Source organism: Kitasatospora sp. NPDC048545 (assembly GCF_040651155.1).
Lineage (GTDB): Bacteria > Actinomycetota > Actinomycetes > Streptomycetales > Streptomycetaceae > Kitasatospora.
In genome coordinates, this window is sequence record NZ_JBEZIQ010000061.1 from 1 (window position 1) to 56,537 (window position 56,537).

50 protein-coding genes and 1 pseudogene are annotated in these 56,537 nt (G+C 73.9%); 20 read left to right on the top strand and 31 right to left on the bottom strand.

From position 1 onward, the window contains the following. Positions 1-331 precede the first annotated feature (331 nt). The 3 genes from AB0D10_RS37790 (at position 332) to AB0D10_RS37800 (ending at position 3,434) form a co-directional block, all read left to right on the top strand. Positions 332-538, top strand: coding sequence for a cold-shock protein (locus AB0D10_RS37790; RefSeq protein ID WP_030060364.1), 207 nt, complete (start codon positions 332-334; stop codon positions 536-538). A 158-nt stretch (positions 539-696) separates the two neighbouring features. Further along, on the top strand, positions 697-2,370 hold the full coding sequence (locus AB0D10_RS37795; RefSeq protein ID WP_360264806.1) for a DEAD/DEAH box helicase: 1,674 nt from the start codon (positions 697-699) through the stop codon (positions 2,368-2,370). A gap of 350 nt (positions 2,371-2,720) precedes the next feature. Further along, a complete protein-coding gene (locus AB0D10_RS37800; RefSeq protein ID WP_360264809.1) occupies positions 2,721-3,434 on the top strand; it encodes a ricin-type beta-trefoil lectin domain protein in 714 nt (237 codons plus the stop codon). A 52-nt stretch (positions 3,435-3,486) separates the two neighbouring features. Here AB0D10_RS37800 and AB0D10_RS37805 read toward each other — a convergent pair whose 3' ends face one another. After that, positions 3,487-4,359: a helix-turn-helix transcriptional regulator gene (locus tag AB0D10_RS37805; protein WP_360264812.1), complete on the bottom strand. Its 873-nt coding sequence runs from the start codon at positions 4,357-4,359 to the stop codon at positions 3,487-3,489. Positions 4,360-4,472: 113 nt separating this feature from the next. Here AB0D10_RS37805 and AB0D10_RS37810 point away from each other — a divergent pair, with 113 nt between their 5' ends. The 3 genes from AB0D10_RS37810 (at position 4,473) to AB0D10_RS37820 (ending at position 6,872) form a co-directional block, all read left to right on the top strand. Beyond that, positions 4,473-5,486, top strand: coding sequence for a hypothetical protein (locus tag AB0D10_RS37810; protein ID WP_360264815.1), 1,014 nt, complete (start codon positions 4,473-4,475; stop codon positions 5,484-5,486). Between the two features lie 296 nt (positions 5,487-5,782). Next, positions 5,783-6,532, top strand: coding sequence for a ricin-type beta-trefoil lectin domain protein (locus tag AB0D10_RS37815; RefSeq protein WP_360264818.1), 750 nt, complete (start codon positions 5,783-5,785; stop codon positions 6,530-6,532). 145 nt (positions 6,533-6,677) lie between these two features. Beyond that, a complete protein-coding gene (locus AB0D10_RS37820; RefSeq protein WP_360264822.1) occupies positions 6,678-6,872 on the top strand; it encodes a hypothetical protein in 195 nt (64 codons plus the stop codon). A 4-nt stretch (positions 6,873-6,876) separates the two neighbouring features. On the opposite strand, the gene AB0D10_RS37825 is transcribed toward AB0D10_RS37820, so the two are convergent. From AB0D10_RS37825 to AB0D10_RS37875, 11 genes are all read right to left on the bottom strand, one after another. Further along, a complete protein-coding gene (locus AB0D10_RS37825; RefSeq protein ID WP_360264825.1) occupies positions 6,877-7,605 on the bottom strand; it encodes a sirohydrochlorin chelatase in 729 nt (242 codons plus the stop codon). A 10-nt stretch (positions 7,606-7,615) separates the two neighbouring features. Beyond that, positions 7,616-8,542, bottom strand: coding sequence for an ABC transporter permease (locus AB0D10_RS37830; protein ID WP_360264828.1), 927 nt, complete (start codon positions 8,540-8,542; stop codon positions 7,616-7,618). Next, entirely contained in the window at positions 8,529-9,332 is an 804-nt protein-coding gene (locus AB0D10_RS37835; protein WP_360264831.1) for an ABC transporter ATP-binding protein, read from the bottom strand. The genes AB0D10_RS37830 and AB0D10_RS37835 overlap by 14 nt, the downstream gene beginning before the upstream one ends. 156 nt (positions 9,333-9,488) lie before the next feature. After that, positions 9,489-10,664: an aliphatic sulfonate ABC transporter substrate-binding protein gene (locus AB0D10_RS37840; protein ID WP_360264834.1), complete on the bottom strand. Its 1,176-nt coding sequence runs from the start codon at positions 10,662-10,664 to the stop codon at positions 9,489-9,491. Positions 10,665-10,909: 245 nt separating this feature from the next. After that, positions 10,910-12,238 (bottom strand): GTP-binding protein, encoded by a 1,329-nt coding sequence (locus tag AB0D10_RS37845; RefSeq protein ID WP_360264837.1) that lies wholly within the window; start codon positions 12,236-12,238, stop codon positions 10,910-10,912. Then, positions 12,238-13,194 (bottom strand): sulfate adenylyltransferase subunit CysD, encoded by a 957-nt coding sequence (gene cysD, locus AB0D10_RS37850; RefSeq protein WP_360264840.1) that lies wholly within the window; start codon positions 13,192-13,194, stop codon positions 12,238-12,240. Before cysD ends, AB0D10_RS37845 begins: the two co-directional genes overlap by 1 nt. Then, a complete protein-coding gene (gene cysC / locus AB0D10_RS37855) occupies positions 13,191-13,772 on the bottom strand; it encodes an adenylyl-sulfate kinase (RefSeq protein WP_360264930.1) in 582 nt (193 codons plus the stop codon). Before cysC ends, cysD begins: the two co-directional genes overlap by 4 nt. Before the next feature lie 47 nt (positions 13,773-13,819). Then, complete coding sequence (locus AB0D10_RS37860; RefSeq protein WP_360264843.1) at positions 13,820-14,521, bottom strand: phosphoadenylyl-sulfate reductase; 702 nt, start codon at positions 14,519-14,521, stop codon at positions 13,820-13,822. Next, a complete protein-coding gene (locus AB0D10_RS37865) occupies positions 14,502-14,684 on the bottom strand; it encodes a hypothetical protein (protein ID WP_360264846.1) in 183 nt (60 codons plus the stop codon). The genes AB0D10_RS37860 and AB0D10_RS37865 overlap by 20 nt, the downstream gene beginning before the upstream one ends. A 48-nt stretch (positions 14,685-14,732) precedes the next feature. Next, a complete protein-coding gene (locus tag AB0D10_RS37870; protein ID WP_360264849.1) occupies positions 14,733-16,457 on the bottom strand; it encodes a nitrite/sulfite reductase in 1,725 nt (574 codons plus the stop codon). A 197-nt stretch (positions 16,458-16,654) separates the two neighbouring features. Further along, on the bottom strand, positions 16,655-16,738 hold the full coding sequence (locus AB0D10_RS37875) for a putative leader peptide (protein WP_318264789.1): 84 nt from the start codon (positions 16,736-16,738) through the stop codon (positions 16,655-16,657). Positions 16,739-16,915: 177 nt separating this feature from the next. On the opposite strand from AB0D10_RS37875, the gene AB0D10_RS37880 reads away from it, so the two are divergent. Next, positions 16,916-18,262, top strand: coding sequence for a YihY/virulence factor BrkB family protein (locus AB0D10_RS37880; protein WP_360264851.1), 1,347 nt, complete (start codon positions 16,916-16,918; stop codon positions 18,260-18,262). Between the two features lie 194 nt (positions 18,263-18,456). Here AB0D10_RS37880 and AB0D10_RS37885 read toward each other — a convergent pair whose 3' ends face one another. Then, positions 18,457-20,193: an FtsW/RodA/SpoVE family cell cycle protein gene (locus AB0D10_RS37885; protein WP_360264854.1), complete on the bottom strand. Its 1,737-nt coding sequence runs from the start codon at positions 20,191-20,193 to the stop codon at positions 18,457-18,459. A 236-nt stretch (positions 20,194-20,429) separates the two neighbouring features. On the opposite strand from AB0D10_RS37885, the gene AB0D10_RS37890 reads away from it, so the two are divergent. Further along, on the top strand, positions 20,430-21,509 hold the full coding sequence (locus tag AB0D10_RS37890; RefSeq protein ID WP_360264856.1) for a cytochrome c oxidase assembly protein: 1,080 nt from the start codon (positions 20,430-20,432) through the stop codon (positions 21,507-21,509). A 394-nt stretch (positions 21,510-21,903) separates the two neighbouring features. Continuing rightward, complete coding sequence (gene rsgA / locus AB0D10_RS37895) at positions 21,904-22,965, top strand: ribosome small subunit-dependent GTPase A (protein WP_360264933.1); 1,062 nt, start codon at positions 21,904-21,906, stop codon at positions 22,963-22,965. 107 nt (positions 22,966-23,072) lie between these two features. Here rsgA and AB0D10_RS37900 read toward each other — a convergent pair whose 3' ends face one another. Beyond that, complete coding sequence (locus tag AB0D10_RS37900) at positions 23,073-23,552, bottom strand: ASCH domain-containing protein (protein ID WP_360264858.1); 480 nt, start codon at positions 23,550-23,552, stop codon at positions 23,073-23,075. A 194-nt stretch (positions 23,553-23,746) separates the two neighbouring features. Here AB0D10_RS37900 and AB0D10_RS37905 point away from each other — a divergent pair, with 194 nt between their 5' ends. Next, complete coding sequence (locus tag AB0D10_RS37905; protein ID WP_360264861.1) at positions 23,747-25,315, top strand: AlkA N-terminal domain-containing protein; 1,569 nt, start codon at positions 23,747-23,749, stop codon at positions 25,313-25,315. Positions 25,316-25,407: 92 nt separating this feature from the next. Further along, a complete protein-coding gene (locus AB0D10_RS37910; protein WP_360264936.1) occupies positions 25,408-25,893 on the top strand; it encodes a methylated-DNA--[protein]-cysteine S-methyltransferase in 486 nt (161 codons plus the stop codon). A gap of 30 nt (positions 25,894-25,923) precedes the next feature. Here the strand turns inward: AB0D10_RS37910 and AB0D10_RS37915 are convergent, their stop codons facing one another. Next, positions 25,924-26,505 carry a GNAT family N-acetyltransferase gene (locus AB0D10_RS37915; protein WP_360264864.1) on the bottom strand — a complete coding sequence of 194 codons (582 nt, stop codon included), beginning with the start codon at positions 26,503-26,505 and terminating at the stop codon, positions 25,924-25,926. A gap of 127 nt (positions 26,506-26,632) precedes the next feature. Continuing rightward, a complete protein-coding gene (locus AB0D10_RS37920) occupies positions 26,633-27,145 on the bottom strand; it encodes a MarR family winged helix-turn-helix transcriptional regulator (protein WP_360264867.1) in 513 nt (170 codons plus the stop codon). Between the two features lie 144 nt (positions 27,146-27,289). Here AB0D10_RS37920 and AB0D10_RS37925 point away from each other — a divergent pair, with 144 nt between their 5' ends. Then, on the top strand, positions 27,290-28,900 hold the full coding sequence (locus AB0D10_RS37925; RefSeq protein ID WP_360264869.1) for an MFS transporter: 1,611 nt from the start codon (positions 27,290-27,292) through the stop codon (positions 28,898-28,900). Here the strand turns inward: AB0D10_RS37925 and pth are convergent. The 4 genes from pth to AB0D10_RS37945 form a co-directional block, all read right to left on the bottom strand. Next, on the bottom strand, positions 28,897-29,490 hold the full coding sequence (pth, locus tag AB0D10_RS37930) for an aminoacyl-tRNA hydrolase (protein WP_360264872.1): 594 nt from the start codon (positions 29,488-29,490) through the stop codon (positions 28,897-28,899). The two genes, AB0D10_RS37925 and pth, sit on opposite strands and share 4 nt — an antisense overlap. A gap of 148 nt (positions 29,491-29,638) precedes the next feature. Further along, on the bottom strand, positions 29,639-30,268 hold the full coding sequence (locus AB0D10_RS37935; RefSeq protein WP_360264939.1) for a DUF305 domain-containing protein: 630 nt from the start codon (positions 30,266-30,268) through the stop codon (positions 29,639-29,641). Between the two features lie 122 nt (positions 30,269-30,390). Next, positions 30,391-31,056 (bottom strand): DUF3105 domain-containing protein, encoded by a 666-nt coding sequence (locus AB0D10_RS37940; RefSeq protein WP_360264875.1) that lies wholly within the window; start codon positions 31,054-31,056, stop codon positions 30,391-30,393. Between the two features lie 102 nt (positions 31,057-31,158). Continuing rightward, complete coding sequence (locus AB0D10_RS37945; RefSeq protein ID WP_360264878.1) at positions 31,159-31,725, bottom strand: hypothetical protein; 567 nt, start codon at positions 31,723-31,725, stop codon at positions 31,159-31,161. Between the two features lie 328 nt (positions 31,726-32,053). Between AB0D10_RS37945 and AB0D10_RS37950 the strand changes: the two genes are divergently transcribed. After that, positions 32,054-34,000, top strand: coding sequence for a hypothetical protein (locus AB0D10_RS37950; protein ID WP_360264881.1), 1,947 nt, complete (start codon positions 32,054-32,056; stop codon positions 33,998-34,000). 172 nt (positions 34,001-34,172) lie between these two features. On the opposite strand, the gene AB0D10_RS37955 is transcribed toward AB0D10_RS37950, so the two are convergent. From AB0D10_RS37955 to AB0D10_RS37970, 4 genes are all read right to left on the bottom strand, one after another. Next, positions 34,173-34,772 (bottom strand): TetR/AcrR family transcriptional regulator, encoded by a 600-nt coding sequence (locus AB0D10_RS37955; RefSeq protein ID WP_360264884.1) that lies wholly within the window; start codon positions 34,770-34,772, stop codon positions 34,173-34,175. A 98-nt stretch (positions 34,773-34,870) separates the two neighbouring features. Continuing rightward, entirely contained in the window at positions 34,871-35,920 is a 1,050-nt protein-coding gene (locus AB0D10_RS37960; RefSeq protein WP_360264887.1) for an agmatine deiminase family protein, read from the bottom strand. Positions 35,921-35,947: 27 nt separating this feature from the next. Continuing rightward, positions 35,948-37,660 carry an urease subunit alpha gene (locus tag AB0D10_RS37965; protein WP_360264942.1) on the bottom strand — a complete coding sequence of 571 codons (1,713 nt, stop codon included), beginning with the start codon at positions 37,658-37,660 and terminating at the stop codon, positions 35,948-35,950. Between the two features lie 5 nt (positions 37,661-37,665). After that, positions 37,666-38,376 carry an urease subunit gamma gene (locus AB0D10_RS37970; protein WP_360264890.1) on the bottom strand — a complete coding sequence of 237 codons (711 nt, stop codon included), beginning with the start codon at positions 38,374-38,376 and terminating at the stop codon, positions 37,666-37,668. 538 nt (positions 38,377-38,914) lie between these two features. Between AB0D10_RS37970 and AB0D10_RS37975 the strand changes: the two genes are divergently transcribed. Continuing rightward, positions 38,915-39,493, top strand: coding sequence for an ATP-binding protein (locus tag AB0D10_RS37975; protein ID WP_360264893.1), 579 nt, complete (start codon positions 38,915-38,917; stop codon positions 39,491-39,493). A gap of 284 nt (positions 39,494-39,777) precedes the next feature. Continuing rightward, complete coding sequence (locus tag AB0D10_RS37980; RefSeq protein ID WP_360264896.1) at positions 39,778-42,153, top strand: SpoIIE family protein phosphatase; 2,376 nt, start codon at positions 39,778-39,780, stop codon at positions 42,151-42,153. A 74-nt stretch (positions 42,154-42,227) separates the two neighbouring features. On the opposite strand, the gene AB0D10_RS37985 is transcribed toward AB0D10_RS37980, so the two are convergent. From AB0D10_RS37985 to AB0D10_RS38005, 5 genes are all read right to left on the bottom strand, one after another. After that, positions 42,228-43,331 (bottom strand): DUF2637 domain-containing protein, encoded by a 1,104-nt coding sequence (locus AB0D10_RS37985; RefSeq protein ID WP_360264899.1) that lies wholly within the window; start codon positions 43,329-43,331, stop codon positions 42,228-42,230. Between the two features lie 214 nt (positions 43,332-43,545). Further along, complete coding sequence (locus AB0D10_RS37990) at positions 43,546-44,460, bottom strand: (2Fe-2S)-binding protein (RefSeq protein WP_360264901.1); 915 nt, start codon at positions 44,458-44,460, stop codon at positions 43,546-43,548. 159 nt (positions 44,461-44,619) lie between these two features. After that, complete coding sequence (locus AB0D10_RS37995) at positions 44,620-45,462, bottom strand: hypothetical protein (protein ID WP_360264904.1); 843 nt, start codon at positions 45,460-45,462, stop codon at positions 44,620-44,622. A 226-nt stretch (positions 45,463-45,688) separates the two neighbouring features. Further along, a complete protein-coding gene (locus AB0D10_RS38000; RefSeq protein WP_360264907.1) occupies positions 45,689-46,543 on the bottom strand; it encodes a hypothetical protein in 855 nt (284 codons plus the stop codon). A gap of 152 nt (positions 46,544-46,695) precedes the next feature. Then, a complete protein-coding gene (locus AB0D10_RS38005) occupies positions 46,696-47,313 on the bottom strand; it encodes an NTP transferase domain-containing protein (protein WP_360264910.1) in 618 nt (205 codons plus the stop codon). 129 nt (positions 47,314-47,442) lie between these two features. Between AB0D10_RS38005 and moaA the strand changes: the two genes are divergently transcribed. The 3 genes and pseudogenes from moaA (at position 47,443) to AB0D10_RS38020 (ending at position 50,310) form a co-directional block, all read left to right on the top strand. Next, positions 47,443-48,438, top strand: coding sequence for a GTP 3',8-cyclase MoaA (gene moaA / locus AB0D10_RS38010; RefSeq protein ID WP_360264913.1), 996 nt, complete (start codon positions 47,443-47,445; stop codon positions 48,436-48,438). A gap of 46 nt (positions 48,439-48,484) precedes the next feature. After that, positions 48,485-48,628, top strand: a pseudogene (locus AB0D10_RS38015) (HNH endonuclease); the annotation flags it as partial. A 104-nt stretch (positions 48,629-48,732) separates the two neighbouring features. After that, entirely contained in the window at positions 48,733-50,310 is a 1,578-nt protein-coding gene (locus AB0D10_RS38020; RefSeq protein ID WP_360264916.1) for an alpha/beta hydrolase, read from the top strand. 93 nt (positions 50,311-50,403) lie between these two features. On the opposite strand, the gene AB0D10_RS38025 is transcribed toward AB0D10_RS38020, so the two are convergent. Further along, a complete protein-coding gene (locus AB0D10_RS38025; protein WP_360264919.1) occupies positions 50,404-52,902 on the bottom strand; it encodes a glycosyltransferase family 39 protein in 2,499 nt (832 codons plus the stop codon). Positions 52,903-53,023: 121 nt separating this feature from the next. Next, on the bottom strand, positions 53,024-54,145 hold the full coding sequence (locus tag AB0D10_RS38030) for an alpha/beta hydrolase-fold protein (RefSeq protein ID WP_360264922.1): 1,122 nt from the start codon (positions 54,143-54,145) through the stop codon (positions 53,024-53,026). Positions 54,146-54,315: 170 nt separating this feature from the next. On the opposite strand from AB0D10_RS38030, the gene AB0D10_RS38035 reads away from it, so the two are divergent. Both AB0D10_RS38035 and AB0D10_RS38040 read left to right on the top strand, forming a co-directional pair. Further along, positions 54,316-55,215, top strand: coding sequence for a hypothetical protein (locus tag AB0D10_RS38035; RefSeq protein WP_360264924.1), 900 nt, complete (start codon positions 54,316-54,318; stop codon positions 55,213-55,215). A gap of 170 nt (positions 55,216-55,385) precedes the next feature. After that, a partial coding sequence (locus AB0D10_RS38040) for a putative Ig domain-containing protein (protein WP_360264927.1) occupies positions 55,386-56,537 on the top strand: 1,152 nt, incomplete at its 3' end.

Below are 56,537 nucleotides of genomic sequence, written 5' to 3' on the forward strand. Positions count from 1 at the left end.
GGTTCTCCAGCTGGTTGGAGCCGAAGACCTGGGAGGAGTAGCCGGTGACCGGGGCGTACATCCCCGCTTCGGCGGGGCGCCGCGTCCCCTTGTTCCGAGGGCGTCAAACGTGATCTGTTCGGCGGAAAATCCCCGGTCGCGCGGGGTGTCGCCGTGCTACAGTCGAGGCAGTTGCAGTTTTGGTTCCCATGAACGTGTATGTGCGCCTGCTGGTTCCAACCAACAGGCGCATTTGTTTTGTCCGGTGTTTCAGTCTCCGGATGGGGATCGCGGCTACTTGGGGATTCACGAGGTGTGGATCCCTGATGCCCCAGTTTTAGAGGAGACGGTTATGGCTACCGGCACCGTGAAGTGGTTCAACAGCGAAAAGGGCTTCGGCTTCATCGAGCAGGACGGCGGCGGCGCCGACGTGTTCGCCCACTACTCGAACATCCAGGCTCAGGGCTTCCGTGAGCTGTTCGAGGGCCAGAAGGTCGAGTTCGACGTCACGCAGGGCCAGAAGGGCCCGCAGGCCGAGAACATCCAGATCATCGGCTGACGTCAGCCCACGCTGACTCGCGAAGATCGCGAAGCGGGGCCCGCACCGCACGGTGCGGGCCCCTGTTCATGCCGCCGTACGGCCGGGGCGGCGGACTCACCCCCGACGGCCGACCCGGCCCGCGACCCGCGGGCTGCCGACCGACGGACGGAGATCCCGTGACCACCCCTGCCCGCCCGCCCCGCGACCGCGGCGCCCGCACCACCGACCAGTCCCGCCGCACCGCCGGCGGCGGCGGCGACCGCTCGCGCAAGCCGCGCGGCCGCTCCGGCGCCCCCAAGCAGACCCGGACCGCCGCACCCGAGGCCGCCGACTTCACCGTCGTCCAGGGCACCCCGCCGCGCCCCCCGGCGGCCACCTTCGCCGAGCTGGACCTGCCCAAGGCGATCCTCTCCGCGCTCGGCCGCGAAGGCGTCACCGAGCCGTTCCCGATCCAGGCCGCCACGCTGCCCGACTCGATCGCCGGGCGCGACGTGCTCGGCCGCGGCCGCACCGGCTCCGGCAAGACCCTGGCCTTCGGCCTGCCGCTGCTCGCCCGCACCGCCGGCAGCCGCGCCGTCGCCCGGCACCCGCTGGCGCTCGTCCTGGTGCCCACCCGCGAGCTGGCCCAGCAGGTCACCGAGGCGCTCACCCCGTACGCGACCGCCGTCAACCTGCGGATCACCACCGTCGTCGGCGGCATGTCGATCAACCGGCAGGCCAGCGCGGTGCGCCGCGGCACCGAGGTCCTGGTCGCCACCCCGGGCCGGCTGGACGACCTGATCGGGCGCGGTGACGTCAACCTCTCCGACGTGGCGATCACCGTCCTGGACGAGGCCGACCAGATGGCCGACATGGGCTTCCTGCCGCAGGTCAGCAAGCTGCTGGAGCAGGTCGCCGAGGGCGGGCAGCGGATGCTGTTCTCCGCCACCCTGGACCGCAACGTCGACCGGCTGGTCAAGCGCTTCCTGACCGACCCGGTGACCCACTCGGTCGACCCGTCGGCCGGCGCGGTGACCACCATGGACCACCACGTCCTCCAGCTCGACCAGACCGACAAGGCCTCCGCCACCGCGCACATCGCCTCCCGCGACGGCCGCGTGATCATGTTCGTGCACACCAAGCACGGCGCCGACCGGCTGGCCAAGCAGCTGCTCGCCAACGGCGTGAAGGCCGCGGCCCTGCACGGCGGCAAGTCCCAGCCGCAGCGCAACCGGGTCCTCGACCAGTTCCGCGAGGGCCACGTCACCGCGTTGATCGCCACCAACGTCGCCGCCCGCGGCATCCACATCGACGGCCTGGACCTCGTGGTCAACGTCGACCCGCCGATCGACCACAAGGACTACCTGCACCGTGGCGGCCGCACCGCCCGGGCCGGCGAGTCCGGCACGGTCGTCACCCTCGTGCTGCCCGAGCAGCGCCGCGAGGTCAACCGGCTGATGACGGTCGCCGGCATCCGCCCGACCGTCACCAAGATCCGCCCCGGCGACGCCGACCTGACCCGGATCACCGGCGCCCGCACGCCCAGCGGCGTCCCGGTCACCCTGGCGGTGCCGGTGGCCCAGGCCGCCGCGGCCGGTCCGGCGGACGAGACGGCCGGCGGGCGCGCCGGGGTCAAGAACGGCGGCCAGCGCCGCCGCCCCGGCAAGCGCTCCGGACTGCCCACCGACGTCGACATGAACGGCAACCCGCGCCGCCCCCGCCCCAAGCAGCGGACGGGCGCCGCCACCCAGGGCGACCGCCCGCAGGCGGCCGGCTTCATCGGCCGCTCCTCCGGGCGCTCCAAGCCCGGCAGCGGCGCCAAGTCCGGCTCCAACTACGGGACCGGGCGCCAGCGCCGCACGTTCGACTGACGTCCGGAATTGAACGGCCCGGCGCCCCCTCACCACGAGGGGGCGCCGGGCCGTTCGGCGTTCCGGGGACTGCGTACCGGGGGTCTTCCGGGGTCGGGGGTGTTCCGAGGGCCGGGGCCGGGACCGAGGCCGGAGCAGAGGGCCGGAGCCGAGGGCCGGGGGAAAATGCCGTTCGGCGGGACCGCGCAGCTCAGCGCCCCGGACACCGGCAGAACCCGCCCAACTGCCGGTTGACGGCGAACCGTTCAGTCACGAAGCTCTCACGCATCCCACACACCTGCCGCACCGTCACCGCGGTGCGACCGGGCGTGGGCCGACGTGATTCGCCGACCGGAAGGACGACCCTCCCCATGCGCCGCACCTCCGCACTGCTGACCACCGCCCTGCTCGCCGGAGCCGCCGCCCTGGCGGCCCCCGCGACCTCCGCCCAGGCCGCCCCCGCGTGCTCCGCATACGCGGCCGGCTTCAATGCCATGGGCACCTGTACCGGCCTCGACCCGATGCAGACCTGGTCCGTCACCGCCAACTGCCTCTACTGGAACGCCGACCACACGATGCAGTTCTCCCGCCCCGCGTTCGGCGGGCTGGGGATCGGCGACGGTACCGTCTCCGCGTCCTGCGGCTTCGGCGACACGATCATGTTCCCGCGCGTCATGCTCGGCGCCGTGCCGCCGGCCGGCCCGACCGGCCAGATCACCGGCTACGCGAGCAAGTGCGTCGACGTGAAGGGCGCGAACTTCGGCAACGGGACCCCGGTCCAGATCTACGACTGCAACGGCACCTGGGCCCAGAAGTGGCGGATCGGCGTCGACGGTACGATCCGCGCCATCGGCAAGTGCCTGGACGTCTCGGGTGGCAACACCGGCAACGGGACCAAGGTCCAGATCTACGACTGCAACGGCACCGGCGCCCAGCAGTGGCAGGCCCGCCCGGACGGCTCGCTGCTCAACCCGCAGTCCGGCCGCTGCCTGGACGACCTGGGCTTCTCCACCGCCAACGGCAACCAGCTCGGCATCTGGGACTGCAACGGCGCCGAGAACCAGAAGTGGAACCTCCCGGCCTGACGGCCGGTCCGGTCCGCCGCCCCGGCACCCCGCCGGGGCGGCGCTCCCCGCTTCAGACCGCCACGGCGGCGGAGGCCGGCGCCAGCGCGCGCAACCGCTCCTCCGACTCGGCGTCGCGCGGGGCCATCACGATCAGCTGCAGGCCCTCGGCGGCCAGCAGCACGTGCTGGTCGATCCGTACCAGGCCCACCGCCTCGTGCCGGATCACCTTCTCGGTGCCGGAGCGCTCGGCGACCTGGTGCTCCTCCAGCCAGGCGTCCGCCTCCGGGTACTCGCCGCGGACCTGCTGGATCATCCGGGCCAGGTGGCGCCCCACGGCCGTCGCCTCACCGCCGCGCTCGGCGTAGGCGGAGCGCAGCTGTGCCAGGAAGCGGCGGGCGTGTGCCTCCCAGTGCTCGACCCGGGCCCGGTGCACGGGGTTGCCGAACACCACCCAGGCCAGGTTGCACTCCTCCGGCGGCCGCTCGGTCAGGCCGAACAGTGCGTCCGCGCCCGGGTTCCAGGCCCGGATGTCCCAGTTGGCGTCCATCACGAACGACGGCGCCGGCCACTGCGCGTGCATCAGCCGCAGCAGCGGGACCGGGACGTCCCCCGGCGCGGCCACCTCGCCGTCCCGGGGGTGGCTGCCGGCCAGCCGGAACAGGTACGCCGTCTCCGCCCGGTCCAGCCGCAGCGTCCGGGCCAGGCTGGCCAGCACCTCCGGCGACGGGTGGATGTCGCGGCCCTGCTCCAGCCACGTGTACCAGGTCACCCCCACGCCGGCGAGCAGCGCCAGCTCCTCCCGCCGCAGCCCCGGGGTGCGCCGCCGCACCCCCGGCGCCAGCCCGACGTCCTGCGGCGTCAGCCGCGCCCGGCGGGTGCGCAGGAAGCTCGACAGCGCCGTCCGGCGTTCCCCGGCGTCGTCGACGTCCACCACGTCCACCATGTCCCCCGTCCTCCCTGGTAGTCCGACTACCAGTACTCCCACGCACTGCTGCGGCCCGCCCGTCCGCGCGAGACTTGATCACGTCAACGGATCGCACGCGCAAGGGAATCCCGATGAGCAACCGTCAGCACCGTACCCTCCGCCGCACCCTGGTCGCGGCCGCATTCGCCGCGCTGCTCGGCACGGCCGGCACGCTGCCCGCCGCGGCGGCCGCCGACTGCCCGGCCCCGGCCGTGATCACCGGCCACGCGCCGACCCTGGTGCCCGAGTCGGGCGTCTGGGACGCCTCCCACCACCGCTTCCTGCTCGGCTCGCTGCGGCACGGCACCGTCTCCGCCGTCGGCACCGACGGGAGCGTACGCACCCTGGTGCGGGACCCTGCGCTGACCGAGATCGCCGGCCTGCGGATCGACCCCGTCCACCACCGCGTCCTGGTCACCGACCTCGACAACGGCGTCGGCGAGCGCAGTAGCGCCGCGACCTTCGGGAAGATCGCCGGGATCGGCGCCTACGACCTGGACACCGGCCGGCGGATCTTCTACACCGACCTCGCCGCCGTCGCCGCCGACGGCGGCAACCACCTGGCCAACGACATCGCGGTCGGCCCCGACGGCACCGCCTACGTCACCGACTCCTTCGCCCCCGTCGTCTACCGGGTGGCGCCGGACGGCACCGCCTCCGTGCTGCTGCGCGACCCGCGGCTGGCTCCCGCCCCGGGCTCGTACGGCCTCAACGGCATCGTCCTGCGCGAGGGCCGTCTGGTCGTCGGCAAGTGGGACGACGGCACGCTGTGGCAGGTCCCGCTGTGGAACCCGGCCGCGGTGCGCCGGGTCGAGGTGGCCGGCGGCGCGTCCCTGCTCCACCTGGACGGCCTGCTCGGCCGCCCGGACGGCTCCGTCGCGGGCGTCACCAACGCCCTCCTGGGCGCCGGCCGGGACGCCGAGGTCGAACTGCGCTCGGACGACCACTGGCGCACCGCCCGCCTCACCGCCGTCCGGCCCTCCGTCGACGCCACCCCCACCGCGCTCCTCGCCGGCCCGGCCGGCAGCCTCTACCAGCTCTCCGCCGGCCTCGCCGACGCCGTCGCGGGCCACCCGTCGGACGCCTTCACCCTGCGCCGGATCTGACCCGGCGCCGCCCGGCACCGCACCGCCCGACGGCCCGGCCCCTCGCTCACCCGGGGGCCGGGCCGTACGCGATCCGGCCGGATCGGCCGCGCGTCCGGCCTGCCGGGGTCCGTCCCGGACCGTGTCGTGCACCAATCCTCCGTGGACGGAGCGGTGGCGTGATCTTCACCCCCGCCCGTTGACCGTGAACAGGCAGTGCCCGATGCTTTCGCGCGGCCCGCGCAAACATCACACCGTCATCACCGGTGCTTCACATGCGGGCCGGCCGGTTCACCCTCTTCGGAAGGACTCTCCCCGTGCGTCGTACCGTCACCCTGTTCGCCACCGGTCTGCTCGCCGGAGCCGCCGCGCTCACCGCACCCGCTGCCGGAGCCGCCGAGAGCACCACCCCGAACGCGCCGTCCGCAGGGGCCCAGGCCACCGGGAGCTGTTCCGTCGTCAGGACCGGCAACGGTTTCCTCGGCACCTGCACGGGCATCGACCCGCAGCAGACCTGGCGGCTCGCGGTTTCCTGCCAGGGCTTCGACAGCAACGGGTTCCCCACCTACTCGGGTTCGAGCAGCAACTGGGTCACCGGTAACACCAGCGCCTCCTCGGGCTGCTTCTACCCGATGATGCCCTCCTACGGCTGGATCGTCACCGGCTCCCCCGTCCCGGCGGGCCCGGTCGGCCCGATCAGCGGCTACGCGAACAAGTGCGTGGACGTGCGCGGCGGCAACAGCGGCGCCGGCACCCCCGTCCAGATCTACGACTGCCTGGGCAACGCCGCCCAGACCTGGAAGGTCGGCACCGACGGCACGATCCGCGCCCTCGGCAAGTGCCTGGACGTCTCGGGCGGGAACACCGGCAACGCCACCCTGGTGCAGATCTACGACTGCAACGGCACTGGTGCCCAGCAGTGGCAGGCCCGCCCGGACGGCTCGCTGCTCAACCCGCAGTCCGGCCGTTGCCTCGACGACCTGGGCTACTCCACCACCAACGGCAACCAGCTCGGCATCTGGGACTGCAACGGCGCCGCCAACCAGAAGTGGAACCTCCCGGCCTGACCCACCCACCCCACGGCGCGCGCGGCCCCCGCCGCGTGCGCCGTCGGTGCTTCCGCGCGCCGTCACCCGACGGAGTGGACGCAACCGGCCCGGTGCATTGCGTTTGCAACACGCTGAGGCTCGTGCACAGACGGCGGACTCCGTGATGATCACCACCTCGCTGCGGCTGCCCAAGCCGGTGATGGACGAGGTGCGGCGGCGCGCGTGGGAACGGGGACTGAAGCCGACTGCCATCATGCGGGAGTGGATCGAGGCGGCCGTCGCCGACCTGGACGAACCGGTGCCGCTCAGCGTGATCACCGCCGCGGTCGCCGAGTACCAGCACCGCAAGGCGTCCTGACCGCTCAGGCCGTGAGCGCCGGGGCCGACCGCTTGGCGAGACGGGCCTCGTCGTGGCGCTCCAGCAGCAGGGCGGCCAGCTCCGGGGCGGCGCCGAGGACGTCGGCCAGGACGTCCGCCCCGTCGGCGGCCGCCGCGATGCGGTCCGGCAGGAGGCCGGGGGCCAGCAGGTACGGGGAGACGGCGGTGCGCTCGGCGCCGACGGCGCGCAGGGCGGCGAGGGCGTCGGGGACGCGTGGGCCGGCGGCGGAGGCGTAGGCGACCTCGACGGCGGCCCAGCCGCGGGTGCGCCGCCACTCGGCGGCGACCGCGCGGGTCGCGGCGTCGGCGGCCGGGTCGGAGGAGCCGGCGGCGGCGAGCACGACGCCGGTACGGGCCCGGACCGCGGGGGAGGAGACGTCCAGGCCGGCCCCGGCGAGGCGGCGGTCCAGCGCCGCGAGCAGCAGCGGGGAGGGGCCGAGCACGTCCGCGACGGGCAGCCGGGAACCGGCGGCGTGCAGGGCGGCGGGGATGTCGTGCTTGGCGTGGAACGCCCGGTTGAGCAGCAGCGGGACGGCGACCGCGTCCGTCAGCCGTCCCACCACCTGCGGGATCCGCGGCGCGCAGTGGTCCAGGTAGGCGGTGGCGACCTCGACACCGGGCCGCCGGGCCCGCACCTCCTCCACGAGCGCGGCCACGGTCGCGGCGTGCCGCGGGTCGCGGCTGCCGTGGGCGATGAGGAGGAGGGCGGACATCAGCGGTGCCTCACTTGCCGGTGGCCAGCAGGCCGCGGTTGCGCAGCACCCGGCGCTCGACCGGGGTGAACACCAGCAGCTCGATGGCGATGCCGACGAACAGGATCAGGACGATGCCGAGCAGCACACCGGACATGTCGGAGAACTCGCGCTGGTCCTCCAGGAACCGGCCCAGCCCGCGGCCCAGGTCGGGGGAGGAGGCGACCAGTTCGGCGGCCATCAGCGAGCGCCAGGAGAACGCCCAGCCCTGCTTGAGACCGGCCAGGTAACCGGGCAGCGCCGCCGGGATGAGCACGTGCCGGGCGCCCGCCAGGCCGGTCGCGCCGATGGTGCGCCCGGCCCGCAGGAACAGCGGCGGCACCTGGTCGATGCCGGCGACCAGCCCGTTGGCGATCGACGGGACGGCGCCCAGCAGGATCACCGCGTACATCATCGAGTCGTTGATGCCGAGCCAGATGACCGCGGCCGGCACCCAGGCCACCGAGGGCAGCGACTGCAGGCCCTGCAGCACCGGCCCGATCGCGGTGCGCACCGGCCGGACCCGGGCGACCACCAGCCCGATCGGGGTGCCGATCACCACGGCGAGCAGGAAGCCGGACAGGCCGCGCCAGACGCTGGTCCAGATGATCGAGAACAGCGTGCCCTGGTACCAGAGGTCCTGCGCGGAACGCCACACGTCCGCGGGGCTGGGCAGCTTGTACGAGGAGGTGACGTGCAGGCTGTACGCGCCCTGCCACAGCGCGAGCACCACGAGCACGCCGATCAGCGGCGGCAGCGCCTTGGTCCGCAGCGCCTCGCCGAGCGAGCCGCGCTGCGCGGTGACGGAGTCGAGCGCGTCCAGGCCCGCACCGACGTCGGCACTGTCGCTCGTGCCGGTCCCGCCGGTGCGGGCCGCGTCGGTCTTGTCCAGGACGGGGGTGGTGTCAGTGCTGGCCATGGCGACGGATCTCCCCACGCAGTTCTTCGGTGATCTCTATGGACAGGTCGGCGACGCCCGCGGACTCGATGCGGCGCGGCTGCGGCAGGTCGATCCGCCACTCCCGGGCGACCCGGCCGGGGCGGGAGGAGAGCAGTACGACCCGCTGGGCCAGTCGCACGGCCTCGCGCACGTTGTGGGTGACGAAGAGGACGGACAGCTGCCGCTCGGCCCAGATCCGGGTGATCTCGTCGTGCAGCACGTCCCGGGTGATGGCGTCGAGCGCGGCGAACGGCTCGTCCATCAGCAGGACCTTGCTGCCCTGGGCGAGTGCCCGGGCCATCGCCACGCGCTGGCGCATGCCGCCGGACAGCTCGTGCACCCGTTTGCCGTACGAGCCCTTCAGACGGACGAGTTCGAGCAGCCGCTCGGCCTCGGCACGGCGCTCGGGGCGGGGCACACCGGCCAGCTTGAGGGCCAGTTCGATGTTCTTCCCGGCGGTGAGCCAGGGGAACAGCGCGTGCTCCTGGAACATCAGGGCGGGGCGGCCGCCGGGCACCTCGATGCTGCCGGCGGTCGGCTCGTCGAGGCCGGCGACCAGGTTGAGCAGGGTGGACTTGCCGCAGCCCGAGGCGCCGAGCAGGGTGACGAACTCGCCTGGCGCGACGTCGAGCGTGATGTCGTCCAGGACGTGGGTCTGCGCGCCGGGGCGGCCGAAGGACTTGTGCACGTGCGAGATCCGGACGGCGGGCGCGCCGCCGTGGGCGTCGGCGCCGGGGGCGTCCGCCGAGGTGGTCAGTGCCGAGGTCATCCGGGCACCTCCTGGTGAGTGGTCTGCGGGGCTGCGGGGCTGCGGGTCGGGGCCGGGGCCCGGGCCCCGACCTTCCCGGTGGGCATCGATCGGGGATCGACCGGGAGGACGGGGGCCGGACCGCGGAGTCGTCGGCGAACGGCCTTTCGGTGGGCGCTACTTGGCGCCGAGACCGGCGTCCGCCACGGCGGCCTGGCCCTGGGCGGCGAGGACCTTGTTCAGCAGGGTGAGGTCGTAGATGCCGTTCAGGTTGGGCTTCTTGAGGAGCCCGGCGGTGACGGCGTGGTCGGCCTCGGCCTGCAGGGTGTTCGCCAGCGGGTCGTCCAGGAAGTCGATGTCGGCCCAGGCCGGGTCGAGGATCGCGGGCTCCAGTGCGTTGCCGGCTTCCTTCTTGATCGCCTCGTTGGCGTCGGCCTTGGCCTTGTCCGAGTCGGCCTTGATGAAGGCGTTGGTCTTCACCGAGCCGCGCAGTACGGCCTCCACCACGTCCGGGTGTTCCTTGAGGAACTTCTGGGAGACGATGATGTTGGTGATCACGAACTTCTTGTCCGGCCAGACGTCCTTCTCGTTGAGCAGGACCTTCGCGCCGAGCGTGACCAGCTTGGAGGCGGTGGGCTCGGGCACCCAGGCGCCGTCGACGGAGCCGGACTTGTAGGCGTCGGGGGTGACCTTGTTGTCGGTGCGCACCACCGAGACGTCGCCCGCGCCGGAGGCCGCGTCGACCTTGTAGCCCTTGCCCGCAAGGTAGTTGAGCAGTGCCACGTCCTGGGTGTTGCCCAGCTGCGGGGTGGCGATCTTCTTGCCCTTGAGGTCGTCCAGGGAGGAGACCTTGTCCGGGTTGACCACGAGCTTGACCCCGCCGGAGGCCGAACCGCCGATGATCTTCAGCGACTTGCCGTCGGACTTGGTGAAGCCGTTGATCGCTGGGGAGGGGCCGATCCAGCCGATGTCGATCGAACCGGCGTTGAGCGCCTCGATCTCGGCCGGGCCCGCGTTGAAGACCTGGGTCTTGATCTGGGTGGCGCCCAGCTCCTTCTGGAAGAAGCCCTCCTGGAGGCCGACCAGCGGGGTGCCGTGGGTCAGGTTGGCGAAGTAGCCGATCTTCACGGAGTCGGCGGAGAGCTTCGTCCCGGAGTCCCCGGCGGTGGCGGCGGCGCCGGCCTTGCTGTCGGCGGACTTGTCGGCCTTGGAGCCGTAGCTGCAGGCCGACAGCAGGGCCACCGCGGTCAGGCCGGCCGCGGCGGCCGCCGCGGTGCGTCTGATCCGGCCGGCGTTGGGGCGGGTGCGCCCATGGGGGGAAATGCGGCGCGAAGGTGCCTGGTTCGGTGCCATGGTGAGTCCTGTTCGCGGACGGACCGTCAGGAGGCGGTCTCGGGACGGAAGGTGCGGAAGGTGGTGCGCGCGGCAGCGGAGTGCCGGGGCAAGCCGGGCGGCTGTGGGGGAAGACAGCCCGGTGACAGGGCGTTCTCAGCCCTGTCGGCCCGCACATCGGGTCAGGCCGCCCTGGCCGCTGCCGAGGACGCCGCTGCCGATGCGGCCGCCTTCCTTGTCCATGCCCGAGAACGCCTCGCTGGGCATCAGACCCAGTCCTCCTCTTGGGGTGCGTCGGGTGCGTCGGTGGTGCGTACGGTCTCGAAGGCCTCGCCCGCCATGCCGGCGGTGAGGGTGGTGCCGTCGGCCGGGTCGATCAGGAGGAACGAGCCGGTGCGACGGTTGTCGGTGTAGGTGTCGAGCGCCAGCGGTTCGGCGGTGCGCAGCACCACGTGGCCGATGTCGTTGACGTTCAACCCGTCGGCGCCGGAGCGCTGTTCGAGGGTGTCGATGTCGATGCGGTAGGAGATCTCCTTGACGAGCGCGCGCACGGTGCGGGTGGTGTGCTTGAGCAGCACCTTGTCCCCGGCGCGCAGGGGGCGCTCGTTGAGGTGGCTGACGGTTGCCTCGATGTCCTTGGTCGGCGCGGGGGCCGTGCCGGCGGCGAGCAGGTCGCCGCGGGAGATGTCGAGGTCGTCGGTGAGCCGGACGGTGACGGACTGCGGGGCCCAGGCGATGTCGCTCTCGCGGCCGAGCGCGTCGATGCCGGCGACGGTGCTGGTGTGTCCGGAGGGCAGGACGGTGACGGGGTCGCCGACGCGCAGCACGCCGGAGGCCAGCTGGCCGGCGTAGCCGCGGTAGTCGGGGTGTTCCTCGGTCTGCGGGCGGATCACGTACTGGACGGGGAAGCGGGCCGGTTCGGCGCTGGGGTCGCTGCCGACCGGCACCGTCTCCAGGTGTTCCAGCAGGGTCGGTCCGCCGTACCAGTCCATCTGTGCGGAGGGTTCGACGACGTTGTCCCCGGCGAGGGCGGAGATCGGGACGGCGAGGACGTCCTTGACGCCGAGCGAGGCGGCGTAGGCGGTGAACTCGGCGGCGATGGCGGCGAAGACGGGCTCCGCGTAGCCGACGAGGTCCATCTTGTTGACGGCGAGGACGACGTGCGGCACGCGCAGGAGCGCGGCGACGGCGGCGTGCCGGCGGGTCTGCTCGACGACGCCGTTGCGGGCGTCGACGAGGACGACGGCGAGTTCGGCGGTGGAGGCGCCGGTCACCATGTTGCGGGTGTACTGCACGTGCCCGGGGGTGTCGGCGAGGATGAACCGGCGCCGGGGGGTGGCGAAGTAGCGGTAGGCGACGTCGATGGTGATGCCCTGCTCGCGTTCGGCGCGCAGGCCGTCGGTGAGCAGTGCGAGGTCGGGCGCCTCCTGGCCGCGCTTGCGGGAGGCGTGCTCGACCGCTTCCAGCTGGTCGGCGAGGACCGACTTGGAGTCGTGCAGGAGGCGGCCGACCAGGGTGGACTTGCCGTCGTCGACGGAGCCGGCGGTGGCGAAGCGCAGCAGCGAGGTGGCAGTGTTCTCGATGGTCGTGCTCATTAGAAGTACCCCTCGCGCTTGCGGTCTTCCATCGCGGCCTCGGACATCTTGTCGTCGGCGCGGGTGGCGCCGCGCTCGGTGAGGCGGGAGGCGGCGATCTCGGTGATCACGGCCCGGATGGTGGTGGCGTCGGAGTCGACGGCGCCGGTGCAGGACATGTCGCCGACGGTGCGGTAGCGGACCAGCCGCCGTTCGACCGGCTCGCCGTCCTTGGGACCGCCCCACTCGCCGGCGGTCAGCCACATGCCGTTGCGGGCGAAGACGTCGCGCTCGTGGGCGTAGTAGATCTCGGGGAGCTCGATGCCCTCGCGCTCGATGTACTGCCAGACGTCCAGCTCGGTCCAGTTGGACAGCGGGAAGACCCGCACGTGCTCGCCGACCGCGTGCCGGCCGTTGTACAGCGACCACAGTTCGGGGCGCTGGCGGCGGGGATCCCAGGCGCCGAACTCGTCGCGCAGGGAGAAGACGCGCTCCTTGGCGCGGGCCTTCTCCTCGTCGCGGCGGCCGCCGCCGAAGACCGCGTCGAAGCGGTTGGTCTCGATGGCGTCGAGCAGCGGGACGGTCTGCAGCGGGTTGCGGGTGCCGTCGGGGCGCTCGCGGAGCACACCGCGGTCGATGAAGTCCTGGACGTGGGCGACGTGCAGGCGCAGGTTGTGCTCGGCCACGACGCGGTCGCGGTAGGCGATCACCTCGGGGAAGTTGTGCCCGGTGTCGACGTGCAGCAGAGAGAAGGGGACCGGCGCCGGGTGGAAGGCCTTGAGCGCCAGGTGCAGCATGACGATGGAGTCCTTGCCGCCGGAGAACAGGATCACCGGGCGTTCGAACTCCCCCGCGACCTCGCGGAAGACGTGCACCGACTCGGCCTCCAGCGCGTCCAGGTGGGACAGCGCGAAGGGCCCCCCGGAGGTGCGGTCGGGGTCGTCGGTACGGATGGGACGGTCGGTCGCGGTGGTCATGCGAGTCCCTTCTCGGTCAGGAAGGCGTGCAGCTCGGCGGCGGAGTCGGCCACCTCGCGGCCCCGGGTCTGGATCCGCAGCTCCGGGTTCTCCGGAGCCTCGTACGGGTCGTCCACGCCGGTGAGACCGGAGATCTCGCCGGCGGCCTGCTTGGCGTACAGGCCCTTGACGTCCCGCTCGGCGCACAGCTCGACCGGGGTCGCGACGTGGATCTCCAGGAAGTCGGTGCCGGCCGCGGCGTGCCGCTCGCGCACGGCGGCGCGGGAGTCGGCGAAGGGGGCGATCACCGGGGCGAGCACCTTGACGCCGTTGGCGGCGAGCTTCTCGGCGACGAAGCCGATCCGGGTGACGTTGGTGTGCCGGTCCTCGCGGGAGAAGCCGAGGCCCTTGGACAGGAACTCGCGGATCTCGTCGCCGTCCAGGACCTCGACGCGGTGGCCCTCGCCGCGCAGTCGCTCGGCCAGTGCGAAGGCCAGCGTGGTCTTGCCGGCGCTCGGCAGCCCGGTCAGCCACACGGTGGCGCCGCGCTCGCAGGGGGCGACCGCGGGGGCCGCCTCTGCGGTCCCGTCGGCTGCCAGGGCGTGAGCTGTCACGGGTTCTTCCTTACGTGGGGGGTGGGGGCTGGTCAGAGGTGGATGCCGCACTCGGTCTTGCCGGAGCCGGACCAGCGGCCGGCCCGGGCGTCCTCGCCCTCGGCGGGCTTGCGGGTGCAGGACAGCGGCGAGCAGCCGATCGAGGTGTAGCCCTCCCACAGCAGCGGGTTGAGCAGCACCCCGTTGGCGGCGACGTAGGCGTCCACGTCCTCCTGCGTCCACCGGGCGATCGGCGCGATCTTGACCTTGCGGCGCTTGGGGTCCCAGGAGACCACCGGGGTGTTCGCCCGGGTCGGCGACTCGTCGCGGCGCAGCCCGGTCGCCCAGGCGTCGTACCCGCCGAGGCCGCGGTTCAGCGGCTCGACCTTGCGCAGCGAGCAGCACAGGTCCGGGTCGCGGTCGTGCAGGTGCGGCCCGTGCTCGGCGTCCTGCTCGGCCACGGTCCGCAGCGGGGTGAGCGTGATGACGTTGACCGGCATGGTCGCGGCCACCGCGTCACGGGTGCCGATGGTCTCCGGGAAGTGGTAGCCGGTGTCCAGGAACACCACGTCCACGCCGGGGAACACCGAGGAGGCGAGGTGGGCGACGACCGCGTCCTCCATGGAGGAGGTGACGCAGAACCGCTTGCCGAAGGTGTCGGCGGCCCACCGCAGGATCTCCTGCGGGGTCGCCTCCTCCAGCTCGTGGCCGGCCCGGACGGCCGCCGCCTCGTGGTCAGTCGTGGTGCCGCTCATCGGACGTACCCCCGTGGTTGGTCGGTGACAGCAGGCCGAGGAACTTCAACTGGAAGGCGCGGCGGCACCCGTGGCACTCCCAGGCGCCGTGCCCGGCCTCGGACGGGCGCAGGTCCTCGTCCCCGCAGTAGGGGCAGAAGAAGGGGGCTGCTCGCTCACTCATGGCCGACTCCGTTCCGTCCGTCCCGCTCCGTCCGCCGGTGTCGCCCGTTCACGACAGCTGCTCCTCGCTCGCCCGGGCCGTCCACTGGGCGAAGCGCTCGCCCTCGGTGCGGTCGGCCTGGTAGCGGGTCAGCAGGCGCTCGACGTAGTCGGGCAGGCCGGCGCTGGTGACCTTGAGGCCGCGGACCTTGCGGCCGAAGCCGGCCTCCAGGCCGAGCGCGCCGCCGAGGTGCACCTGGTAGCCCTCGACCTGCTCGCCGTTCTCGTCGGTGACCAGCTGGCCCTTGAGACCGATGTCGGCGACCTGGATGCGGGCGCAGGCGTTCGGGCAGCCGTTGATGTTGATGGTCAGCGGCTCGGCGAACTCCGGCAGGCGGTGCTCCAGTTCGTCGATGAGCGTGCGGCCGCGCTCCTTGGTCTCGACGATGGCGAGCTTGCAGAACTCGATGCCGGTGCAGGCCATGGTGCCGCGGCGGAACGGCGACGGGGTGACCCGCAGGTCGAGCGCCTCCAGGCCGGCCACCACGGACTCGACGTGCTCCTCGGCGATGTCGAGGACCAGCATCTTCTGCTCGGCGGTGGTGCGCAGGCGGTCGCTGCCGTGGGCGGCGGCGAGGTCGGCGATCTCGCCGAGCAGCTTGCCGTCGACCCGGCCGACGCGCGGCGCGAAGCCGATGTAGAACCGGCCGTCCTTCTGCTGGTGGACGCCGACGTGGTCGCGCCAGCGGGCGGCGGGCTCGGCGGGGGCGGGGCCGTCGACCAGCCGGTACTTCAGGTACTCGTCCTCCAGTACGCGGCGGAACTTCTCCACGCCCCAGTCGGCGACCAGGAACTTCAGCCGGGCGCGGTTGCGCAGGCGGCGGTAGCCGTAGTCGCGGAAGATGCCGATGACGCCGCCGTAGACGTCGGCGACCTCGTCCAGCGGGACCCAGGCGCCCAGGCGCACGCCCAGCTTCGGGTTGGTCGAGAGTCCGCCGCCGACCCACAGGTCGAAGCCGGGCCCGTGCTCGGGGTGGACCACGCCGACGAAGGCGACGTCGTTGATCTCGTGCGCGACGTCCAGCAGCGGGGAGCCGGAGACGGCGGACTTGAACTTGCGGGGCAGGTTGGAGAAGTCCTTGTTGCCGATGAAGCGGCGCTGGATCTCCTCGATGGCGGGCGTGCCGTCGATGATCTCGTCCTCGGCGATGCCGGCCACCGGGGAGCCGAGGATGACACGCGGGGTGTCGCCGCAGGCCTCGGTGGTGGACAGGCCGACGGCCTCCAGCTTCTGCCAGATCGCCGGGACGTCCTCGATCCGGATCCAGTGGTACTGGATGTTCTGGCGGTCGGTCAGGTCGGCGGTGCCGCGCGCGTACTGCTCGGAGACCTCGGAGACCGCTCGCAGCTGGGCGACCGTCAGCCGGCCGCCGTCGATGCGGACGCGGAGCATGAAGTACTCGGCGTCCAGCTCGTGCGGGTCCAGGATCGCGGTCTTGCCGCCGTCGATGCCCTCCTTGCGCTGGGTGTAGAGCCCCCACCAGCGCATCCGGCCGCGCAGGTCGGCGGGGTCGATCGAGTCGAAGCCGCGGTGCGCGTAGATCGTCTCAATACGTGTCCGCACGTTGAGACCGTCGTCGTCCTTCTTGAACTGCTCGTTGGCGTTCAGAGGAGTGTGGTGGCCCATGCCCCACTGGCCCTCGCCACGGTGGCGGGTCACCTTGCGGGCCGCGGCGGGGCGGCGCGCGGCGGGGCTGTCGGCCGTGGGCTCGACGGTCTCGGGGGAGGTGGCCATGGTGAAGTCCTTCGGGGCAGGTGGCGCTGGTGCCGGGTGGTCGCGGGGGCGTGCTCAGCCGTGCGGTGCTGCTCTGACCTGCGGGTTTCTCAGGACCGGAAGACAGTGACCGAGGCCGTGGCGGGCGCCTGCACATCCGCTGCGGCGGGGATGGCGGGAAGGGGTGGCGCCGGGTGCGGTGGTGCGGCGGGATGGGCTCAGGTCACCGGACAGATGGCGCTGGACACGCGAAGGAGATCGACGTGGAGTCGACCTACCAGGGTGGTTCCGGCGCTAGACATGGCAAGAGATTCGCACGGCGCGGGACTCGCGGTCCACTAACATCCAGATACTGGACGCTGATGTTTCGTCATGTGGGACGCCTGGAGGTTCCCGCCGCTCCCGGCCCGGGTGTCCGGCAACGCCCCCGCACCCCGGGGAGATCAACCGGCGGGTCCCGGCCCGATACCGTTAGCCCTGTGCAAGCAGCAGGCGATACGAGCAGAGCGAACCCCGAGCGGCCCTCCCGGCGCCGGGGCAAGGGCGCCCGGCGTGCGGCCAAACAGGCCACCTGGCGCCGCACGGCGTGGGAGCTGATCAGGGACACCACCAACACCTGCGTCGAGTACCGGGTCACCGGTCTCGCCGCGGAGGCGGCGTTCTTCACCCTGCTGTCGATCCCACCACTGCTGCTCGGCCTGGCCGGCACCCTCGGCTACCTCGACAAGTTCCTCGGCGCGGGCACCATCGACCGGCTCAAGCACGACATCGTCTCGGCCTCCGGGACGGTCCTGTCGGACTCCTCCGTCAAGGAGGTCGTGGTCCCGCTGCTGAACCAGGTGTTCGACCACTCCCGGCCCGACCTCGTCTCGATCGGCTTCCTGCTGTCGCTGTGGTCCGGCTCCAGGGCGCTCTACATCTTCATCGACACCATCACCGTCATGTACGGGCTCGACGGCAAGCGGGGCATCGTCAAGACCCGGCTGATGTCGCTCGGCCTCTACCTCGGCGCCCTGGTGATCGGCTCCCTGGTGCTGCCGCTGCTGATGGCCGGGCCCGGGCTGGTGGAGAACGCCGTGCCCGGCATCGCCGGGCTGGTCGGCGCTGCCTACTGGCCGGTCGCGATCGTGCTGCTGATCGTCTCCCTGACCACCCTCTACCACCTGGCCGTCCCGGTCTCGACGCCGTGGCGCGAGGACATCCCCGGCGCCCTGGTCGCCCTGGTGGTGCTGGTCTTCTGCAGCGTCGGCCTGCGGCTCTACCTGGTCAGCTCGGTAGAGGGCCCGTCGGTGTACGGCTCGCTCGCGGCGCCGGTGGCCGTCCTGCTGTGGATCTTCGTGGTGGCCCTGGCGGTGCTCATCGGCGCCGCCATGAACGCCGCGATAGACCGGCGCTGGCCCACCCTGGAGACCGCCGACGCCCGCGCCGAGAACGAGCGGGCCCACGAGGAGGCGGCCGCGGCCGTGGTCCGCGAGGTCGCCGCCCGACGGGCCGTCGAACGCGCCCGCCGCGCCCGCGCACTCGGGCTCGCCGAGGGCGTCGAGGAAGAGTGGGGCGAGGACGAGGGCGAGGACGTCGACGTGCCCTCCGAGTACCCGGAGCGGTGGGCCGACGTGCTCGCCGCCGACAACGTGCGCGGCCGGCTCACCGCCCGCGGCGGGCCGCACCACCGGCCCGCCCCGCCGCCGCCGGACAGCGACCGGCCGAGCGGGCCGCCGCCGGAGCCCACCGGGCCGGAGGGCCCCCCGGAGCCGCTCGGACCGCCGGGGCAGGAGGTGCCGGGGTACCCGCCGCGGCCGCCCCGGCCGCCGTGGGAACAGCGGTGACGCGGACGGCGGCGAAGCGGGCCGTGGTGTCCGGGCACCGGTAGCCGGGTACTGCCGGCCGGGCCGTGGTGGAACGGGCAGGGCCTCCCCCGAGGTGCGGGGGAGGCCCTGTCGGCTTCGGTGCGGGGGTCTTCCTCGGGATGGTCTCCGTCGGGGCGGCCCGCGGTGGGGTGGTCCGCGTCGGGGTGGACGGGTCAGGTGGTCGCCGGGCCCGTGGGGTGGCCGTACTGCGGGGCGGCGGGCGTGTGACCGCCCTGTGGACCGGACGGCAGCGGGCCGGCGGGGGTGTGACCGCCCTGCGGGCCGGACGGCGGCGGGCCGGCGGGCGTGTGACCGTACGGCGGACGCAGCTCGGTGACGGCGGAGGGATCGGTCCCGCCCGGGGCGGCGGGCCGGAACGCGTCGGCAGTGGCGCCGTGGGCGGGGCGCAGCTCGGTGACGGCGGAGGGGTCGGTCGCGCCGGGGTCCGTCGAGGCCCAGGCCGGTGCCGGGCCGTCAGGTGCCCGGTCGGCCGCCGCCGGGGCGGCCCGGGCGGGCAGCGGCTCGGGGGAGGGCTGGGCCGGCTCCAGGGCGGTGCGCCCGGAGGAGTCGCTCAGTTTGATCAGCAGCGCGACCATCAGCCAGTTCGCCAGCAGCGAGGAACCTCCCGCGGCCAGGAACGGCAGCGCCTTGCCGGTCAGCGGGACCAGCCCGCTCACCCCGCCGACGACCACGAAGATCTGCAGCGCCAGCGCCGCCGACAGGCCGGTGGCCAGCAGCTTGCCGAACGGGTCGGTCAGGCCGACCGCGGTGCGCAGGCCCCGCTGGATCAGCAGCACGTAGACCATCAGCACGGCCGTCACCCCGGCCAGGCCCAGCTCCTCGCCGATGGTGGTGAAGATGAAGTCGCTGCGCCCGGCGAACCCGATCAGCCAGGGTCGGCCCGATCCCAGGCCGGTCCCGGTCAGGTGCCCGGTGCCCAGGCTGAACAGCGCCTCGGCGGGCTGCTCGGAGATCGCCTGGTCGTGCACCGGCTTGTAGTAGTCGAGGGGGTGCAGCCAGGCCTCGACGCGGCCGTGCACGTGCGGCTCCACGGTGCCGACCACCGCCGCGCCGCCGACCGCCATCAGCAGGCCGAGCACCACCCAGCTGGTGCGCTCGGTGGCCACGTACAGCATCACGATGAAGACGCCGAAGAAGATCAGCGAGGTGCCCAGGTCGCGTTCGAAGATCAGCACCAGCAGGCTGACCACCCAGATCGCCAACACCGGGCCGGCGTGCCGGCCACGCGGCAGGGTCATCCCCCAGATCTTCCGTCCGGCCAGCGCGAGCGCGTCCCGCGAGGCCATCAGGTAGCCCGCGAAGAAGATCGTGATCGCGACCTTCACGAACTCGTCCGGCTCGAAGGAGAGCCCGAACAGCCGGATCCAGCGCTTCGCGCCGAAGCTGTCGCTGGGCGAGGCCACCGGCGCGGCCAGCAGGATCAGCGCGCCCGCCATCAGCAGGTAGACGTAGCGCTGGAAGAAGCGGTGGTGCTTGACCAGCACGATCAGCGCGATCGCCGCCGCCACCGAGAGGAACACCCACATCAGCTGGGAGGGCGCGGCCGGGAGCTTCTGGTAGTCGCCCTTGGCGCTGTGCGCGGCCTTGTAGCTGATGTCCAACCGGTCCAGCAGCACCAGCCCGAAGCCGGTCAGGAAGACGCCGAGCGGCAGGATCAGCGGGTCCGCGTACGGCGCGAACCGCCGCACCGCCAGGTGCGCCACCCCGGCGAGCGCGCCCAGCGAGAGACCGTGCACCAGCAGCCCGGGCGGCAGCTTGCCGGTCAGCGCCAGATCGGCCTCGATGTGTCCGGCCAGACAGACGGCCACCGCGAGCGCCAGCAGTCCCAGCTCGATGTTGCGGTGGCGCGCGGCCAGCCGGCGGCCCTCGCCGCGTGCAGTGCTGTGCACCTCGTGTCGTCCCCTTGTCACCCACGTGGCGGGTATCGCCGACGGGCATCCTGCCAGACGTTTGTGTCGTGGCCGCGGTTGCGAACGGAGGGGCTCCGGGGGCAGAACTTTGCCTGGGCAAAGCTTTGCCGGGCCCCGGTAAAGCTTTGTTCAGCACCGGGTATAGAGGAGGGCCCCGCGCGCTCCGGGCCGGTGGCGCGGCGACATCATGGCCGGGCGCCGCGGTATCCGCCGCGGTGCCCGACGGCGACGGCGCGGACGACCGCCCCGCCTCGGTGGCGACGGGTGCGAGCGAGGTGACCGGACGGATGAACGGCGCGGTGGACGGCGCGGTCTCCGTACTCGCCTACGACGGCCCGCCCCCGTGGCAGTGGTCCTACCTGGCCACCGCCTGGACGGCCGAACCGCTGGTGCTCGCGCTCTCGGTGCTGCTCGGCGCCTGGTACCTGACCGCGGTGCGCACCGTCCACCGGTCCGGCGGCGAGCGGTGGCAGCCCACCCGCACCGCCGCGTTCCTCGGCGGACTGCTGCTGTGGATCTGGTGCACCTGCTCCGGCCTCGGGGTGTACGAGCGGATCCTCTTCACCGACCGGGCCGTGCAGGTCGTGCTGCTGCTGATGGTCGTCCCGCTGCTGCTCGCGCTCGGCGCACCGGTCTCGCTGCTGGTCGCGGCCGCGCCGCCGGCCCGGCGGGAGCGGATCCTGCGGGCGCTGCGCAGCCGACCGTCGAAGGTGCTGATGTTCCCGGCCGTCTCGACCGCGCTGCTGATGGCGCCGCCGTGGCTGCTGTACTTCACGCCCTGGTACGAGGAGTCGGTGTCCAGCGCGGCCGGGAACGTGCTGCTGCACCTGGCGCTGGTGCTGCTCGGGCTCGCCTACTTCTGGCCGCGGCTGCAGATCGACCCGGTCGGGCACGAGTACCCGCACCTGGTCGGGCTGTTCATCACCTTCGCCGAAGTGATCTTCGACGCGGGGCTCGGGATCGTGCTGATCTACGGCGGTCACCTGGTCGCCGAGCACCATTACGTGGCGCTCGGGCGGCCGTGGGGGCCGAGCCTGGTGCAGGACCAGACCTGGGGCGGCAACGCGTTCTGGGTGCTGGGGGACCTGGTCGGACTGCCGTTCCTGGCCGCGCTGGTGCGGCGGATGGTGGTGCAGGGGCGGGAGGAGATCCGGGCCGTGGACGCCGAGCTGGACGCGCGTTTCGAGGCGGCGGCCGAGGAGGCGCGGGCGGCGGGGCGGCCCGAGGAGGAGGAGACGGGGATGCGGCCGTGGTGGCTGGACGACCCGAACCTCAAGCACCGGTACGGGGGCTAATTTTTGCCCTTCCTCGACCTCCTGGCGGTCCGTGGAGCGCGTTTCCACAGGTCAAAAATGGGTTGGCGGGAGTGGGTCGCTTCGCTAGCGTGTGACGTGTCCGGTTCGGGGGCCATTGGGCCACCCGAGGAGTTCGGGGGTCATTGGGCCGCCCGAGGAGTAGAGAGCAGGAGGTGACCCCCGTGGTCGTTGTCGCCCCGATAGCTGCCCAGGGCAGCACGCGCGTTCACCTCCTCTTCCCGGCCGCCGGCTGAGCCCTTCGCGCCAGCCGTAGCCCGCCGGGACCATTTCCTCCCGAAGGGCCACTGCGTTGTTCGACGCTGCCTCCGTTCCGTCTTTCTCCACCCCTTCTTTCTCCCCCTCTTCTTCTTCCCTCCCCGACGCCGGCTCCGCGCTGACGGGCTACGGCTGGACGGCCGAGCTCGCCGAGCTCTTCGTCCCGCTCGGTGAGGCCGGGCTGCTCCCGGCCCGGATCGTCCGGGTCGACCGCGGCCAGTGCGACGCGGTGATCGCCGACCCGGAGACGGGCGAGCCGCGCATCGTTCGGTTCGACACCCGACCGGTCGGCGACGCCGACATGATCAACTGCCCGTGCACGGGCGACTGGGCGGCCGTGGACCTCCACGCCCGACCGATGGCGTCCGTCGTCGCGCTGCTGCCGCGCTCCACCGCGATCATCCGCAAGGTGGCCGGCAAGCGTTCCGACGGCCAGGTGCTGGCCGCCAACGTCGACACCGTCCTGATCGCCTCCTCACTCGCGACCGACCCCGACCTCGGGCGGATCGAGCGCTTCCTCGCCCTCGCCTGGGAGTCAGGCGCCGAACCGCTGGTCGCCCTCACCAAGGCCGACCTGGTGGACGACGCCGAGTTCATCCGGGCCGACGTCGAGGCCGTGGCGCCCGGGGTGACGGTGGTCGTGGTGAGCGCCGAGACCGGCGAGGGCATGGACGTGCTCCGTGCCTGCACCCCCGGCACCACCGCGGTGATCGGCCAGTCCGGCGTCGGCAAGTCCACGCTCACCAACGCGCTGGCCGGCGCCGAGGTGATGACCGTCCAGGAGGCCCGCGAGGTCGACCAGAAGGGCCGCCACACCACGACCACCCGCGAGCTGATCCCGCTGGCCGGCGGGGGCGTGCTGATCGACACTCCCGGTCTGCGCGAGGTCGGTCTCTACGGCGGCGAGGGCGTGGACCTGGCCTTCGCCGACATAGCCGAACTGGCCGAGGAATGCCGCTTCCACGACTGCGGCCACCACACCGAGCCGGGCTGCGCGGTGCGGGCGGCGCTGGCCGACGGCACCCTGCCGCAGCGCCGGATGGACAGCTACCTCAAACTCCAGCGCGAGAACGAGTGGATCGCCTCGCGGTCGGACGCCCGGGTGGCCAAGGCCCGGCTGCAGAAGTGGAAGACGATCACCAAGTCGATGCGCGCCACGGGAGGTCCGGTGAAGCGCTGATCCGCAGGCGTCGTCGGTCACCGTCGTCGCGCTGCGGCGCCGGTGGCCGACCGACGACGACGGTTGACCGGCGACCGAAGGGGCCGGCCTCCGCCGGGCCGTCGGACTCAGCGCAGGTCGGCCACCAGGCGGAAGCGCTGCAGGACCACCGGGGTGGCGTCGTCCACAGCGAAGTCCGGGTCGTCGAGGGCGGCGAGCATCTCCGGGCTGCGCCAGAACCCCTCGTGCGTCGCACGCCAGTCGGCCACGCTCCCGTAGCCCTCGCCCTCGTCCAGGGCGTGCTGCAGGTCGACCTCGGCGAGCGGGACCACACGGACGTCCGTGGTCTCGATCACCGCGACCCGGCGGCCGTCGGAATCGAGGACGGCGGCCCGCTCGCCGGGCTGCGGCAGGGGTTCGCCCGCGTGCTCGTAGTCGGCGATCAGACCGGTGGTGCTCGTCTTGGCGCCGCTGAGGACGGCCGCGACCAGTTGGTCGCGCAGCGGGCCGGGGAACGCGAACTCCTCCGGGGGCAGGGCGGCCACGCGCGGGTCGTCCGGGCCGGCGTACGGGTGGTCGGAGGGCTGGCCGCCCGGCTGCTCGATCATGGGCCGAGCGTATCCGGGGCGGGGCCGAACGGCCCGCGAATTCCGGGCCCGGGCGGTGGGCCGGGGCGGTGGGCCCGGGGGCCGGCGTGGCTGCGGACGGTGGGCTGCATGGTTGCGGGCCGGCAGGTCAGGGGCGGCGGGCCCGTGGGCCGCAGGCCGGGGGAGGGTAGGGGAGCGGAGGGCTCCGAACGGCGATGTCCGATTCCCGCCAGTCACCCCCCGTCCGATCCCGCAAACTGGACAACGTGATCGACGACGACATCCGGTACCGAGCCGTGGACAGCCGCGACGCCCGCTTCGACGGCGTCTTCTTCACGGCCGTCACCTCCACCGGCATCTACTGCCGACCGAGCTGCCCCGCCGTGACCCCCAAGCGCGTCAACTGCGTCTTCTACCCGAGCGCCGCGGCCGCCCAGGGCGCGGGCTTCCGGGCCTGCCGCCGCTGCCGCCCCGACTCCGTGCCGGGCTCGCCCGAGTGGAACCACCGGGCCGACCTGGTCGGCCGCGCGATGCGGCTGATCGGCGACGGCGTGGTGGACCGCGAGGGCGTCGCGGGCCTGGCGGGCCGACTCGGCTACAGCTCCCGCCAGCTGCAGCGCCAGCTCATCGCCGAGCTCGGCGCCGGCCCGATCGCGCTGGCCCGCGCCCGTCGCGCCCAGACCGCCCGGCTCCTCCTGCAGACCACCGAACTGCCCGTCACCGACGTCGCGTTCGCGGCCGGCTTCGCCTCCGTCCGCCAGTTCAACGACACCGTCCGCGAGGTCTACGACCGCACTCCCAGCGGCCTGCGCGCCGAAGTCACCGCCGGTCGTCGCACCGGGACCCCGGCCGGTGGCCTGACCCTGCGTCTCGCCTACCGCGGACCGCTGGACAGCGACCACCTGATCGACTTCCTCGCCCTGCGCGCCGTCCCAGGCGTGGAGGAGGTCGTCCAGGGCGAGCGCCCCGGCGTGCGCACCTACCGGCGCACCCTCGCGCTCCCGTACGGGCACGGCATCGCCGAGGTCGACGGCCTGGCGCCGGGCGAGCCGCGCACCCGCGGCTGGCTGGACTGCCGGCTGTTCCTCGCCGACCTGCGCGACCTGCCGACCGCCGTCCAGCGGCTGCGCATCCTCTTCGACCTGGACGCCGACCCGCTCGCCGTCGACGACCAGCTCGGCGCCGACCCGGTGCTCGGCCCGCTGGTCCGGGAGCGTCCCGGCCTGCGCTCGCCCGGCCACGTGGACCCGCACGAGCTCGCCGTCCGGGCCGTCCTCGGCCAGCAGGTCAGCGTGATCGCCGCCCGCACCCTGGCGGCCCGACTCACCGAGAAGTACGGCACCGCGCTGCCCCAGCCCAGCGGGGGTCTGCGGCTGCTCTTCCCGACCGCGGCCGCGCTGGCCACCGCGGACCCGGAGGACTTCGCGATGCCCGCCGCCCGCCGCCGCGCGCTCACCGGACTGTGCGCCGCACTGGCGGAGGGCGTGGTGAGCCTCGACAGCGGGGTCGACCGGGAGGAGGCCGCGGTCCGCCTGCTGGCCCTGCCCGGCATCGGCCCCTGGACGGTCGGCTACCTGCGGATGCGGGCCCTCGCCGACCCCGACGTCTTCCTGCCGAGCGACGTGGGCGTCAAGCACGGCCTCGTCCGGCTCGGCGCCCCCGGCGACCCGAAGTCCGCCGCCCGCGCGGCCGAGGCCTGGGCGCCGTGGCGCTCCTACGCGGTCCACCGACTGTGGGCCGGCCCCGCGATCACCAGCACCGGAACGGAGAACGAACGAGCATGAGCACCACCGCCCACCCCGCCACCGCCCCCACCGCGGCTCCCGCCGACACGGCTCACCCCACCACGGCTCACCCCGCCACCGTCTACACGACCATGGAGAGCCCCTTCGGCCCGCTGTTGCTCAGCGGCGTCCTGCCCGAGGACGGCGGGCCGGCCGCGCTGGCCACCGTCACGGCGCCGGGCCAGAAGTACGCGCTGGCCGAGCCCGCCGACGACTGGGTCCTCGACCCGGAGGCGCTCGCCGAGCCGGTGGCCCAGCTGACCGCCTACTTCGCCGGCGAGCGCACCGAGTTCGACCTGCCGCTCGCGCCCGTGGGCACCGAGTTCCGCCGCAGGATCTGGGCCGCGCTGGACGAGGTCCCGTACGGGACGACCGTGACGTACGGCGCACTCGCCGAGCTGGCCGGGCAGGAGCCGCGGATGGTGCGCGCCGTCGGCGGCGCGGTGGGTGCCAATCCTCTGCTCATCGTGCGCCCCTGCCACCGGGTGCTCGGCGCCAACGGCTCGCTCACCGGGTTCGCGGCGGGCGTGGACCGCAAGCGCCGGCTGCTGGAGCTGGAGAGCGGCACGCTGTTCTGAGTGCCGCCCTGGTTCCTCCGCTTCCCCCGGTCACTCCGAAGCGCGCAGGTCCACCCGCCAGTCGTGGCTGCGCATGAACCGCCCGGGCGGGAACTCGAACTCCGTCTCGCCGAGCAGCGTGAACCCGGCCTTGGCGCAGACCGCGTTGGAGGCGGGGTTGTCCACCGACGGGAAGGCGTGCAGGTAGCGGTGGGCGGCCTCGCGGCGGGCGGCCGCGACCGCGGCGCGGGTGGCGGCGACGGCGATGCCCCGGCCCTGGAAGCCGGGCAGCACGTTCCACCCCATCTCGTGGACGGTCCCGCCCCGCCAGGTCCGGGTGCCGTAGCCGACCGTGCCGACCGCGGTGCCCTCGTCAGGGGCGCTGTTCTTCGGTGCCCCGCCACCGACCGCCTCGGTCCCGGGCAGCAGCACGATCCGGTACATGCAGCCGAGGCCGGACGGGACGAAGTCCAGGTAGCGGCCGTGCCGGACGAGCAGTTGCTCTTCGGTCTCCGGCCCGCCGACGTGCTTCTTCATCTCCGGCGTGTTCACCCGGCGCAGCAGCGCGAGGTCGGCGTCCGTCCAGGGTTCGATCCGCACCTGTGCCGAGGTGCCCGTCCGCGCTGTGGTCATGCCGGGGAGGGTAGCGGGCCTCCCGGGCCGTGGACCAGTGCTTTTCCCCGTCGCAGCCGGATCGGGCCGTCGGATCGGGCCGACGGATCGGGCCGACGGATCGGGACCGGTGCCCCGGGCGGTCGGCTCAGCCCTGTTCGGTGCCGGTGCCGGTCCCGGGCTGGGCGAGGGCGCGGGCGAGCTGTTCCAGGGCGGGCAGGGCGTCGACGACCGCTTCGCGGTCGGCGGGGTCGAGGCTGCCGAGCGCGGTGGCGATGCGGCGCTCGTGGGCGTGTTGCCAGTCGTCCAGCTGGCGCCGGCCGGCCGGAGTGAGGGCGATCCGGGCGGTGCGGCGGTCGCCGGGGTCGGCCTGGCGGTCCACGAAGCCGGCTTCGAGCAGCTTGCCGACCAGTCCGCTGACGGTGTTGGGGGCGAGCCGTTGCCGGGCGGCCAGTTCGCCGACCCGCAACGGCGCGGCGGCGAGGGTCTGGAGGAGTTCGACCTGCGCCATCGGCAGGGACTCCCACGGGTAGTCGGTGCGGATGCTGCTGCGCAGTGCGCGGCGCAGCCGGGTGACGGTGTCGGTCAGCCGTCGGGCGTGCTCGACCGCCGGGTCGGGGCTTGCGGTGGCGGAGTCGGGAACGTGTGGTGACGACGGCATGGCGGACAGCGTATCTCCTGGTACGGGGCGTGCCGGGGGCGCGGTCCGTCCCTCGGACGCGGTGCGGACAGCCTGCGAGACGCTTCGTATCGCAGGACGACCTGCTCGTAGAAAGAACATGTCTGCATCCGATATATTCGTTCCATGAACGCCACCGCCCTTGCCGCACGGCTGCTCACCGAGCGGCCCCGGCCCCGCGGCATCGCCGGCTGGCGCCACGCCCACTGGCTGGCCGTCGGCACGGTCTGCCTCGGCGCCTTCCTCGGCCAGCTCGACGCCAGCGTCATCGCCCTGGTCTTCCCCGTCATCGGCCACCACTTCGACGCGGGCTACGCCGCCGTCGAATGGGTCGCCCTCGCCTACCTGCTCGTCCTGGTCGCCCTGCTGGCCCCGATCGGCCGGCTGTCCGACCTGGTGGGCCGCAAGACGATGTACATCGGCGGCTTCGCCGTGTTCGGCCTGTCCTCACTCGGCGCCGGATTCGCCGGCAGCCTCTGGATCCTGGTCGGCTGCCGGGGCGTCCAGGCCGTCGGCGCCGCGATGATGCAGGCCAACAGCGTCGCGCTGGTGGCGCGCGGCGTCCCGGAGCACGCGATGCGGCGGGCGCTCGGCATCCAGGCCTCCGCCCAGGGCCTCGGGCTGGCGCTCGGGCCGAGCCTCGGCGGACTGCTGGTCGAACACGCCTCGTGGCGCTGGGTGTTCTGGGTCAACGTGCCGATCGCCGTGTTCGGCATCCTGGCCGGCTGGTACCTGCTGCCGCGCACCCGGACGGAGCGGACGGGCCAGGCCGCCGTAGCGACGCCCGGTCCAGGGGCCGTGCCGACGCTCGGGGTGAGGGCGGTACCGGGGCCCCGGGTGCGAGCGGTTCCGGAGCCCCTCGCGCCCGCTGCGGTGCGCCCGCACCGGGACGACACCCACTTCGACCTGCCCGGCATGCTGTTGCTCGGCGGCGCGACCACGGCGCTGCTGCTCGCGCTGTCCACCGCCTCCGGCCTACCGCTGCCCGGCTGGGCCGTCACCGTCCTGCTGCTCGCCGCCGCGGCGCTCACGGCGGCGCTGGTGCGCCAGGAGCGGCGGGCGGCCCGGCCGATCCTGGCGCCCGGACTGGTCAACACCCCGGGCGTGCGGTCCGGCCTGGTGGTTGCGCTGATCGGCTACCTGCTGCTGTTCTGCCCGCTCGTGCTGGGCCCCGTGCTGCTCACCGGCGCCGGTGTGTCGACCGCCGGCGCGGGCCTGCTGGTCACCCTGCTGCCCGCCGCGTTCGCCTTCGCCGCGACGGTCGGCGGCGGGCTGCTGCCCCGAGGCTGGTCGGACGTGACCAGGTGCCGGGCCGGCGCCGCCGTCGCGGCCGCCGGGCTGCTGCTGTTCGCGCTGCTGCCGGCCACTGCCGTGTCGGCGGCCCCGCTGCTGGTCGCCGGGTACGGGCTGGGCCTGCTGCTGCCCGCCAACAACGCGCTGGTGATGCGGGCGATCCCGGCGGAGTGCTCGGCGGTCGGCGGCGGCATGGTGAACATGGCGCGCAGCCTCGGCACGGCGTTCGGCATGGCGCTGTCGGTCCTCGGCGTCCACCTGGCGGGCGCCGCGTCCGGTGGGCGGACGGTGCTGCTGCTCCTCGCGGCGGTCGCGGCGGCCGCCGCGGTCCTCACCCGGCCCGCCCGAGCGGCCGGCACCGCCCGTACGGTCCGCGCGGGCGGGACGGCTCGTGCCACCCGAACGGACCGTGCACCCCGTGCACCCCGCGCGGAGCGTCGCTAGCGGGCCGGGGCGTTCAGGGCGTCCTGGGCCCGGCTCAGGCCGAGCCGTACCAGGGTCTCCAGGGCGTCGGCGCACCGGTCCAACTCGCCGGGCATCGCGGCCAGTTCGTCGTCCGAGAACCTCTTCAGCACGTAGTCGCCGACGCTCTGCCCCTTCGGCGGCCGCCCGACGCCGAACCGCAGCCGGACGAAGTCACGGGTGCCGAGCACCTCGCCCACCGAGCGCACCCCGTTGTGGCCGCCGGGCCCGCCGCCGCGCTTCAGCTTGGCGGAGCCGAACGCGAAGTCCAGGTCGTCCTGCACGACCACCAGCCGCTCCACGGGCACGCCGTACCGGCGCATCAGCGCGGCCACCGGACGGCCGGACAGGTTGATGAACCACAGCGGCTTGGCGAGCAGCACCGGCCGGCCGTCGACCTCGATCTCCGCGACCAGCGTGGCGATCCCCCGCCGGCGGAACCGGGCGCCGTGCCGCTCGGCCAGTCGGTCGGCGGCGAGGAAGCCCGCGTTGTGTCGGGTCTGCCGGAACCACGGTCCGGGGTTGCCGAGTCCGGCGATCAGCCAGGGGGTGTCGGGGGTGTCGGGGGTCATCTGGGGTCTCCGTGCGGGGGCGGGGGCGGGGGCGGGGCTGGGGGTGGGAACGGCGGACGGCCGGGGCGCGGTGGTGACGGTACGGGACCGTCGGCCGCGCCCCGGCCGTCCGGGGAACGAGGCGGTGAAGGCCGGTCGGGGAGCCGGCTCAGGAGGCGGGCACACCGGGGGCGGCGCCGCGCTCCTGGAGCATGTCGGTCATCAGCTGCACCTCGGAGGTCTGGGCGACCACCATCGACTGCGCGAGCCGCTTCTCGGTGTCGTTCCTGGCCAGGTCCACGTAGCCCTGGGCCATCTCGACGCCGCCCTTGTGGTGCTCGATCATCAGCTGCAGGTAGAACACCTCGGCGTCCCGCCCGCTGAGCGAACGCAGCTTCGCGATCTGGGTGTTGGTCGCCATGCCGGGCATCAGCGAACCGTCGTGCGCCGGGTAGTCGTGGCCCATCTTCATCCACGCCATCGGCTTGGCGGTCGAGTGCTGGGTCAGCCCCCACTGGTCCAGCCAGCCCATCATCATCCCGCGCTGGTTGGCCTGGGTGTTGATGATGTCGAAGGCGAGGGTGCGGGTCGGCTCGTCGCCGGTCCGGTCCCGGACCGCGAACGACAGGTCCACCGCCTGCTGGTGGTGGGTCGCCATGTCGCGGGCGAAGCCGGCCTCGGGCGAATCGTCCGCCGGGACGGACAGCGAGGTGCCGGAGGCGGAGGTCCCGCTCGCGACCAGCGCCGGCACGCCCAGCGCCAGCGCCACGGCGGCGGCCAGCGCAGCCGGCCACCACATGCGCCGGCGGCGCGGGGCCGCTGCTCCGCCGTCCTCGGCGGTGACGGCTCCGGTGACGGCCTCCGCGGCCGTCCCGACGGCGTCCTCGGCCACGGCGCCCCCGGAGCGGTCCGCGTCGGCGGTCACATCTGCCCCATGGTGCAGGAGGCGCCCGGCTCCTGGGTCTGCTTGCCCTGGACGTACTTGGTGAAGAACTCGTTCACCCGCGGGTCGCCGGCGCTGTCCACGACCAGCTGGGTGCTCCAGGCGTTCAGGGTGATGGTGCCCTGCTCGTCCGGGTACGGGCTCATCAGCGAGTACGGGGTGGTCTTCACCTTGTCGGAGAGGGTCTTGATGTCGTCCGGCGTGGCCTTGCCGTTGTAGGTCACCCACACGGCGCCGTGCTCCAGCGAGTGGACGGCGCGCTCGTTCTCGACCGGCTGGTCGTAGACGTGGCCCATGCAGTCCAACCAGACCGCGTTGTGGTCGCCGCCGACGGGCGGGGTCATCGGGTAGGTGACCTTCTCCTTCACGTGGTTGCGGGTCAGCTCGCCGAAGGTCTTCACGCCGGGGATGTCCGCGTTGGCGGCGGCTTCCTTGTCCTTCTTCTTCTGGTTCTGGTCCATGACGACCCAGGTGCCGGTGGCTATCGCGGCGATCACCAGCACACCGGCCACCACCGAGGCGACGACCTTGTTGCGGCGGTCGCGGCGCTGCTCGGCGGCGCGCAGCTCGGCGATCCGGGCGCGGCGGTCGAGGCCGGCCTGCTTGCCGCCGGACTTGTTGGACTGCTTCGAAGCGGAACCCATGACGGTGTCCTTGTCTCCGCCGCGCACGGGTCGGTGGCGGCGGTCAGCTGGAGTGTGTGGCGTGGCGGATCCGTCGGCGGCTGGGCCGACGGTGGGTTCCGCTCAGGACCGGTGGACCTGGAGCTCGTGCAGGTCGGGCGCCGGGTGCGAACCGTCCAGCAGGCCCGCGGGCACCACCCGGGGCGGCGCCTCGGGCGCGGCCGGGGTCACGGGCGACACGGCGGGCTGCGGCTGCGGCGGCGGATTGGGCAGCTGGGCGTCCTGCGGGCAGTACGGGTGGCTGGAGCAGCCGTTGTTGCGCGGGGGCTCGCCGTCGGCGGTGCAGAGGATCCAGTGCCCCTGCTCCTCGGCGATCCGGCGCTGGTCGGAGGCGTTCGGGGCCTTGCCGACCTCGGCGATCTTCGCGGCCTTGGCGGGCCTGGTGGCCTGCGCGGCGTGGCCGGCGTGGGGCGTTTGTCCCGTCGCGACCTGGACGCTGACGACGCTGACGGCGGTGACCGGGGCGGCGGCCGGCACCGGAAGGGCGGGCCCGTCCAACGCCTTCGCCTGGCCGGCGCAGGGCAGCATCGTCAGCAGGGCCACGAGCAGCAGGACCAACAGCGCACCCACCGGGCGGCCCGCCGGTGCGGCCCTCCCCGGTCGGGGCGAGCTGGGGGCCGACGCGGTCATGCGGACATTTAATCAGCCGAACGTGTGAAGCGATGCCCCCATCGGCCCTGATTTTCGGGCACCAGCACGCCCGGATGTCCAGGAAACACCCTGCTCCGGGCACATCCGGCAAGCACGGACGGAACGGAAGCGAACGGGGCGGTGACGTCCACGGCCGGGACCCGGGGCGCGGACCACGAACCGGCTGGTCGGCGCGGTGGCCGGGATGCTCCGCTGGGTGACCGGTTGTCGCCGAAACCCGGACAGGGTCGTCGCACGTGGAGAACAATGACGTCGTGCCCGGCCCGCCGGGGGCGGCGCGACCACGGACCCGAGCAGGAGCCGCCAGATGAGCAAGCAGGGTGCACCCGCACAGCCGCACCGGCCCGACGACGGCTGGTGGGACACCGTCTACGACGGCCCGGCGGGCACCCTCCCCGACACCCCGCACGCCGACCCGGGGGACGGCAGCGTCGACGACTGGTTCGACACGGCGGTCGGGCTCATCGGGCAACAGCGCTCGCCGGAGCCGTCGGCCGGGACGACGGCGGAGCCGACGGTGCAGGAGGACCCGGCCCTGGCCGCGGAGCCGGCCGCGACCGGGGAACCGGCCGTGCCCCTGACAGCAGCGCCGATCGCGGCGCCGGAAGCCGGGCCGGAGCCGGCCCAGGTACCGGAGCAGGCGGCCGCGCCGGAAGCCGAGCAGGCACCTACTCGCCCGCCTGCACAGGACGAAGGGGACGGCGGGGACAGCCTCGACGACTGGTTCGCCACCGCGGTCGGCGTGATCGACGGCACGGGGTCGACCGGGTCGGCCGAGGCGACCGAGGGGACCGGGTCGTGGCGGACGTCCGCGGAGACCCACCGCTTTCCGGCGCCCGCCTTCGCCGATGACGCACCGAAGGCGGAGCCGGCGCCCGAGGCGCCGCCGGAGCCGCCGGAGCCGGAGTCGGCGACCAGGTCGGAAGCCGGCCCGGTCTCGCTGGAGAAGACCGACTCGCCGTCCGCCCCTGAGCCTGAGCCCGTGGCCGGGACGGACCCGGTGGCCGAGCCCGAGCCCGAGCCCGAGCCCGTCGCGGCCGAGGTCCCGGAGGTTTCCGAGCTGCCCGAAGCCGCCGAGGAATCCGAACGGTCGGAAGCCGCCGCCACCGCCGCTGCCGCAGAAGCCGCCGACGCCCCCGGGACGCCCGACGCCCCCGCAGCGGCCGGCCGGCCTGCCCCCGCCCCCACCCCTGCCCCCGCCTCCACCCCCGTCCCGGCGCCCGAACCGGAGCCCGACCACGGACCGGCGCCCGAGCCCGCTCCCGAACCGGGGGCGCCCGCCGCGACCGTCCCCGACCCCCGTCCGGCCGTCCGCTCGCCGCTCGCCGACGGCGGGGTCGCCGTCCCGCACGTCGGCGAACGCCCCCCGACGTACGGGCCCGAGCCGACGGCCCTGCCGGAGGTGGACCCGGCGTCGCTCCGCGCGCTCGTCCCGGACACCGTGCTGGAGGGTGCGCAGTACGGGCCGTCCGTACTGCGGGCCGCCTCCGTCCGGGGCGACTCCGCCCGCTACCGGGGCGAACCGCGCCAGGACTCCCTGCTGGTCACCCGCTTCGGCGACGGGCCGGACGGACTGTTGCTCGCCGTACTCGGCGGTTTCGACCGGGTGGCCGGCGCCGGGGACGACGCGGTCACGCCGGATGCCGTCGCCACCGGGACGGGCGAGGCCTGCCGCCAGCTCGCCGCCGCGATCGGGCGCAGCCGGGCCGGGCTGGCCGCGGACCTGCGCGACGGCGCCCGGGACCGGCTCCGCTACGGCCTGCAGCGGCTGGCCACCGGTGCCGCCGCCCCGCTGCGCGCGCTGGCGCCCCGGGCGGAGGGGGACGACTCCCCGTCGCCGGCCTCGCTGCACTGCCTGATGATGTCGCTCGACCCGGAGGTGGGGTACCGCGCGGCCTTCGGCGTCGGCCCGGGCGGCCTCTACCTGCTGCGCTCCGGTCACTGGATCGACGCGTACGGGGCCCGGTTGCTGCACCACCCGGACGGCCAGCCGCCGGTGCCGGAGGGGGCTGCGGCCCCGGAGCCGCGCCCGTTCCGCTTCCGGTTGGTCCCCGCCACACCGGGGGACATCCTGTTGCTCTGCACTCCCGGGCTGGCCCGCCCGGTCGCCGACGAACCGGCCGTCGCCCACTTCCTCTCCACCCACTGGGCGCACCCGCACCCGCCGGGCACCGTCGACTTCCTGCGCCAGGTGCAGGTCCGCGCCAAGGGCTACGCCGACGACCGCACCGCCGCCGCCGTCTGGACCGAGTAGATGTAGACCGGTCTCTATATTTTGCTCCTCACCGCGCGGGTCACCCCTGCACCAGAAGTCGGCCCGATCGACCTCTGGTGCAGGTGCAGGTGCAGGCGCTGCTTCCGTGTTGGCGGGTGAGTCTGTAGACCGGTCTCCATATTTCTTGCTGGTCTCGTGGTGGGCGGCCTGTTCAGGTGCGGAGCAGGATGCCGGCGACGGCGGTGGCCTGGGTGAGGGCCGCCGGGGGGTGTGCGTCGGGGAGGCCGATGGCGATGGGAACGGCGAGGCCGTCGAGGAGGGCGCGGATCTGGGTGGCGCGGTCGGCGGCGGGGCCCGGGGTGAAGTGGCCGGTGGCGGTGCCCTTCTCGACGAGGGCGACCAGGTCGGCCTGCCAGGGGGCCTCGATCTCCCGCTGGCCCTGGCGGAGCTCGTCGCTCGCGGGGGAGCGGCCCCACACCTCGACCCAGAGGATCCAGCGCGGGTCGCCGGCGCCCTCGGGCAGGTAGAGGCGCAGGTAGGCGTCGAGGCGCTGCCAGGGGTCGAGGGAATGGTCGGCGAGGGCGTCGCGGCGGCGGGCGCCGAGCTGTTCCTCGCTCCAGCGGAGGGTCTCCAGCAGCAGCTGGTCCTTGCTGCCGAAGTAGTAGAGCAGGTGTCCGGCGCTCATCTGGAGCTGCTTGCCGAGCCCGGCCATGGTGAGCTTGGCGAGCCCGTGTTCGGCGATGGCGGCCCGGGCGGTGGCGAAGACCTCCTCGCGGGGGCGTGCCGGCCGGCGCGGGCGGGGGTCGGCCATGTGCGTTGCTCTCCCTCGGTGGAACGGAGGTTCGAGGCTACCGGGGCGGGGCGGGCCTCCCGCCCCGGTGGCCCCGGTAGCCCCGGTAGCCGCGGGTGTCAGAGCGCCTTCGGCTGCTGCTGGGTGATGCAGTGGATGCCGCCGCCGTTGGCGAAGATCTCGCGGGCGTCCACGAGTTCGACGGTGCGGCCCGGGTAGGCGCGGCCGAGGATGTCGGCGGCCTCCTGGTCGCGCGGGTCGGCGAAGGCGCAGAGGATCACGGCGCCGTTGGCCACGTAGTGGTTGATGTAGGAGTAGTCGACCGGCTCGCCGTCCTCGTCCAGCAGGACGGTGGGGGCGGGCAGTTCGATGACCTCCAGCTGCCGGCCCTGGGCGTCGGTCGAGGCGCGCAGGACGGCGACGAGCTCCTGACAGACCTCGTGGTCCGGGTGGGAGGGGTCGGGCTGGACGTGGGCGACCACGACGCCGGGGCGTACGAAGGAGGCGACGATGTCGATGTGGCCGCGGGTGCCGAACTCGTCGTAGTCGCGGGTGAGTCCGCGCGGCAGCCAGACCGCCTTGGTGGTGCCGAGGAAGGCATGCAGCTCGGCCTCGACCTCCTCCTTGGTCCAGTCGGCGTTGCGGCCCTCGCCGAGCTGCACGGTCTCGGTGACCAGCACCGTGCCCTCGCCGTCGACGTGGATGCCGCCGCCCTCGTTGATCAGGCGGGAGGCGAAGCGCTGGACGTCGGTCAGTTCGGCGATGTGCTCGGCGACGTGCTGGTCCTTGTCCCAGCGGGCCCAGGACTGGGCGCCCCAGCCGTTGAAGATCCAGTCGGCGGCGGCCAGCGAGCCCTTGCCGTCGATCAGGAAGGACGGGCCGATGTCGCGCATCCACGCGTCGTTCAGCGGGCGCTCGACGATCTCGACCCGCTCGGAGACGTACTTGCGGGCCTCCGCGGTCTCACCGGTGTTGACGATCAGCGTCACCGGCTCGTACCGGACGATGGTGTCGGCGACGGCGGCCCAGGCCTCGCGGCCGGCGTGCAGCGCCTCGGGGCTGTCGAAGGTGGGGTTGGTGGTCGGGAAGGCCATCCAGGTGCGGTCGTGCGGGTGCCACTCGGCGGGCATCCGGTAGCCGAGGGAGGCGGGCGTGGGGGTGGTCATCATCGAGTCCTTGGGGGAGACCGGGGGCGATCAGAGGAAGTAGAGGCGGCTGAGCGAGACGCTGTCGGCCGGCTCGGAGCGCAGCGGCGAGCCGTCCAGGGAGACCAGTCCGGTCTCGGTGACTTCGACGTGGCCGACCCGGGCGTTGCGCACCATGTCGCGGGGGCCGATGCCGCGGGTGCCGCGGACGCCGACGCGGCGGCGGCGGGTGGGCAGGCCGTCGGCGGGGCGGTCGAGGTAGGCGCCGTCGGCGGCGGCCTGGGCGACGAAGGCCACCGAGATGTCGGCGGCGGTCGCGCCGTGGGCCCCGAACTGCGGGCCGAGGACGAGGGGTTCGCAGCGGTCGGTGGAGGCGTTGGGGTCGCCGACCACGCCGTACGCGGGGAAGCCGGCCTTGAGGACGAGTTGCGGCTTGGCCCCGAAGTGGTCCGGGCGCCAGAGCACGATGTCGGCGAGCTTGCCGATCTCGATCGAGCCGACCTCGTGGGCGAGGCCGTGGGCGATGGCCGGGTTGATGGTGAGCTTGGCGATGTAGCGCAGTACGCGCTCGTTGTCGTCGCCGCGTTCGGCGGTCCCGTAGGAGCCGCTGCCGTCCATCGGGCCGAGTTCGGCCTTCATCTTGCCGGCCATGGCGAAGGTGCGGCGCACGGTCTCGCCGGCGCGGCCCATGCCCTGGGCGTCGGAGGAGGTGATGCCGATGACCCCGAGGTCGTGCAGCACGTCCTCGGCGCCCATGGTGCCGGCCCGGATGCGGTCGCGGGCCATGGCGGCGTCGCCGGGCAGGTCGACCTTGAGGTCGTGCGCGGAGACGATCATGCCGAAGTGCTCGCCGAGGGCGTCCCGGCCGAACGGCAGCGTCGGGTTGGTGGAGGAGCCGATGACGTTCGGCACGCCCGCCATCTTCAGTACGTTGGGGACGTGTCCGCCGCCGCAGCCCTCGATGTGGAAGGCGTGGATCGTGCGGCCCTCCAGCACCTTGAGGGTGTCCTCGACGGAGAGGCACTCGTTCAACCCGTCGGTGTGCAGGGCGACCTGGACGTCGTACTCCTCGGCGACCCGCAGTGCGGTGTCCAGGGCGCGGGTGTGCGCGCCCATGTCCTCGTGCACCTTGAACCCGGACGCGCCGCCCTCGGCCAGGGCCTCGACCAGTGGCGCCGGGTCGGAGGACGAACCGCGGCCCAGGAAGCCGATGTTGACCGGCCAGGCGTCGAAGGCGTTGAAGGCGTGGCGCAGCGCCCAGGGGGAGTTGACGCCGACGCCCCAGACCGGGCCGAACTCCTGGCCGATGATCGTGGTGACGCCGGAGGCCAGCGAGGCCTCCATGATCCGCGGCGAGAGCAGGTGGACGTGGGTGTCGATGGCGCCGGCGGTGGCGATCATGCCCTCGCCGGAGACGATCGTGGTGCCGGTGCCGACGACGACGTCCACGCCGTCCAGGGTGTCCGGGTTGCCGGCCCGGCCGATCGAGGCGATCCGGCCGCCGATCAGGCCGATCGAGGTCTTGCGGATGCCCTGGACCGCGTCGATCACCAGCACGTTGCTGATGACGACGTCGCAGGTGTCGCGGACGGCGGCGGGCTTGAGGTGCAGGCCGTCCCGGGCGGTCTTGCCGAAGCCGGCCAGGAACTCGTCGCCGGGTGCCTGGGAGTCGGACTCGACGCGGACGATCAGGCCGCTGTCACCGAGCCGGATCCGGTCGCCGGCGCGCGGGCCGTGGACCGAGATGTAGTCGTGCGGGGTGATCGAGGTCACGAGGGCACCTCCGAGTCGTCGAAGCCGGTCAGGTAGCCGGTCGCTCGGGCCTTGGCCAGGGCGGCCTCCTTCGCGCCGGGCGCGTCGAGGGGGCCGTCCACGAGCCCGGCGAAGCCGATCGCGACCCGCGCGCCGCCGATCGGCACCAGGCCGACCTCGACGGTGGCGCCCGGGTCGAAGCGCACCGAGGAGCCGGCCGGGACGGCGAGGTGGGTGCCGTAGGCGGCGGCCCGGTCGAAGGCCAGGCGCGGGTTGGCCTCGAAGAAGTGGAAGTGCGAGGTGACCGAGATCGGCACCTCGGAGGTGTTGTGGACGGGGAGCAGCAGGGTCTCCTCGACCGGGTCGTAGCCGGCGCCGTCGCCGATGAGCGCGCCGCCGGGGGCCTCGTCGCCGAGCGAGCCGGCGCCCTTGAACGGGTCGTTGACGACGGCGAGGCGGGTGCCGTCGTCGAAGACGGCCTCGACCTGGATGACGGTGACCACGTCCGGCACGCCTGGCAGCACGTCGTCGGCGGTCAGCACGGAGCGGCCGGCCTCGATGGCCTCGGCCAGGCGCCGGCCGTCGCGGGCGGCCTCGCAGACGGTGTCCGCGATCAGGGCGGTGGCCTCGGGGATGTTGAGGCGTACGCCCCGGGCTCGGCGGGCGCGGGCCAGCTCGGCTGCTGTGAAGATCAGCAGCCGGTCCCGCTCGGTGGGGGTCAGTCGCACGGTTCCTCGCTCGCGGTCGCCGGGGGTGGGGTGGGGTGGGCGCGGGGCCCGGGGGCTTCCGGGGTGACGTTAGAACGTCGTTCAAACATCTGGGGCCATTGAACCCGGACCGGGGCGCCCTGTCCAGCGTTGCCGGTTCGCGTCGCTTCGGCTTCTCGGGCGGCGGCGGGGGTGAGGACTGCGGGGGCGGGGGTGAGGGCTGCGGCGGCGGGGGAACCCGCCGGCCGGCGGTCCGGGGAGCGGGCGGGAGTGGAGTGGGGGGCGCGTGGTCGGGCGCACGGTTCGGACGGGCGCCGGGTGTGCGCGGGATCGAGAGGTGGCGGGTTCGAAAGCGGCCTCTGCGCTTCGCAAACCCGTCCGGCGCGGGCAGTTGGATCACGCGAACCTCCCCGTGCCCCTTTCACCCCACGTGATCGGACGCACACTGTTGCAAACGCCGTCAACTGGGCATGAGGATGGTGGTCAGATCGAGTGGGCCACCCGGCCGGCGGGGGATCCGGAGGCGGGGGTCCGGATTCCAGGGCGGGGGCATGTGGTGATGGACGGTCAGTCGCGATTCCCACGGCAGCGGACGAGTTCGGGTGACGCCTACCGCTCCGGGCCGGTCCAGGGCGCGGTCGGCGGCACCGGGGCGACCGGTACGACCGGGGCCACCGGAACGCCCGGGGCGGCCGGGGCCGCCGGGGCGACGGGGACGACCCTGCCGGGCACGCCGGCCCCCGGCTGCGCACTGCACCGCCGGCTGCACCTGACGCTCGACCCGGCCGATCTGGTCGCGGTCGGCTCGGTCCGGCGGCGGCTGCGTTCGGCGCTCAGCCACTGGGGGGTGCCGGAGCTCTGTGACACCGCCGAGCTGCTCTCCTCCGAGCTGGTCACCAACGCGCTGCTGCACACCGGCAAGGGTGCGGTCTTCGACGCGGTGCTCGGCACGGACCACCGGCTGCGCATCGAGGTGCAGGACGGCACCAGCAGGCTGCCCGGCCGCCGGCGCGACCCGGAGGCCGAGTACGCGACCTCGGGGCGCGGCCTGATGCTGGTGGAGGCGCTCGCGGACTCCTGGGGCGTGCAGCTGAGAGGCGACGGCAAGGTCACCTGGTTCGAACTCGCGTTGCCCTGAGGCCGGCCCGGTGGTCGTACGATCGTTCGCGGTCGATTGATTCGCCGTCGAAGGAAGCCCTGAACAGAAGGCGGAACCGAAGATTTCCGGCCCGTTGGCATTGCCGCTCGGCGGAACTTTGGCCAGGATGGTGGGAATGTGTGTCCACGTGCGGGAGCAGCGGGGAGACCGTACCTCGACTGACCACCGTCCGTCGGCACCGTCCTATCCAGCACGACCATCACACCGCCACGCGGCCCGTCCGGACGGTCGGCGCGGTCCGCCACGGCAGCGGCAGGAGCAGCATGCCCACTGAGCCCGAGTCGCCGGGGCCGGCGCTCCCTCCCGGCGCGTCCGCCGTCGAGCCGCGAGCCGTGGAGCCCAGAACCGCAGAGCCGCGCACCGTCGACCCGCGCGTCGTCGAACAGTCGACCGCCCCGGACCCGCGGACCCCCGGACAGTCCGTCGCCGGCGCCACCACCGGCGGGACGGGCCGGGCCCGGCCGCCCGCGCAGCAGACCCGGCGGACCCCGGCCGCGCGCCCGTCCCCGAGCCTCGCCGCCGCCCGGCTGGCGCCCGTGCTGTCCGGCGGGCTGCCGCCGGCCTCCGCCGACACCATGCCGGACTGGCTGGAGCCCGCGATGGCCGCCAACGGCATCGGCTCCTTCGACTGGGACATCCGCCGCGACGTCCTGGAGGGCGACCCGCGGGCCTGTGCGATCATCGGCCTGGACGCCCCGGCGCAGGTCCGCTTCGACCGTACGGCCGCCTCCTTCCTGGCCCTGTTGCACCCCGAGGACGCGCCGGTGGTGCGCCGCCGGGTCGAGCGCGCGGTCGCCGAGCTCGGCCAGTGCGGCGCGTACTACCGCACCGTCGGCCCGAACGGCGCCATGCGCGCGGTCCGCTTCCGCGGCCGGGTGCTCGCGGACGCCTTCGGCCGCGCCTCCCGGATGGTCGGCTTCGTCTGGGACGCCACCGTCGAGCTGCACAAGCGCGACCACGCCGACCGGATGGCCCTGCTGCGCGAGGCGCGCTCCCGGTTCATCAAGGAGGCGGCGCGCGCCCTCTCCGAAGCCGTCACCGTCCGTGACGTGGCCCGGGTGTTCACCGAGCTGCCGCTGCCCGGACTGCCGCCGGACGGCCTGGTGCTGGCGTCCTTCGAGGCCGGACGGGCCCGGATCCTCGGCGCCTCCGGCTACCGCACCGACGCGCTGGCGGTCTGGGACCGCACCGTGCTGCCCGCCGGCCACCCGGCCGCCGAGGCGCTGCGGCACCGCGCGCCGGTGTTCGTCTCGACCCGCGAGGAGTTCCGCGACGGCTACCCCGACGTGTGGGAGCCGACCAGCCGCACCGGCCGCGGTTCCTGGGCGTACCTGCCGCTGGTGGCCAGCGGCCGGGCGATCGGCGTCTGCGTGGTCAGCTTCGACGACGAGCGCGAGCTGGACGCGGACGAGCGCACCCTGCTGACCACCCTGGGCGGACTCGTCGCCCAGTCGCTGGCCCGCGCCCGGCTGCACGACGCCGAGCACGAGCTGGCGGCCGGCCTGCAGCGGGTGATGCTGCCGCGGACCGTCCCGTCCGTACCGGGCGTGACCACCGCCGTGCGCTACCTCGCGGCCGGCTCCGGCCTGCAGATCGGCGGAGACTGGTACGACGTGGTGCCGCTGCCCGGCGGGCACGTCGGCCTGGTGATCGGCGACGTCCAGGGCCACGACGTGCACGCCGCCGGGATCATGGGCCAGCTGCGGATCGCGCTGCGCGCCTACGCGGCCGAGGGCCACCCGCCCGCCGCGGTGATGGCCCGCGCCTCCCGCTTCCTCGCCGACCTGGACACCGACCACTTCGCGACCTGCACCTACGCCGAGGTCAACGTGGACTACGGCGTGGTCTACGCGGTCCGGGCCGGCCACCTCGACCCGGTGGTGCGTCGCGCGGACGGTACCGCCGCCGTGGTGCCGGTGGCCGGCGGGCTGCCGCTGGGCATCGACCCGGACGAGGAGTACCGGGTCACCCGGTTCAGCCTGGACCCGGGCGAGACGGTGCTGCTCTGCACCGACGGCCTGGTCGAGGCACGCGGCATGGACCTGGACGAGGGCGTCGCCCGGCTCACCCGGGTGCTCGCCCACCCGCTGCCGCCCGCCGAGCGGGCGGCCCGCGACCCGTTGGAGGAGCTGGCCGACCGGATCGCCTCCCAGGCCGCCGACTCCAGCGAGCGCGAGGACGACATAGCGCTGCTGCTGCTGCGCTGGGACGGACCGGCGGGCGGCCTCGCCGCCCAGCAGCTGCGCCGCCGGATCGGCCAGGCCGACCTGGCGCGGGTCGCCGAGGTGCGGGCCGAGCTGCGCGACGCGCTGCGCCGCTGGGGCGTCGCCGAGTTCATCGACACCGCCGAACTGCTCTCCTCCGAGCTGGTCACCAACGCCATCCGGCACACCGACCGGGACGCCATGTTCACCGCCCGGCTGTACCGGGAGTCCGAGGACGACGGCGGGCGGGCCCGGCTGCGGGTCGAGGTGGAGGACGAGTCGGACCTGTGGCCGACCCGTCGGACGCCGGGGGAGCAGGCCTCCTCGGGGCGCGGGCTGATGCTGGTCGAGGCGCTCGCGGACTCCTGGGGCGTGGAGCCGCGCGGGTCGGGCAAGCGGATGTGGTTCGAGCTCAGCGGTGCGACGGCGGCCTGAGCGCCCTGGTCACCGCCTGAGCGCCGACGCCCCCGTGAGCGTCGGCGCTCAGGGGGCGTCCGGGCCCCGGAGCGTCAGCCGAACTGCTGCTCCAGGTCCTTCAGCTTGCGTTCCAGCGAGTCCAGCCGGGGCAGTGTGACGGTGTCCTCCTCCACGGTCAGGTCGATGGTGCGCCGCTCCGGGCGGGCCGGCAGACCGGGCTGGACGACCGCGCCCTCGGCGGGTTCGACCTCGCGCTGCGCCGCCGAACCGACCTCGCGGGGCGCGGCGGTCCGCTCCACCTCGGGGCGTTCGGCGGTGACCCGTTCGGCGGTGACCCTTTCGGCCCCGGGTTCGTCGGCTATGGCGGGCTCCGAGCCGGACTCCAGCCGGCGTGCGGGGGTGCCGCGGCGCCAGGCGCTGTGGGAGCGGTTGATCGCCCGGATCTCGGCCCGCTCGCGGCGCCCGGCCAGCTTGCGGCGCTCCTTGTCCAGGGCGCGTTCCCGCTTGTCGTCGCGGACCTCGTCCACCGCCTCGTCCAGGCTGCGCACGCCCTCCAGGAGCATCAGCGACCAGGCCGCGTAGGTCTCGCGGGGAGCGCGCAGCCAGCGGACGATGCGGATCTGCGGCAGCGGCCGGGGGACCAGCCCCTGTTCGCGCAGCGCGGCCCGGCGGGTCTGCTTCAGCGCCCGGTCGAACAGGACCGCCGCCGAGAGGGACATGCCGGAGAAGAACTGGGGGGCGCCGGCGTGACCGAAGCCGCGCGGGGCGTGCACCCAGTTGAACCAGGCTGAGGCGCCGGCGAAGACCCAGACCAGCAGCCGCGATCCGAACGCCGCGTCACCGTGGCTGGCCTCGCGGACGGCGAGCACCGAGCAGAACATCGCGGCGCCGTCGAGGCCGAACGGGACGAGGTACTCCCAGCCGCCGGACAGGCCCAGGTTCTGCACGCCGAAGCCGACCAGTCCGTGGAAGGACAGTGCGGCGGCGACCCCGGCACAGCAGAACAACAGTGTGTAGGAGGCGGCGCCGTAGAGGGATTCCTTGCGGCGGCGCCGTTCCTCGGAACGTTCCCAGGAATCCGTGCCCGGGGCGCCGGCGGATCCCCGGTTGCGGAGCAGGGCCACCAGGAGCGCGCTGACCAGCAGCCCCGCGACTCCGGTGACGGCCCACCCGAGCGGTATGTCGGACAATTTCATCGCCGGAACCAGCCTCGCTTTCCTGCGTCGCTTTCCTGCGTCGTGATGGCGGGGACCATCATGGCGGATGCTCGGCGGGCGAATGACCGATTTGCTGTCAATGCGCTGGGGAGAGGGATTTCTGACGTGGCAACAAAAAGATTGTCGGATTAATGCGAAGCAGATTTCTCCTGCAATTCCGGGCTTTCCGGACCCGGTTTCGCACGGGCATTCGTCAACCCCGTGTGACGCGGGGGCAGCCGGTGCACATGTCCTGCGGTTCCGCGGTGTAGACGAGGCAACAGCTGGCCCGGATCCGCTCCACACGCGGAGCGCCGTCGCACCCGGGAGCCGGGGGCGCGAAGCCGGCGCCCGGGGTGAAGGGGCTCGGGGCGGGGGCGGGGCCGCCGGGCGCGCCGGGCGCGCATGCGGGCTCGGCGGGCGCCAGCAGCGCGGACAGCTCGGCGCACGCCCGCTCCACCTCCCCGAGCAGCCCACCCGCGTACCAGAGCCCCTCCACCACGGCGTCCGTCGCCATCGCCCACAGCACCCGCGGCCCGCGCCGCGCCTGCGGGCGGAATGCGGCCAGCACCGGATCGAGGAACCCGCCCAGCGCGCACCGCAGTCCGGCGGCCAGCGCGGCTTCGTCCGGCACCGTGCGGGCCTGCGGGGAGCCGGCCTCCGGGTCGTCCGGCAGGCAGGCGAACTCCGCCGTGCGGACCGTCAGTTCCACCACCCCGGGGCGTCGGCGCAGCGAGACGTCGCCGAGGGCGAGCAGCAGGACGCGTCGTTCCAGGAACCACGGCAGCGTGAACAGCAGTGAGACCGGCCAGACGAACCGGTGCAGCCCGAAGCCGGCCGCGACGTCCGGGCGCAGCGGCCGCCCGTAGCGGGCGAGGCCCTGCCGGGCGTCGTGGGTGATCAGCTCGCGCACCGCCTCGGGGCGGGCGACCAGGTCCGCCGCGGGCAGCCAGCCGCCGCCGCGTCGGGGCGGTGCGCAGCGCACGCTCAGGACGGGGGTGAGCCCGGTCAGCCGGTGGTACGAGGGGGCGCCCGGTGCGGAGAGCGCGGGGGTGGGGACGGGGGCGTGCGTCCCGGTGCTGCGGGGGGCGCGCGGCGCGGGGCCGGGCCGGGTGCTGCTCGCGGTCATGGGCGGGCCCCATCGGGTCGACCGGGCCCGCCCATGGACCGCCCGGCGCCGCCCGGCGGTGGTGTGCCGGGCGCGGCCGGACCGGGGCATGGCGGTGCCCGGGGAACGGCAAGGCGACCCGGCCGGGGCGCTGCCCACCCCAGCCAGGTTAGGCTCACCTTAGCTGATTGTTCCCCGGGTCTCGCTGGCGATGCGCCCGTCCGGGGGAGGCCCCGGCGCGCGGGCGGCGCCCAGCTGGCGCGCGAGCCAGACCGGCACCCCGCCCAGGGCCTGCACCAGCCGGGCAGCCTCGGCGCGCAGTCGCGCGGCCTCGGCCGGCTCGGACACCTCGGCGAGCGCCGCGAGCGCCGGAGCCACCCCCACCGTGAAGCCGAGTTGCTCGCGCAGCCGCAGCGAGGCGTCGAAACCCTCCCGGGCGTTGCTCCGGTCCCCGCCGGAGAGCGCCAGCGCGGCCAGGTGGCGCCAGGTGTACGAGCGCAGCAGTTCGTCCCCGCGCTCACCGGCGCCCTCGTGCGCCCGGCGGTAGGCGATCCAGGCGGCGCTGCGGTCGCGCAGCAGGTTCTCGGCGACCAGCCCGCGCCGGAAGTCCAGTAGCGGCCGGCCGGGAGCGTCCGGCGGCAGCAGGGCCGAGGTGCGGCCGAGCGCGGCCTGCGCCTCGTCCAGCCGGTCCCGCGGGCCGAGCACGCTCGCCACGTACGCCAGGAAACCGCGGGCGCAGGCGGCGCCCGCGCGCTGCTCGGTGCCGGCCGCCAGTGCCTCCGCCAGGCGCAGCGCCTGCTCCGCCTGCGGCCAGTGCGCCGCGGTGAACAGGCACTGCTCGATGAGGAGTTCGGCCCGCCCTAGGGCCGCTGCCGGGTCGTGCTCGGCGGCCGGGCGCAACAGCTCGGCGGCCTCCTGCCAGCACCCCCGGGACCTCAGTCGCCACACGGTGTCGCCCGGCTCCTCCGTTGCCGCCCGCCCCCGCCCGTCCGGGTCGCTCGGGCCCCATCCGTGCTCCGACAACGCCACCTCCTTGTGTGCGCCATCCAGCGGGGCGCGGACCCGCCCCTGGGGCCCTGCCGCCATGACTCGTGCGCATGGCGACGGCAGGGCGAAAGGCCCGCGCTGTGGCGGCAATTCAACACGGGGGTGAGCTTGTGCACCAGATCACGAGCGGAGGTTGTTGCTTTCGGAGGAGAAATGATCTAGAGGGGGGCGGGCGGGGCGGACCGGCGGGGCACCCCGGCGGTCAGGAGGTCCAGCCGGTCTCCATCAGGGCCTCGGCGGCGCCGTTCGCGGGCTGCGGCACACCCGCCAGGTCCAGGCTGAACAGGGCCACCAGCAGCTGCTCGCCGCGCACCGTGGCCTGGTGCGAATAGCCCGCGAGGGTGAACATCGCGGCGGCCATCTCCTCGGCGTGCAGGGTCTGCAGCCACAGGCACTCGACCGACTTCACGTCGGCCGGCTCGGTCCAGGTGTCGACCTGCGCGACCATCCGGCTGCCCAGCAGGGTGACCCCGTCGCGCTCCTGCGCCTCGGTCAGCTCCAGGTCGTCGAAGCCGAGCCACTCCAGGTAGCGGGCGGCGGTGAACACCGCGTCCTGCGAGGTGCGCACCGGGTGCGGACGGAACGGGGCGCGGTGGCGGAACGGACGGGAACGGCTGGCCGAGGTGCCGGGCACCGCGGGCGGGGCGGGCACCGGTGCCCCCATCGGGTGCGCCGGGTGGGGACGGGAGGCCTGCGGACCGGGGGCGGCGAGCGGGCCGGCCGTGCCGCCGCCCAGCCGGGTGGTGCGGTCCACCGGCAACCGGACGGTCGCGCCGCAGTTGCAGGTGAACTCGGGCTGCGGCCACTGGTCGGAGCGGCCGCAGTGCGGGCAGCGCATGCTCAGCCAGGAGTCCTCCCAGGACCGGAAGCGCACCTGCACCGGCACCCCGCCGCGCAGCAGCGGCACCTTGAGCGAGGCCCCGCAGGGACAGGGCAGCGACGGCGGCTCGTACAGGTGCTCGCGGCGGCAGGCGGGGCAGCGGATCGCCCGGGCGCCACCGCCCGCCCCTTGGTGCGTGGGGTCGTGTCCGGTGAAGTCGTCGGGCAGTCCGGCCATCGCGGGCTCCGTCCGTCGGTGTCGGGTGGGTGGGACGATTCCCATGCTCCCCGAAATGTCCGGCGATGGGCGCGGAATGGGGCAATCCTCAGGGACGGATCAGGGACCCCTCACCACCGGGGGCGGCACGCCCTCAGACCGGAGGATGACGGTCAGCCGGCCGACCAGCGGGCCAGGTCGGCGGGGGTGTCCAGATCGTCCGGCACGGCGACGTCGGCACACTCGACCAGGACGACCTCCGGCGCGTGCGCCGCCAGCAGGGCGCGGGCGCCGGCGTCGCCGGAGGCGCCCGCCGCCGCCTCGGCGAAGTACCGCGCGCCGATCAGCACCGGGTGGCCGCGCCGCCCGCCGTAGGCCGCCGCGGCCAGCCCGGCGCCCGCCCGGTGCGCGGCCAGCAGCCGGGCGACGGCGGCCGGGGTGACGCCCGGAGTGTCCACCAGCATCACGAGCACCGCCGTGGCCCGCGGCGGGAGCGCGGCCAGGCCGGCCCGCAGCGAGGAACCCATGCCGCCCGCCCAGTCCGGGTTGGCCACCAGACGGCAGCCCGGCAGGTGGGCGGTGGCCCGGACCCGGTCGCCCGCCGCGCCCAGCACCACCGTGACGTCCGCGCAGCCGCCGGCCCGGACCACCGCCACTGCGTGCTCCACCAGTGACCGGCCCCCGTACCGGATCAGTGCCTTGGGCCGCCCGCCGAGGCGCCGGCCGCCCCCGGCGGCGAGCACGAGGGCGGCGACCGGGGCGGGCCCGGCGGACGTCGGCGCAGTCTGCATGGGCCCAGCCTGCCGGTACCGGGCGGGGTCGCGCATTGTGTGAATCCACAAGGGGACGCCGCAGGTGGCGGCCGCTCCCCGGCGGTTCGGCCGCTGGTCCTGCGGGCCCCCGCCGCCTGTACTGGGGCGATGAACACCGCACCGCGCCCGCTGGTGGACCGTTTCGGCCGGGTCCACACCGATCTGCGGGTCTCGTTGACCGACCGCTGCAACCTGCGCTGCACCTACTGCATGCCGGCGGAGGGGCTCGACTGGCTCGCCCGGGACTCGGCGCTGGGCGACGACGAGGTGGTGCGGCTGGTTCGGATCGCCGCGGAGCGGCTCGGCATCGCGTCGGTGCGGCTGACCGGCGGGGAGCCGCTGCTGCGCCGCGGGCTGCCGGGGCTGGTCGGACGGCTGGCCGGACTCGGGGTCGACCTCTCGCTGACCACCAACGGGATCGGTCTGGCGCGCACGGCCGTCGCGCTGCGCGCGGCGGGGTTGCGGCGGGTGAACGTCAGCCTGGACACATTGCGTCCGGAGCGGTTCGCGGCGATCACCCGGCGGGACCGGATCGGTGACGTGTTCGCGGGCCTGGCGGCGGCGAAGGCGGCGGGGCTGGGACCGGTGAAGGTCAACGCCGTGCCGGTGCGCGGGGTGAACGAGGACGAGATCGTCCCGCTGGCCGCGTTCGCCGTGGAGCACGGGTACCTGATGCGGTTCATCGAGTCCATGCCGCTGGACGCGCAGGGGGCGTGGGACCGGGCCGCGATGGTGACGGCGGAGGAGGTCCTGGCCGCGCTCGCGGAGCGGTTCGACCTGGTGCCGGTGGGACGGCACGGCAGCGCCCCGGCGGAGGAGTGGCGGATCGCGGGCACGGACGCGGTGGTCGGGGTGATCGCCTCCGTCACCCGGCCGTTCTGCGGCGGCTGCGACCGGGTCCGGCTGACCGCCGACGGGCAGCTGCGCAACTGCCTGTTCGCGACGGAGGAGTCCGACCTGCGGGCGCTGCTGCGCGACGGGGCGGACGACGCGGCGATCGAGGCGGCCTGGCGGGCGTCGGTGGCGGGCAAGGGGCCGGGACACGCCATCGGGAGCGCGGGCTTCGTCCGGCCGGACCGCCCGATGTCCGCGATCGGCGGCTGACGCCCCGCGGCAGGCAGCAGGCGGAGCGAGGACAGGCCGCGGGAACGAGGCCGGACCGGCCGCCTGGCTCCCCGCCGACCCCGAGATCCGCTGCGCGTACGCGGTACGCTTCGCCCAGATATCGCTGAAGTACCGGCTGCCGGTCACCGAGGCCGACAAGAAGGCCATGGTGCAGCAGTGCGGCGGCTGACGGAACGTTACGGCCGAGCCGTGCGAGCGGCGCAGGACGTCCCTGGTGCGCCCCCGGGTGCGGGGCCGTTGCGGGCCGGATGGTATTCGTGGGCGGTGGCCCCGATGATCTCCAGGTATCTCCGAACCCCCCGGCTCCCCCGGCGCACCCTGTCCGCCCTCGCGCTCGGCACCGCCCTCGCCCTGCTGAGCGGCTGCACCGGCTCCGGCGGCGCCGGTCGAACGGCCACCCGGCCGCCGCTCGACGACCTGGTCACCGCGACCACCGCCCCGGCCCTGCGCGCGCTCTACAACCAGCGGATCGACTGGCAGGCGTGCCCCGGGGACGCCGACGGCCAGGACGGACCGGGCATCGAGTGCGCCACCCTCACCGTGCCGCTGGACTACGCCGACCCCGGCGGCCGCACCACCGGCGTCGCCCTCGCCCGGATGCCCGCCGCCGAACCGGACAAGCGGATCGGCGCCCTCATGGTCAACCCCGGCGGACCCGGCAACTCCGGCGTCAGGATGATCCGCGAGGACTGGCAGAGCTTCCAGGGGGCGCCGCACGACCGCTTCGACCTGGTCGGCTTCGACCCGCGCGGTGCCGGGAACACCGCGCCCGTCCAGTGCCTCGACGACCACGCCCGCGACCAGTGGAACGCCAGCGACGACCCGGCCTACGACCGCGGCCGGGTCCTCGCCGACGCCTGCCGGGCCGCCCACGCCGACCTGCTCCCGCACCTCGGCACCCGCGACACCGCCCGCGACCTCGACGTGCTGCGCGGCGCCCTCGGCGAACGCAAGCTGGACTTCATCGGCTTCTCCTACGGCACCCTCCTCGGCGCGCTCTACGCCGAGGAGTTCCCCAACCGCACCGGCCGGCTCGTGCTCGACGGCGCCGTCGAACACGGCACCGACCCGATGCGCCTCGACGTCGAACAGGCCGTCGCCGGCGAGGTCGCGCTCCGGGCCTTCGCCTCCGCCTGGGCCACCGACGACGGAAGCGACTGCCCGTTCGGCGCCGACCCGGACACCGCCCCGAAACGCCTCGCCGACTTCCTCGACGGCCTGCGCACCCGCCCGATGCGCGGCTCCGACGGCCGCACCCTCACCGCCGCCCTCGCCTGGGCCGCCGCCCTCAACGTGCTCTACGACGGCCACCGCTCCTGGTACCGCCTGCAGGAGGCCCTCACCCCGGCCGTCAAGCGGCGGAACGCCGACGCGCTGCTCGCACTCGCCGACAACGCCAACGGCCGCGACGAGAACGGCCACTACGAGACCGCGGCGGACGCCTTCGCGGCCATCTCCTGCGCGGACCTCCCGGCGCTCACCGACGCACAGCTGAGCGGCGCCCTCACCGACCTCGCGGCCCAGGCGCCGCTGACCAGCCGGCATAACCCCGTCGCCACCCTGCTCGCCCCGGACTGCCGCTCCTGGCCCTACCGTTCGACCGAACACCCGCACCCGGTCCTGGCACCCGGCAGCGCCCCGGTCCTGGTGATCGGCTCGACCGGGGACCCGGTCACCCCGTACGCGTGGTCGCAGCGGCTGGCCGCCGGGCTGGAGAACGGCGTGCTGCTCACCCGCGAGGGCGACGGGCACACCGCGTACGACAAGAGCACCTGCGTGCGGACGGCCGTCGCCGCGTTCCTGGTGGACGGCCGGCTGCCGACGGCGGGCACGCACTGCCCGTCCGACTGAGCCCTCCCCTCACCGGCGGTCGGCGGCTGGCGGCAAGGGGAAAGGGGGGCGTACCGCGTTCGCGCGGTACGCCCCCCTCGGGGTCGGGCGGGATCAGGAGGTCGGGGCCGTCAGGTCGTAGAAGGTGGCCGAGCCGACCGTCTTGGCGGTGAAGTGGGCGGCCACCCAGGACTCGATCCGGGTGTTCTCCGACTCCTGGCGCTCACCGCCGCCCGTCCGGTCGGACGTCCCGCCGCCCGCGCCGCCGAAGCCGCCACGGGAGCCGCCGGCGATGAACCAGTGGACCTTGCCCTCCTGGACGTACTTCTGGAAGCCCGCCAGGCTCAGCGAGGGGTCGGTGCCGTTGAAGCCGCCGAGAGCCATCACCGGTTCGTCGGTGGCGAGCTGGTAGCTCGCCGCGTTCTGCGAGCCGACGGTGGCCGCCGCCCAGGTGTAGTGGTCGGCGTCCGCCTTGAGCAGGGAGGCGGCCTCGTCGGTCACCTTGGTGCCGCCGAGCAGGCCGCCCATGCCGCCGCCGCCCATGCCGCCACCGCCCATGCCGCCGGGGAAGCCCCCGCCGTTGCCGCCGGTGCCGCCGCCGGGGAAGGCGCCGTTGCCGCCGTTGGCACCGTTTCCGCCGTCGGTCCCGCGCTCGTGGCGGCCGTTCGTGTGGTCGGAGCCGGAGCCGGAGCCGGAGCCGTTGCCCGAGCCGCTTCCCGTACCGCCCGGGAAGCCCCCGCCCGGGAAGCCCCCGCCGGGGAACCCGCCGCCGGGGAAGCCCCCGCCGTTCTGCCCGCGCGATCCCTGGCCGCCGGGGAAGCCCTGCTGGCCGCCCTGACCGCCCTGGCCGAACCCGTGGCCGTTGCCGCCGCCCGGGAAGCCCTTGGCGCCACCCTTGCGTCCGCCGCCGCCCGGCCCGAACACGCCCTGCACGCCCGGTCCGGCGGTCACGATCGAGCCGGTGTGCGCCGTGCCGACGGTGTCCACCGCGTACGCCGCCGGACCGCCGAGCGCCGCCGCCAGGCCCACCAGGCCCGCCACCGAGGCGATCCGCGCGCCGGTCCGGCCGGAGGCCCGTCCGACGACCTGTCCGCCGACCAGCGCGGCCGCCGCGACCAGCCCGCCGACCAGCACCGCCCAACGCAGCCACGGCAGGAAGTCCGAGCTGCGGCCGAGCAGCACGAACGCCCAGACCGCCGTCACCGCCAGCGTCCCGGCCAGCACCAGCGCCCACGGCAGCCGGTGCCGCGCCCGCCACAGCCCGTCCACGCCCATGCCGACCAGCGCCGCGACGGCCGGGGCCAGCGCCACCGTGTAGTACTGGTGGAAGATCCCGGACATGAAGCTGAAGATCAGCGCGGTGGAGAGCAGCCAGCCGCCCCAGACCAGGAACGCCGCCCGGGCGCTGTCGGTCCGCGCGTAGCGGCGGGTCGCCCAGAGGCCGACCACCAGCAGGATCAGCGCCGCCGGAATCAGCCAGGCGATCTGCCCTCCGACGTCGGTGCCGAACATCCGGGTCAGGCCGGTCTGGCCCCAGCCGCGGCCGCCGCCGGGCATCGCCCCGCCCGGCAGGTCCATCCCGGCCGGGAGCCGCCCGCCGCCGCCCACGCTGCCGCGCTCGTTGCCGTCCACCCGGCCGAGGCCGTTGTAGCCGAAGGTCAGCGACAGGAAGCTGTTGTCCTGCGAGCCGCCGACGTACGGGCGGGCCGACGCAGGCATCAGCTCGACGATCGCGACCCACCAGCCGCCCGAGACCACCAGGGCCACGCCCGCCAGCAGGGTCTGCCGCACCCGCCGCCAGAAGCCGGTCGGCGCCACGACCAGGTAGATCACCGCGAAGCCGGGCAGGATCAGGAACGCCGCCAGCGTCTTGGTGAGGAAGGCGAGGCCGAACATCACCCCGGTGAACAGCAGCCACCGGGTGCCGGCCGCCTCGATCGCCCGCACCATCCCGTAGGCGGCCAGGGTCAGCAGCAGCACCAGCAGCGCGTCCGGGTTGTTGAACCGGAACATCAGCGCCGCCACCGGGGTGAGCGCCAGCGCTGCGCCCGCCAGCAGACCGCCGAGCGGGGAGAAGCGGCGGCGCACCGTCGCGTACAGCACCCCGACGGTGGCCGCGCCCATCAGCGCCTGCGGGGCCAGCACCGACCAGGAGGACAGGCCGAAGACCCGTGCCGAGAGCACCATCGGCCACAGCGAGGCCGGGGGTTTGTCGACGGTGATGAAGTTCCCGGCGTCGGAGGAGCCGAAGAAGAAGGCCTTCCAGCTCTGGGTGCCGGCCTGGACGGCGGCCGAATAGAAGGCGTTGGCCCAGCCGGAGGCGCTCAGACCCCACAGGTAGAGGACGGCGGTCGCGGCCAGCAGCGCCAGCAGGGCCGGGCGCACCCAGCGCGGGTCGTCCGCGCGCCCGCGCCAGGCGCGGGCCGGGAGGGTGCGCAGCCGGCCGGACCAGGAGGCCGGCCCCTTCGGTCCGGCGGGTGGCAGGGGCTGCTCGGGGAAGAGCGGTGCCGGGGCCGGCCGGTCGGGGTCGGGCTGCGGCGCCTCCGGCGGCGGGAAGTCCGAGGCCTCGGGCCACGGGTCGCCGGCCGAAGGGGAGTAGCTGCTCGTGGTCATGCGCCATACGGTGCGTGGCGCGACTGAGAGAACCGTGAGACGGGGCTGTGAGACGGGTGTGATCTGCCCGTCTGCTTCCCGGTTCGCGGGATTCGCGGCTTTCCGGCTTCAGGCTTCCCGGTTACGCGGCGGCGGGCATCGTGATGTGCTTGCCCAGCCACTCCAGGGCCGGGGGGATCTCCCGGGTCCAGGTGTGGAAGTTGTGGCCGGCGGTGTCCAGGGTGATCGTGGACATCTTGGTGGGGGCCTTGAAGGCGGCGACCATGGCCTTGGTCTCGTCGTAGTTGTTCTCGTCGTAGGCGCTGGTCAGCAGCAGCGAGACCGGGGCGGCCGGCTGGTTCTTCAGCCGCCACAGCAGGTCGTTCTCCTGCTTCAGCTGGGCACTGCCGCCGAACAGGTCGCCGGTGGTCTCGTCGTGGGCGGCGCTGTAGTAGCCGGAGAGCGCGATCGCCGCGGGGTAGGAGTCGGGCTTGCGCAGCGCGAACTTGAGCGCGCAGTAGCCGCCGGTGGAGTTGCCGATCACGGCCCGGTTGGCCGGGTCGGTGCCGATCCGGTACGTCGTGGCGAGGGCCTTGGGCAGGTCGCTGGTGAAGAACGTCTCCACCTGCGGGCCGTTCGGCACGTCGACGCACTCGGTGTCCCGGTTGCCGACGAGCGTGGGCCGGGCCATCACCAGGATGGTCGGCGGCAGCTTCTTCTGCTCGATCGCGGCGAGGGTCGACGCCGGGTACTGCATCAGGGAGATCAGCTTCTCCGGGATGCCCGGGTAGCCGGTGAGCACCAGGGCCATCGGGAACCGCTGCTTGGTGAAGTCCGGCTGGAAGTACTGCGGCGGCAGGTAGACGTAGGCCTCGGTGCTCAGACCGCTGCCCGCTCCTTTGATGGCGACCTGCTGGATCATCCCGGAGCGCTCCGGGTCCGAGCCCTGGGAGGAGTAGAACTTCTGCTCACCGGTGACGGCGACGCCGGAGGCGTTCGGGGTGTGGTCGACCACCGTGCCCAGCTTTCCGCTGGTGCCGAGCAGGTCGGTCCAGGAGCTGTAGAAGCCGAAGTAGCTGTTGGCGATCAGACCCATCGCGACCAGCACCGAGACCTGGGCGGCCAGGAAGGCGCCGAGCCGGCCCAACCAGGACTTCCAGCCCTTGCCGCCGAACCGCGGCCAGAGCCACATGGTGGCGGCGAAGACGGCGATCGCGATGACCGAGGCGACGATCTGGAGGGGGAGGCCGGTGAGACTGAGCACGTGCCCGATCGTAGTTGACCCTGACGGGCGAGCCGGGGCGGGCCCTTCCGATGATCGTACTGGCCCTGTTGACCGGTGTGGTTCGTACTCGGCACCATGTCCGTTCGTGTGCGCGTGGGGAGCGCGTGCCGGATGACAACAGGGGTGGGGCCGTGAAGTCCATGGGGTCCGTGTTCAGGTCCGGTCCGGTCGTCGGCGGGGTGCTGCTGCTCGCCGGGTGCTCGGGCGGCGGGGGCGGTGGGGGCGGCGGGACGGCCGCGACGAGTGCCACGGCGACGCCGTACGGCACGACGCTCGACCAGGTCCTCGCGCCGGTGAACACCGGTTTGGGGAAGGCGGCGGCGGCCACGACCACCTTCGAGCTGGACACCGCCCTCGCCGGTGTCGAGTCCAACATCGGCCGTGCCGTCCGGAACCTGAACGCCGTCACCGCACCGGCCGGCGCCGACCCGGCCCGCACCGATCTCGTGAACGGCCTGACCGCGCTCGCCTCCGAGTCGTCGGCGCTCCGCGGTGACGTCCTCAACCACAAGGTCTGCACCGTCGGGGCCGCCCAGGCGAGTCTCGGCGCCGGTCCCGGGATGGCGGCGGTCTCGGCCGCCCTCGCCGAGCTGACCGCCGCCGGCTACCAGCCGGCGCTCGTCGTCCCGCAGTTGCCCAAGCCGCATCCGCAGGCGCGGGCACTGGAGAACGGCACGCCGGTCCGCGACGGCGGGAAGGGCGGTAAGCGTGCCCTGAAGGTCGTCAATGACAACGGTCCGGCGGACGCGGTCTTCACGATCGCCCAGGACGGGAAGGCGGTCGCCTCGGTGTACGCGGCCAAGGGGAAGAGCACCACCATCGAGGGCATCAAGGACGGTGCGTACGACGTCTACGTCGCCACCGGGGCGGACTGGGACTCCGATGTGAAGCAGTTCACCCAGGACTGCCGGTACGTCAAGTTCCGTGAGAAGTATGCGTTCCCGAACCCGGAGACCGGGACCGGCTGGGTGTTCGACCTCACGCCGGTGCGTGGTGAAGGGGGCGCCCCGATCGAGGGCCAGACCGCGAACTCCGCTCCGCAGCCGTAGCGCGTAACGGGCATACCGGGACGGGTGGTTACCGCCGGGTGGCACAACAGGCGATGAGGAGTGGCGAGTTCGTCCAGAACGGTTGACCCTTTGAAGTGGCCATGGCACTTTCGTGCGGCGCGGGCCTCGGCGACCAGTCGTACACCCCGCGATCCCCCACAAGGAGAGCCATGTTCAAGAGACTTGTCGCGGTGGCCGGCACGAGCGCCGTCGTCGCGGGCGGGCTGGCCTTCGCGGCCGCCCCCGCGCACGCCGTTCAGGCGGCCGACCTGACGAGCACCATCGCCCTGAGCAACTGCTCCGCCTCGCTGGTCCGTTACCCCACCTCGGTGGCCGGCGACCGGGCGCTGATGCTCACCAACGGCCACTGCCTGCCGACCATGCCCTCGGCCGGCCAGGTCATCCAGAACGTCAGCGCCAGCCGTAGCGGCACCCTGCTCGACGGTGCCGGCAACAGCCTGGGCACCGTCCAGGCCGACAAGGTGCTCTACGCGACGATGACCGGAACCGACGTCGCGCTCTACCAACTCACCGACACCTACGGGTCGATCACCTCCAAGTACGGCGCCACCGCGCTGACCGTCAGCGACACGCACCCGACCGACGGCGCCGCGATGTACATCCCGTCCTCGTACTGGAAGCAGGTCTGGAACTGCTCCGTCAACGGGTTCGTGCCCACCCTCCGCGAGGACGAGTGGACCTGGCACGACTCGCTGCGCTACAGCTCCGGCTGCAACACCACGCACGGCACCTCCGGTTCGCCGATCATCGACTCCGCCAGCGGGCGGATCATCGGCATCAACAACACCGGCAACGACGACGGCGCGATGTGCACCCTCAACAACCCGTGCGAGGTGGCCGCCGACGGCACCACCAAGGCCGTCAAGGGCCAGAGCTACGGCGAGGAGACCTACTGGTTCACCACCTGCCTGAACTCCACCCGGGCCATCGACCTCAACGTGGCCGGCTGCCTGCTCACCAAGCCGGCCGGCAGCGGCGCGGTCTCGGTGACCAGCCCCGGTGACCAGTCGACCGCCGTCGGCGGTTCGGTGAGCCTGCAGATCGGCGCGTCCGGCGGCACGGCTCCGCTGTCGTACTCGGCGACGGGTCTGCCGGCCGGTCTGGCGATCAACGCCTCGACGGGTGCGATCACCGGTTCGCCGACCGCGGCGGGCACCTCGAACGTGACCGTGACGGTCAAGGACTCGGCGGGCAAGACCGGTTCGACGAGCTTCACCTGGACCGTGACCACGGGTGGCGGCGGTGGCTGCACCCCGGCGCAGCTGCTGGGCAACCAGGGCTTCGAGACCGGTTCGGCGGCG

Coding starts and splice junctions, on each gene's coding strand:
- AB0D10_RS37790 (WP_030060364.1), top strand. CDS start 332: ATGGCTACCGGCACCGTGAAGTGGTTCAACAGCGAAAAGGGCTTCGGC.
- AB0D10_RS37800 (WP_360264809.1), top strand. CDS start 2,721: ATGCGCCGCACCTCCGCACTGCTGACCACCGCCCTGCTCGCCGGAGCC.
- AB0D10_RS37805 (WP_360264812.1), bottom strand. CDS start 4,359: ATGGTGGACGTGGTGGACGTCGACGACGCCGGGGAACGCCGGACGGCG.
- AB0D10_RS37810 (WP_360264815.1), top strand. CDS start 4,473: ATGAGCAACCGTCAGCACCGTACCCTCCGCCGCACCCTGGTCGCGGCC.
- AB0D10_RS37820 (WP_360264822.1), top strand. CDS start 6,678: ATGATCACCACCTCGCTGCGGCTGCCCAAGCCGGTGATGGACGAGGTG.
- AB0D10_RS37825 (WP_360264825.1), bottom strand. CDS start 7,605: ATGTCCGCCCTCCTCCTCATCGCCCACGGCAGCCGCGACCCGCGGCAC.
- AB0D10_RS37830 (WP_360264828.1), bottom strand. CDS start 8,542: ATGGCCAGCACTGACACCACCCCCGTCCTGGACAAGACCGACGCGGCC.
- AB0D10_RS37835 (WP_360264831.1), bottom strand. CDS start 9,332: ATGACCTCGGCACTGACCACCTCGGCGGACGCCCCCGGCGCCGACGCC.
- AB0D10_RS37840 (WP_360264834.1), bottom strand. CDS start 10,664: ATGGCACCGAACCAGGCACCTTCGCGCCGCATTTCCCCCCATGGGCGC.
- AB0D10_RS37845 (WP_360264837.1), bottom strand. CDS start 12,238: ATGAGCACGACCATCGAGAACACTGCCACCTCGCTGCTGCGCTTCGCC.
- cysD (WP_360264840.1), bottom strand. CDS start 13,194: ATGACCACCGCGACCGACCGTCCCATCCGTACCGACGACCCCGACCGC.
- AB0D10_RS37860 (WP_360264843.1), bottom strand. CDS start 14,521: ATGAGCGGCACCACGACTGACCACGAGGCGGCGGCCGTCCGGGCCGGC.
- AB0D10_RS37865 (WP_360264846.1), bottom strand. CDS start 14,684: ATGAGTGAGCGAGCAGCCCCCTTCTTCTGCCCCTACTGCGGGGACGAG.
- AB0D10_RS37870 (WP_360264849.1), bottom strand. CDS start 16,457: ATGGCCACCTCCCCCGAGACCGTCGAGCCCACGGCCGACAGCCCCGCC.
- AB0D10_RS37875 (WP_318264789.1), bottom strand. CDS start 16,738: ATGTCTAGCGCCGGAACCACCCTGGTAGGTCGACTCCACGTCGATCTC.
- AB0D10_RS37900 (WP_360264858.1), bottom strand. CDS start 23,552: ATGATCGAGCAGCCGGGCGGCCAGCCCTCCGACCACCCGTACGCCGGC.
- AB0D10_RS37905 (WP_360264861.1), top strand. CDS start 23,747: ATGTCCGATTCCCGCCAGTCACCCCCCGTCCGATCCCGCAAACTGGAC.
- AB0D10_RS37910 (WP_360264936.1), top strand. CDS start 25,408: ATGGAGAGCCCCTTCGGCCCGCTGTTGCTCAGCGGCGTCCTGCCCGAG.
- AB0D10_RS37915 (WP_360264864.1), bottom strand. CDS start 26,505: ATGACCACAGCGCGGACGGGCACCTCGGCACAGGTGCGGATCGAACCC.
- AB0D10_RS37920 (WP_360264867.1), bottom strand. CDS start 27,145: ATGCCGTCGTCACCACACGTTCCCGACTCCGCCACCGCAAGCCCCGAC.
- AB0D10_RS37925 (WP_360264869.1), top strand. CDS start 27,290: ATGAACGCCACCGCCCTTGCCGCACGGCTGCTCACCGAGCGGCCCCGG.
- pth (WP_360264872.1), bottom strand. CDS start 29,490: ATGACCCCCGACACCCCCGACACCCCCTGGCTGATCGCCGGACTCGGC.
- AB0D10_RS37935 (WP_360264939.1), bottom strand. CDS start 30,268: ATGTGGTGGCCGGCTGCGCTGGCCGCCGCCGTGGCGCTGGCGCTGGGC.
- AB0D10_RS37940 (WP_360264875.1), bottom strand. CDS start 31,056: ATGGGTTCCGCTTCGAAGCAGTCCAACAAGTCCGGCGGCAAGCAGGCC.
- AB0D10_RS37945 (WP_360264878.1), bottom strand. CDS start 31,725: ATGACCGCGTCGGCCCCCAGCTCGCCCCGACCGGGGAGGGCCGCACCG.
- AB0D10_RS37950 (WP_360264881.1), top strand. CDS start 32,054: ATGAGCAAGCAGGGTGCACCCGCACAGCCGCACCGGCCCGACGACGGC.
- AB0D10_RS37955 (WP_360264884.1), bottom strand. CDS start 34,772: ATGGCCGACCCCCGCCCGCGCCGGCCGGCACGCCCCCGCGAGGAGGTC.
- AB0D10_RS37960 (WP_360264887.1), bottom strand. CDS start 35,920: ATGATGACCACCCCCACGCCCGCCTCCCTCGGCTACCGGATGCCCGCC.
- AB0D10_RS37975 (WP_360264893.1), top strand. CDS start 38,915: ATGGACGGTCAGTCGCGATTCCCACGGCAGCGGACGAGTTCGGGTGAC.
- AB0D10_RS37980 (WP_360264896.1), top strand. CDS start 39,778: ATGCCCACTGAGCCCGAGTCGCCGGGGCCGGCGCTCCCTCCCGGCGCG.
- AB0D10_RS37985 (WP_360264899.1), bottom strand. CDS start 43,331: ATGAAATTGTCCGACATACCGCTCGGGTGGGCCGTCACCGGAGTCGCG.
- AB0D10_RS37990 (WP_360264901.1), bottom strand. CDS start 44,460: ATGACCGCGAGCAGCACCCGGCCCGGCCCCGCGCCGCGCGCCCCCCGC.
- AB0D10_RS38000 (WP_360264907.1), bottom strand. CDS start 46,543: ATGGCCGGACTGCCCGACGACTTCACCGGACACGACCCCACGCACCAA.
- AB0D10_RS38005 (WP_360264910.1), bottom strand. CDS start 47,313: ATGCAGACTGCGCCGACGTCCGCCGGGCCCGCCCCGGTCGCCGCCCTC.
- moaA (WP_360264913.1), top strand. CDS start 47,443: ATGAACACCGCACCGCGCCCGCTGGTGGACCGTTTCGGCCGGGTCCAC.
- AB0D10_RS38020 (WP_360264916.1), top strand. CDS start 48,733: ATGATCTCCAGGTATCTCCGAACCCCCCGGCTCCCCCGGCGCACCCTG.
- AB0D10_RS38025 (WP_360264919.1), bottom strand. CDS start 52,902: ATGACCACGAGCAGCTACTCCCCTTCGGCCGGCGACCCGTGGCCCGAG.